This is a genomic window from Lactobacillus laiwuensis (assembly GCF_019972835.1).
Classification (GTDB): Bacteria; Bacillota; Bacilli; order Lactobacillales; family Lactobacillaceae; genus Lactobacillus; species Lactobacillus laiwuensis.
Genome location: NZ_BPPB01000005.1, coordinates 57672 through 115342, shown reverse-complemented (window position 1 = coordinate 115342; position 57671 = coordinate 57672). Strand labels below are relative to the sequence as shown.

48 protein-coding genes, 1 tRNA gene and 1 pseudogene (1 of these 50 only partly in view) are annotated in these 57671 nt (G+C 36.0%); 37 read left to right on the top strand and 13 right to left on the bottom strand.

Annotation, left to right across the window (positions count from 1 at the left end; genetic code table 11):
* Nucleotides 1-352, top strand: the final stretch of a protein-coding gene (locus LDM92_RS04920) for an amino acid ABC transporter substrate-binding protein (RefSeq protein WP_223902283.1). Its footprint begins 503 nt before the window's first position; only the last 352 of its 855 coding nucleotides appear in the window; its start codon lies off the left edge, out of view; it ends in the stop codon at nucleotides 350-352.
* On the opposite strand, the gene LDM92_RS04915 is transcribed toward LDM92_RS04920, so the two are convergent.
* Complete coding sequence (locus LDM92_RS04915; protein WP_223902282.1) at nucleotides 349-1140, bottom strand: Cof-type HAD-IIB family hydrolase; 792 nt, start codon at nucleotides 1138-1140, stop codon at nucleotides 349-351. The genes LDM92_RS04920 and LDM92_RS04915 overlap by 4 nt on opposite strands.
* 226 nt (nucleotides 1141-1366) lie before the next feature.
* On the opposite strand from LDM92_RS04915, the gene LDM92_RS04910 reads away from it, so the two are divergent.
* The 4 genes from LDM92_RS04910 to LDM92_RS04895 all read left to right on the top strand — a co-directional run bounded on the left by LDM92_RS04910 (nucleotide 1367) and on the right by LDM92_RS04895 (nucleotide 7566).
* Nucleotides 1367-2674 carry an NCS2 family permease gene (locus LDM92_RS04910; protein WP_046332855.1) on the top strand — a complete coding sequence of 436 codons (1308 nt, stop codon included), beginning with the start codon at nucleotides 1367-1369 and terminating at the stop codon, nucleotides 2672-2674.
* A gap of 101 nt (nucleotides 2675-2775) precedes the next feature.
* Nucleotides 2776-4221 (top strand): DASS family sodium-coupled anion symporter, encoded by a 1446-nt coding sequence (locus LDM92_RS04905; protein ID WP_223902281.1) that lies wholly within the window; start codon nucleotides 2776-2778, stop codon nucleotides 4219-4221.
* Between the two features lie 138 nt (nucleotides 4222-4359).
* Nucleotides 4360-5670: an NCS2 family permease gene (locus LDM92_RS04900; RefSeq protein ID WP_223902280.1), complete on the top strand. Its 1311-nt coding sequence runs from the start codon at nucleotides 4360-4362 to the stop codon at nucleotides 5668-5670.
* Between the two features lie 570 nt (nucleotides 5671-6240).
* A complete protein-coding gene (locus tag LDM92_RS04895; protein ID WP_223902279.1) occupies nucleotides 6241-7566 on the top strand; it encodes an MFS transporter in 1326 nt (441 codons plus the stop codon).
* Nucleotides 7567-7673: 107 nt separating this feature from the next.
* Here LDM92_RS04895 and LDM92_RS04890 read toward each other — a convergent pair whose 3' ends face one another.
* The 8 genes from LDM92_RS04890 to rpmH form a co-directional block, all read right to left on the bottom strand.
* The gene (locus tag LDM92_RS04890; protein WP_223902278.1) at nucleotides 7674-9230 is read right to left on the bottom strand and encodes a ClC family H(+)/Cl(-) exchange transporter; all 1557 of its coding nucleotides are present in this window, start codon (nucleotides 9228-9230) and stop codon (nucleotides 7674-7676) included.
* 85 nt (nucleotides 9231-9315) lie between these two features.
* The gene (gnd, locus tag LDM92_RS04885) at nucleotides 9316-10701 is read right to left on the bottom strand and encodes an NADP-dependent phosphogluconate dehydrogenase (RefSeq protein ID WP_223902277.1); all 1386 of its coding nucleotides are present in this window, start codon (nucleotides 10699-10701) and stop codon (nucleotides 9316-9318) included.
* A 110-nt stretch (nucleotides 10702-10811) separates the two neighbouring features.
* On the bottom strand, nucleotides 10812-12623 hold the full coding sequence (gene spxB / locus LDM92_RS04880; RefSeq protein WP_223902276.1) for a pyruvate oxidase: 1812 nt from the start codon (nucleotides 12621-12623) through the stop codon (nucleotides 10812-10814).
* A 276-nt stretch (nucleotides 12624-12899) separates the two neighbouring features.
* On the bottom strand, nucleotides 12900-14798 hold the full coding sequence (gene mnmG, locus LDM92_RS04875) for a tRNA uridine-5-carboxymethylaminomethyl(34) synthesis enzyme MnmG (RefSeq protein ID WP_223902275.1): 1899 nt from the start codon (nucleotides 14796-14798) through the stop codon (nucleotides 12900-12902).
* Nucleotides 14799-14808: 10 nt separating this feature from the next.
* Entirely contained in the window at nucleotides 14809-16194 is a 1386-nt protein-coding gene (gene mnmE, locus LDM92_RS04870; protein WP_223902274.1) for a tRNA uridine-5-carboxymethylaminomethyl(34) synthesis GTPase MnmE, read from the bottom strand.
* A gap of 104 nt (nucleotides 16195-16298) precedes the next feature.
* The gene (locus LDM92_RS04865) at nucleotides 16299-17162 is read right to left on the bottom strand and encodes a membrane protein insertase YidC (RefSeq protein ID WP_046332870.1); all 864 of its coding nucleotides are present in this window, start codon (nucleotides 17160-17162) and stop codon (nucleotides 16299-16301) included.
* Between the two features lies 1 nt (nucleotide 17163).
* A complete protein-coding gene (gene rnpA, locus LDM92_RS04860) occupies nucleotides 17164-17532 on the bottom strand; it encodes a ribonuclease P protein component (protein WP_223902273.1) in 369 nt (122 codons plus the stop codon).
* A 52-nt stretch (nucleotides 17533-17584) separates the two neighbouring features.
* A complete protein-coding gene (gene rpmH, locus LDM92_RS04855; protein ID WP_003549412.1) occupies nucleotides 17585-17725 on the bottom strand; it encodes a 50S ribosomal protein L34 in 141 nt (46 codons plus the stop codon).
* 893 nt (nucleotides 17726-18618) lie between these two features.
* On the opposite strand from rpmH, the gene LDM92_RS04850 reads away from it, so the two are divergent.
* From LDM92_RS04850 to LDM92_RS04755, 20 genes are all read left to right on the top strand, one after another.
* On the top strand, nucleotides 18619-20460 hold the full coding sequence (locus tag LDM92_RS04850) for an FAD-dependent oxidoreductase (protein WP_223902272.1): 1842 nt from the start codon (nucleotides 18619-18621) through the stop codon (nucleotides 20458-20460).
* A gap of 606 nt (nucleotides 20461-21066) precedes the next feature.
* Complete coding sequence (gene dnaA / locus LDM92_RS04845; RefSeq protein WP_223902271.1) at nucleotides 21067-22434, top strand: chromosomal replication initiator protein DnaA; 1368 nt, start codon at nucleotides 21067-21069, stop codon at nucleotides 22432-22434.
* A gap of 172 nt (nucleotides 22435-22606) precedes the next feature.
* Nucleotides 22607-23737 (top strand): DNA polymerase III subunit beta, encoded by a 1131-nt coding sequence (gene dnaN / locus LDM92_RS04840; protein WP_223902270.1) that lies wholly within the window; start codon nucleotides 22607-22609, stop codon nucleotides 23735-23737.
* 226 nt (nucleotides 23738-23963) lie between these two features.
* Nucleotides 23964-24173: a S4 domain-containing protein YaaA gene (gene yaaA / locus LDM92_RS04835; protein WP_223902269.1), complete on the top strand. Its 210-nt coding sequence runs from the start codon at nucleotides 23964-23966 to the stop codon at nucleotides 24171-24173.
* 3 nt (nucleotides 24174-24176) lie between these two features.
* Nucleotides 24177-25316 carry a DNA replication/repair protein RecF gene (gene recF, locus LDM92_RS04830; RefSeq protein WP_223902268.1) on the top strand — a complete coding sequence of 380 codons (1140 nt, stop codon included), beginning with the start codon at nucleotides 24177-24179 and terminating at the stop codon, nucleotides 25314-25316.
* Nucleotides 25306-27270: a DNA topoisomerase (ATP-hydrolyzing) subunit B gene (gene gyrB, locus LDM92_RS04825; protein ID WP_223902267.1), complete on the top strand. Its 1965-nt coding sequence runs from the start codon at nucleotides 25306-25308 to the stop codon at nucleotides 27268-27270. Before recF ends, gyrB begins: the two co-directional genes overlap by 11 nt.
* A 9-nt stretch (nucleotides 27271-27279) precedes the next feature.
* Nucleotides 27280-29766, top strand: a complete 2487-nt coding sequence (gyrA, locus tag LDM92_RS04820) for a DNA gyrase subunit A (protein ID WP_223902266.1) — start codon at nucleotides 27280-27282, stop codon at nucleotides 29764-29766.
* A gap of 202 nt (nucleotides 29767-29968) precedes the next feature.
* Complete coding sequence (gene rpsF / locus LDM92_RS04815; protein ID WP_034978626.1) at nucleotides 29969-30262, top strand: 30S ribosomal protein S6; 294 nt, start codon at nucleotides 29969-29971, stop codon at nucleotides 30260-30262.
* Between the two features lie 54 nt (nucleotides 30263-30316).
* A complete protein-coding gene (gene ssb, locus LDM92_RS04810) occupies nucleotides 30317-30838 on the top strand; it encodes a single-stranded DNA-binding protein (protein WP_223902265.1) in 522 nt (173 codons plus the stop codon).
* A gap of 22 nt (nucleotides 30839-30860) precedes the next feature.
* The gene (gene rpsR, locus LDM92_RS04805) at nucleotides 30861-31103 is read left to right on the top strand and encodes a 30S ribosomal protein S18 (protein WP_046331327.1); all 243 of its coding nucleotides are present in this window, start codon (nucleotides 30861-30863) and stop codon (nucleotides 31101-31103) included.
* Nucleotides 31104-31579: 476 nt separating this feature from the next.
* Nucleotides 31580-32296, top strand: a complete 717-nt coding sequence (locus LDM92_RS04800) for a GntR family transcriptional regulator (protein WP_223902264.1) — start codon at nucleotides 31580-31582, stop codon at nucleotides 32294-32296.
* Between the two features lie 229 nt (nucleotides 32297-32525).
* Nucleotides 32526-33494, top strand: a complete 969-nt coding sequence (locus LDM92_RS04795) for an SIS domain-containing protein (protein WP_223902263.1) — start codon at nucleotides 32526-32528, stop codon at nucleotides 33492-33494.
* A gap of 151 nt (nucleotides 33495-33645) precedes the next feature.
* Nucleotides 33646-34131, top strand: a complete 486-nt coding sequence (locus LDM92_RS04790; RefSeq protein WP_223902262.1) for a PTS sugar transporter subunit IIB — start codon at nucleotides 33646-33648, stop codon at nucleotides 34129-34131.
* A gap of 10 nt (nucleotides 34132-34141) precedes the next feature.
* The gene (locus LDM92_RS04785) at nucleotides 34142-34930 is read left to right on the top strand and encodes a PTS mannose/fructose/sorbose/N-acetylgalactosamine transporter subunit IIC (RefSeq protein WP_034978638.1); all 789 of its coding nucleotides are present in this window, start codon (nucleotides 34142-34144) and stop codon (nucleotides 34928-34930) included.
* Nucleotides 34914-35735, top strand: a complete 822-nt coding sequence (locus LDM92_RS04780) for a PTS system mannose/fructose/sorbose family transporter subunit IID (protein ID WP_223902261.1) — start codon at nucleotides 34914-34916, stop codon at nucleotides 35733-35735. The genes LDM92_RS04785 and LDM92_RS04780 overlap by 17 nt, the downstream gene beginning before the upstream one ends.
* Nucleotides 35736-35753: 18 nt before the next feature.
* Complete coding sequence (locus LDM92_RS04775; protein WP_223902260.1) at nucleotides 35754-36155, top strand: PTS sugar transporter subunit IIA; 402 nt, start codon at nucleotides 35754-35756, stop codon at nucleotides 36153-36155.
* Nucleotides 36156-36414: 259 nt separating this feature from the next.
* Nucleotides 36415-38436, top strand: coding sequence for a DHH family phosphoesterase (locus tag LDM92_RS04770; protein ID WP_223902259.1), 2022 nt, complete (start codon nucleotides 36415-36417; stop codon nucleotides 38434-38436).
* Between the two features lie 12 nt (nucleotides 38437-38448).
* A complete protein-coding gene (gene rplI / locus LDM92_RS04765) occupies nucleotides 38449-38904 on the top strand; it encodes a 50S ribosomal protein L9 (RefSeq protein ID WP_223902258.1) in 456 nt (151 codons plus the stop codon).
* Between the two features lie 36 nt (nucleotides 38905-38940).
* Entirely contained in the window at nucleotides 38941-40320 is a 1380-nt protein-coding gene (dnaB, locus tag LDM92_RS04760; RefSeq protein ID WP_223902257.1) for a replicative DNA helicase, read from the top strand.
* 167 nt (nucleotides 40321-40487) lie between these two features.
* Nucleotides 40488-40646 (top strand): CsbD family protein, encoded by a 159-nt coding sequence (locus LDM92_RS04755; protein ID WP_122051705.1) that lies wholly within the window; start codon nucleotides 40488-40490, stop codon nucleotides 40644-40646.
* 76 nt (nucleotides 40647-40722) lie between these two features.
* Here the strand turns inward: LDM92_RS04755 and LDM92_RS04750 are convergent, their stop codons facing one another.
* Together LDM92_RS04750 and LDM92_RS04745 are read right to left on the bottom strand one after the other, a co-directional pair.
* The gene (locus LDM92_RS04750; protein ID WP_223902256.1) at nucleotides 40723-41922 is read right to left on the bottom strand and encodes a DUF2974 domain-containing protein; all 1200 of its coding nucleotides are present in this window, start codon (nucleotides 41920-41922) and stop codon (nucleotides 40723-40725) included.
* A gap of 117 nt (nucleotides 41923-42039) precedes the next feature.
* Nucleotides 42040-42741 carry an MgtC/SapB family protein gene (locus tag LDM92_RS04745; protein WP_223902255.1) on the bottom strand — a complete coding sequence of 234 codons (702 nt, stop codon included), beginning with the start codon at nucleotides 42739-42741 and terminating at the stop codon, nucleotides 42040-42042.
* Between the two features lie 154 nt (nucleotides 42742-42895).
* Here LDM92_RS04745 and LDM92_RS04740 point away from each other — a divergent pair.
* The 4 genes from LDM92_RS04740 (at nucleotide 42896) to LDM92_RS04725 (ending at nucleotide 46268) form a co-directional block, all read left to right on the top strand.
* Nucleotides 42896-42968 (top strand) — tRNA-Thr (locus LDM92_RS04740).
* Between the two features lie 336 nt (nucleotides 42969-43304).
* Nucleotides 43305-44138: a hypothetical protein gene (locus LDM92_RS04735; protein ID WP_223902254.1), complete on the top strand. Its 834-nt coding sequence runs from the start codon at nucleotides 43305-43307 to the stop codon at nucleotides 44136-44138.
* Nucleotides 44139-44325: 187 nt separating this feature from the next.
* The gene (locus LDM92_RS04730; protein WP_223902253.1) at nucleotides 44326-44883 is read left to right on the top strand and encodes a hypothetical protein; all 558 of its coding nucleotides are present in this window, start codon (nucleotides 44326-44328) and stop codon (nucleotides 44881-44883) included.
* 59 nt (nucleotides 44884-44942) lie between these two features.
* Entirely contained in the window at nucleotides 44943-46268 is a 1326-nt protein-coding gene (locus LDM92_RS04725; protein WP_223902252.1) for a type II toxin-antitoxin system RnlA family toxin, read from the top strand.
* Between the two features lie 62 nt (nucleotides 46269-46330).
* On the opposite strand, the pseudogene LDM92_RS04720 reads toward LDM92_RS04725, so the two are convergent.
* A pseudogene (locus tag LDM92_RS04720) lies at nucleotides 46331-46495 on the bottom strand (IS30 family transposase); the annotation flags it as partial.
* Between the two features lie 195 nt (nucleotides 46496-46690).
* Here LDM92_RS04720 and LDM92_RS04715 point away from each other — a divergent pair.
* From LDM92_RS04715 to LDM92_RS04690, 6 genes are all read left to right on the top strand, one after another.
* The gene (locus tag LDM92_RS04715) at nucleotides 46691-48679 is read left to right on the top strand and encodes a DUF262 domain-containing protein (RefSeq protein ID WP_223902251.1); all 1989 of its coding nucleotides are present in this window, start codon (nucleotides 46691-46693) and stop codon (nucleotides 48677-48679) included.
* Nucleotides 48680-50092: 1413 nt separating this feature from the next.
* A complete protein-coding gene (locus LDM92_RS04710) occupies nucleotides 50093-51145 on the top strand; it encodes a Fic family protein (RefSeq protein ID WP_223902250.1) in 1053 nt (350 codons plus the stop codon).
* A 301-nt stretch (nucleotides 51146-51446) separates the two neighbouring features.
* Complete coding sequence (locus LDM92_RS04705) at nucleotides 51447-51737, top strand: type II toxin-antitoxin system MqsR family toxin (RefSeq protein WP_223902249.1); 291 nt, start codon at nucleotides 51447-51449, stop codon at nucleotides 51735-51737.
* A 13-nt stretch (nucleotides 51738-51750) separates the two neighbouring features.
* Complete coding sequence (locus LDM92_RS04700; protein WP_223902248.1) at nucleotides 51751-52674, top strand: type II toxin-antitoxin system antitoxin SocA domain-containing protein; 924 nt, start codon at nucleotides 51751-51753, stop codon at nucleotides 52672-52674.
* A gap of 546 nt (nucleotides 52675-53220) precedes the next feature.
* Nucleotides 53221-54525, top strand: a complete 1305-nt coding sequence (celB, locus tag LDM92_RS04695) for a PTS cellobiose transporter subunit IIC (protein ID WP_034978658.1) — start codon at nucleotides 53221-53223, stop codon at nucleotides 54523-54525.
* A gap of 27 nt (nucleotides 54526-54552) precedes the next feature.
* The gene (locus tag LDM92_RS04690) at nucleotides 54553-55272 is read left to right on the top strand and encodes a MurR/RpiR family transcriptional regulator (protein WP_223902247.1); all 720 of its coding nucleotides are present in this window, start codon (nucleotides 54553-54555) and stop codon (nucleotides 55270-55272) included.
* An 84-nt stretch (nucleotides 55273-55356) separates the two neighbouring features.
* Here LDM92_RS04690 and LDM92_RS04685 read toward each other — a convergent pair whose 3' ends face one another.
* Nucleotides 55357-55905: a hypothetical protein gene (locus LDM92_RS04685; protein WP_223902246.1), complete on the bottom strand. Its 549-nt coding sequence runs from the start codon at nucleotides 55903-55905 to the stop codon at nucleotides 55357-55359.
* Between the two features lie 283 nt (nucleotides 55906-56188).
* On the opposite strand from LDM92_RS04685, the gene LDM92_RS04680 reads away from it, so the two are divergent.
* Both LDM92_RS04680 and LDM92_RS04675 read left to right on the top strand, forming a co-directional pair.
* Complete coding sequence (locus tag LDM92_RS04680; RefSeq protein WP_223902245.1) at nucleotides 56189-56404, top strand: hypothetical protein; 216 nt, start codon at nucleotides 56189-56191, stop codon at nucleotides 56402-56404.
* A gap of 290 nt (nucleotides 56405-56694) precedes the next feature.
* On the top strand, nucleotides 56695-57651 hold the full coding sequence (locus LDM92_RS04675) for an NAD(P)-dependent oxidoreductase (protein WP_223902244.1): 957 nt from the start codon (nucleotides 56695-56697) through the stop codon (nucleotides 57649-57651).
* Nucleotides 57652-57671: the final 20 nt, after the last annotated feature.

Genomic DNA, 57671 nt, shown 5'->3' with positions numbered 1-57671 from the left:
TCCAAAAGTTTTTAAAAATCATATTAAAAATCAAGACCCGATTCTCTATGATTCCTTCACTAATGCATTTATAGACCTAAATGCAGGTCGTATCCAAGGTTTGCTGATAGACAGCACCTATGCGAATTATTATATTTCTCGGCAAAAACACCCGGAAAACTTTACCGAAATTGACAGTCCATTCCCTAAAGAAGAATTTGGCGTAGGCATGAGAAAAAGCGACTTAACAATGCATAAGAAGATAAATTACGCCTTAGAAAAGCTGGCAAAAAATGGCACTTTAACAAAGATTAATCACAAATGGTTTGGCAACAAAGCTGAATCTCCTTTGCTTCAAACAAAAAAGGATTAATTTAAATTGTCAAGTATTGCAGCTATTCCATCGTGATTGTTATCTAAAGTAGTTTTAAATTTCTTTTTTAAATCTTGCGGTGCATTCCCCATTATTACAGGATGGCCAACTGATTGAAGCATTTTTTCATCATTATAATTATCCCCAAAAGCCCAGCAGTCTTTCAGTTCCATGCCAAAAGCCTGGGCTATTACTTTTACCCCTTGACCTTTAGAAACTCGTTTAACAACGACCTCTAATAGATTTGCAGCAGATTTCACTATATAGAGTTCTGGATAAAGCCGCCTTAGTTCTTTTTGAGTATTATCTAATAAGCTTGGTGTTCCCATGAGTAAAATTTTATGTACATGTTCAAGATGTTTTATTTCAGTAATTGAACTGGGTTGTGCTCTAAATTTAACAATTTTTTCTTCATTTTCAACCAAATCATTATTATTACCTGGGAAATAATACCAATTATCACCGCTATAGACATTCCACACCACGCCATTATTCTGACGTTCGATATAAGAACATATTTTGGCAGCTTTTGAAGAAGACATAAAATGAGAATCAAGGATATGACCCATTTCATCTAAAACCAAAGCACCATTATAGGCTACCATTGGACATGATTTGGTAATTTCTCCCACAACAGACATAATTGCTTTAGGCATACGTGCAGAAACTGGTACAAACACATTGCCTTTAATAATTTGTTTACGAATGGCAAGTTTAGTCTTCGGTGTTACTTCTTGCTTTGAGTTAATTAATGTGCCATCTATATCCGAAAAAATTAGTATTCCCATTTTTTCTCCTAACAGTATGCATAATCTACTACTGACCTATGTTCATTTTACCGATTAAAGCATTAGTTGGTCAATTCTTAGCCGAATGTACTTAGTTAAAGATTATAGTTATTCTATGGCCTTTTCGCTAATATAATTCGGGTTTACATTGTTTTAAATGAATGATAAACTATTGTAGGCGTTGATTTTGATGTAAAACGCGAACAATAATTTTGGGAGAGGTTAGATGAACTTTATAAAGAGTTATTTTCAACTCGATAAATATAAAACCAGTGTTAAAATCGAATTTCTAGCTGGATTAACAACTTTTATCAGTATGTCATACATTTTATTCGTTAATCCTAGTGTTCTGGGAGCCAGTGGCATGAATAAAGGTGCAGTTTTTACAGCCACTGCTTTAGCTAGTGCTCTGGGTACCGCAATTATGGGAATTGTTGCCAATTACCCTATTGGAGAAGCTCCTGCCCTGGGCATCAATGCGTTTTTTGCTTATACAGTTTGCATAGGCATGCATGTTTCATGGGAAACAGCCTTAGCTGCTGTTTTCGTAGCATCTATCATCTTTATTTTAATTACTATGTTTAAGCTGCGAGAAATGATAATTAACGCCATTCCTTCCGATCTAAAATTTGCCATTTCTTCCGGAATTGGTTTGTTCATCGCTTTCTTGGGAATGCAAGATGGTGGCTTAATCGTAGCAAATAAATCAACTTTAGTTGGTTTAGGATCACTTCATGATCCAGCTGTTTGGATTACTATCTTTGGCTTAATTGTTACCGTTATTTTAATGATCTTAAATGTACCAGGTGCTATCTTTATTGGAATGGTTTTAGCAGCCATTTTTGGTGTAATCACAGGGCAAATTTCTTTACCAACTAAAATAATTTCTGTTGCACCAAGTATCGCTCCATCATTTGGTCAAGCAATTTTTCATGTTAAAGACATCAATACTTTACAAATGTGGGTTGTTGTTCTTACTTTTCTTTTAGTAACATTCTTTGATACTGCAGGTACTTTAATTGGCTTAGCCCAACAAGCCGGCTTTATGAAAGACAATAAGATGCCCCGGGTAGGTAAAGCACTTGCTTCAGATTCCACTGCCATGATGGTTGGTTCAGTATTAGGAACTTCACCTGTAGGTGCATTTGTCGAATCTAGTGCTGGTATTGCTGTTGGCGGCAGAACAGGTCTAACTGCAGTCTTTGTAGCAATTTTCTTTTTAATTTCAATGATATTCAGTCCACTCTTAGGACTATTTACTACTCACGTCACCGCTCCAGCATTAATTATAGTCGGGGTTTTGATGGCTCAAAATACAGCTCATATTCAGTGGGACAAAATGGAAATTGCAGTTCCCGCTTTCTTAATTTTAATTGGTATGCCTTTAACTTATTCAATTTCAGACGGTTTAGCCCTAGGACTAATAACATATCCTATATGTATGGTTGCTGCTAAGCGAATAAAAGAAGTTACACCAATGATGTGGATACTTTTCTTCGTATTCATCGTGTTCTTATGGGTATTGAATTTTTAAACTTACTAATTGTTTTAAAAGAATAATATGTTAAACTAAGCAAATATAAGGGTGTTTATTCGCCTAATATATTTGCTTTTTTATTTAGAAGGGAGTCTTTTATGAAGACGATAGATTATAAAAAATTTATATTGCCACTATTGTTTGGTCTTATTATCTGGTTTACAACCCCAATTCGTCCTGCAGGAGTATCAGTTCAAGCCTGGCATATGCTGGCAATATTTATTGGAACTATCATTGGTTGTATTACGTTACCAATAGCTATTAGCGGTGTTACTCTAATAGGCTTTACTCTTACTATTTGCCTCGGGCTTGCACCCCTTGCCGACAAAATTGTTAACGGGAAGGTCGTTGCAAAAGGAGCAATTGACGCATTCTCCAATTCATCTGCTTGGCTAATCGTTATGGCTTTTATGATTTCACGTGGTATTGTAAAAACCGGCTTAGGTCAAAGAATTGCTTTATATTTTGTTAAATGGTTTGGTCATAAATCCTTAGGCTTAGGCTATGCTATTGGTGCTATTGACTTAATAGTTTCTCCTGCAACTCCTTCAAATGGTGCGAGAGCAGGTGGCGTGGTATATCCATTAATTCAATCATTAGCAAATACATTTGACTCTAAGCCCAATGACCCATCACGTAAAAAGATGGGAGCATATCTAACTTTTACGGAATTTCAAGTTAACATTATTACTTCATCATTATTTATGACTGCTTGCGCACCCAACTTAATTGCTGTTGCACTTGCTGGTAAAGCAGGTGTAACTCTTAGCTGGATGCCATGGCTAATGGCCAGCATTGTTCCTGCAGCAATTTGTTTAATTGTTGTACCATATTTTGTTTATAAACTTTACCCACCAGAAATCAAGGAAACTCCTAACGCTAAAGAATGGGCTGACGGTGAACTGGCAAAAATGGGTAAACTTACTTTGCCTGAAAAATTAATGGCAGTTATTTTTGCAATTACTTTAGTACTCTGGATGCTTTCCAGTACTCTAGGAATAGATGCTACATTAATTGCATTTATTTCCGTTTCACTTTTACTACTCACAGGTGTATTAGCACCAAAAGACTTGCTAAGTGAAACCGGAGCTTGGAACATTCTGATCTGGTTATCTATTTTAGTATTCATGGCTGAAAAACTAACTCAATTCGGTTTAATAGGTTGGATATCAACTAGTATTTCCAGTGCAATGAAGGGTCTCAACTGGCTATTAGTTCTAGTAGTTTTAGCACTTGTTTTATTCTACACCCATTACTTGTTTGCAAGTGCCACAGCTCATAATTCAGCAATGTATCTGCCACTTTTAACCGTAGCCATCTCGGCTGGCGCACCTAAATTACTAGCAGCCCAGTTTTTAGCATTATTTTCAGCAATTATGGGTTCCACAACTCACTATTCCAGCCCTGCCGCTTCTGTTTTAGCTTCTTCAGGATATGTTAAGCAAAATGAATGGTGGAAACTTAGTTTTATATTCGGTATCTTCTATATCTTAGTTTATGGCATAATCGGATTAGCCTGGATGAAACTAATTGGTATGTGGTAAGCTGTTAAAGCAAATCTATCCAGATTTGCTTTTTTTATTACCTGGGAAATAATTTTGAATAAAATGGATTTTTATACTAAATAAGTTATATACTAGTTATATTAGTTCTTTATAATTTTAATATTTTTTGGAGGAAAAATGACGACATTAGATAAAGTCTTTCATTTAAACGATGCGCATACCACTGTTAAGCGCGAGTTAATAGCTGCATTAACCACGTTTGTCAGTCTCTCCTACATCCTTTTTGTTAACCCTAACATTTTACACGCAGCAGGTATTAATAAGGGAGCGGCTTTTACAGTAACCGCAGTTTCAATTGCAATCGGCTGTTTTATTATGGGTCTGGTTGCTAACTATCCTGTAGCCTTGGCTCCCACACTTGGCAGTGCTGCATTTTTCGCTTACAACGTTTGTGGCGGAATGCACATTAACTGGCAAACTGCCTTAGCTGCTGTTTTAGTTGCATCTGTTTTGTTTATTTTAATAACAGTCTTGAAACTTCGTGAAATAGTGGTCGATGCCATTCCACAGGATTTGAAATATGCTATTTCGGCTGGTATTGGCTTATTTATTGCCTTTATTGGCCTGCAAAACGGCAAATTAATTGTCAATAGTGATTCAAATTTAGTTACTTTGGGCAAATTTAATTCACCAGCCGTTTGGATTACCCTCTTCGGTTTAGTTTTAACTGTGATTTTAATGGCAATGAATGTGCCAGGTTCCATTTTTATTGGTATGGTAGTAACAGCTGTCTTTGGGGTTATTATTGGCCAAGTTGCGGTTCCTAAAGGAATTATCGCCAGCGCACCAAGCATTGCTCCTACCTTTGGTCAAGCCGTATTTCATTTAAAAGATATTAATACTCCCCAACTATTCATGGTAGTTTTAACCTTTTTACTGGTTACTTTCTTCGACACTGCAGGAACGCTGATTGGCATGACTGAACAAGCAGGAATGGTTGATCAAAATGGTAAAATACCACGAATTGGTAGAGCGTTCCTATCGGATTCGTTAGCCATGGTTGAAGGAGCAGTCTTAGGAACTGCACCACTTGGTACATCTGTTGAATCAAGTGCCGGTATCGCTATGGGTGGTCGCACAGGTTTAACTGCAATCTTTGTAGGAATCTTTTTCTTGATTTCAATGATTTTTAGTCCACTTTTAGCAGTTATCCCTACTACAGTTACTGCTCCAGCATTAATTATTGTTGGGGTGCTCATGGCAGGCAACCTGAAGAAAATTAACTGGGATAAGTTTGAAATTGCTTTTCCAGCGTTTTTGACGGTAGTTGGTATGCCATTAACTTATAGCATTTCAGACGGTTTAGCTTTAGGCATGATTGCTTACCCGATTACTATGATCGCTTCTAAACAGGCCAAGAAAGTTTCACCAATGATGTATGTTCTATTAGTCGTATTTGTCCTCTTTTTCCTGATCACAAATATGTAAGAATATCTGTCTAATTACAAAGGTCACTTTTTGAAGTGACCTTTTTGTTTATATTTAATTGATAAATTACACTTTATTTTTTATTTACTTGCTATTATAATTCATAAAAATATTTACATTTTATTCTTGAAAGAAGGTAATTTATTATGTCCAACACTAAGGAGAAATGGTTCAGCCGCTATATTGGCACTATTACGTTCTTTGTTGTTGCTTTACTAACCAGTTTTAATTCTGGCTTTTTCCCTTATTCAATTGCTGGAAGACTCTGCGCCATTTTGTGGTTGGTCACATTCAGCTTTTTGATATTTGCCTGCGAATATTTGATTAGTCACACTAACCTTGATAATAAAAATGCTGCAAAAGCAGTGGTAAATTTTAGTATTTGGCTCCTTGCAGCCTTAATTTTAGTTATATTCATTTTAATTTTTAAAAAATGAACTTTTGCTTTTAATTCATTTTAGGTTATTTTTGCACGAATCATCAAAATTTGTTATGTTAAGTAGCAGTTAATTCATTCAATGAAGGGGAAGTTGTAAAGTAGATTAAGTAGCTCGTATTTAGTCTATTATCATGAAAGAAAAAAAGACAAAAACAATTAAAAAAGATTATAAAAAGGCACCTCTTTCAAAAGTTCATTTACGTGTAATGACTGCAATTGCTTTAGGGCAATTTACTTGTGGCTTTTCACTAGGAATTACTGGCGTAGCTATGAACAGTGCTGCCAAATACATTCAAATTAGTAACATATGGACTGGATTAATTGGAGCCGGTGGGTTGTTAGGCTTATCCAGCAGTGCTCTGATTGGTCGCTTATCCGATAAAATTGGTCGCAGTCAATTATTGATGAGCAATATGTATGTTTTAGCAATTCTTTCTCTTTTTCATCCTCTGACGACCAGTCTTTCTTTAACATTTCTAATCAGGATTGGCATTGGACTGATGATGGCGATTGATTATACTGCTGGAAATGCTCTATTGACTGAATGGCTGCCTAAAGGCGAAGACAGCAAAAGGCAGAGTCATTTGTTAATCTATTGGGTTTTAGGCTTCATTGCCTCATACTTAACCGGTACATATTTGGTAGGCTATGGTAGTCATACCTGGCAGATCATTTTAGCAACAGGTGCTATTCCAGCATTGATTACTGCACTCTTTCGCAGCCTATTTCCATTGCCACCTTCACCCGGATGGCTTGCCAGCAAAGGTAAAATTAAAGCCGCGAACAGACTTATTGGTAGAATACTAGGTCATAAATGGGGCATCTCACGTCACTTTAAGCGTCCTAAAAAGGCTGGGCAAACTTCATGGACAGTTCTTTTTAGTAAAAAATACTTACGCAGTACATTAGTGGGAGGAAGTTTTTACGCTTGCCAAACCTTTGCATTTTTTGGAATCAGTATTTTTTTACCAATTCTTTTGCAAGGCATGGACATTAGTAATCCTAATGTTTCAGGAGATTTATACAATGTCAGCATGCTAGTTGGAATATTTTTAGGCATTTATCTTTTTAATCATCTCAGTCGCCGTTTGTTTTTAATCAGTAATTTTCTATTATCCGCACTATTAATAGGAATTCTAGCATTAATGCCTCATGTTTCTTCTTTAATTAAAATAGTTATCTTTTCAATTTTTGCAGTCATTTTATCTTCAGGTCTGGTACTTGACTATCCTTATCCTACCGAATTATTTGACACCAAAGTTCAAGCAAGCGGCGTGGGAACTTGCATTACAATCAGTCGCATTGGCGCTGCTGCCGGTACATTTTTATTGCCAATTCTAACAGAACTTGGTGGACCCAACTTAGCAATGCTCGTTTGTGCCTGCGTTCTCTTTCTTGCTTTTGTCATTTGTTTAATCTGGGCACCAGAAACTTCGCCTAAATATTTAAAAATATAATTTGATATGATAAAAAAGCTAATAGATCACGTTTAAAAACATAGATTTATTAGCTTTTAAAATTGTTATAAAAATGGAAGTTTATCTAATGATTTTCTTTACACCCTTTAGCCATCATATTTTACTCTTTGCATTTGTTTAATCTGGCCAAATACTTCTCCACGTTGGCCGGCATCTAGTGTTAAAACTAATGAATCACCAGCTTTAATTAATGTTCGTCCGTTGGGAATCAGATACTGGCCATCATGATACACTGCCTTAACCAATGTATGTTTAGGCCACTTAATCTGCATGATTTTTTTGCCTGCGAGCTGACTATCCTCATAAATTGGTACCGTTAGTTGATCAGTTTTACCTGATATCGCGGGGGTAGGTTCCTTATTGTTTGCGACCATTGCTCGCGCCAATGTGCCATAAATTGGGTCTCCATTAAGCAATTCATCAACTAGCAGGGCAACAAAAGCTACCACAGCCAAAGGCATTAAATGCAGCAGTGACCCCACCATTTCCGTAATTAATATAATAGCAGTAAATGGAGCTCGAATTACAGCAGCAAAGAACCCAGCCATTGCGAAAATAATCAAATTAATTACTAATTTTGTAGGCAATAAATGTAATTGAACCAAAATAAGGCCGTAGCTTGCCCCGATTACAGCACCCATTGTCAATATTGGCAAGAAAATACCACTAGGCAAGCCCGAATCATAAGAAATAATAGAAAAAATAATTCTCACAATAAAGAAAAGCAGTAACATACCAACTATTTTCCAGCTACTTTGTTTAATAATTTGTGGTAATGCTAAAATCAATCTATTTCCCGGACCAGTAATTAAGGGCCAAAAATAAGCAATTGGTATCAATAAAATAAGAGGTATTAATCCATATAGCCAACTAGGTAAGAAAGTAATTTTAGCATATAACTTTTTTCCTTTAAATAAACCAACTTTATAAAGGTGACCTAGTAAACCTAAAATTAAGCCTAAAAGTAACAAATAGCCATATAGTTTTACTGGAAAACTATGGCGATAAACAAGAGACAAAGACGGTTTTTGGCCAAAAATATTTGAAACAACAAAATCCGACACTAAAGCACCTGCAAGTGCATTTAGCCAAACGCGGGGAGAGAAATTATGAAAAACTTCTTCAAGTACAAATAACGCACCACTTAATGGTGCTCCAAAAGCTGCAGCTAATCCACTGGCCGCTCCGGTAGCTAATAGTACTCGAGAATTAGTTTTCGACTCCTTAGTGCCCTCGCCAACGCCTTGACCGATAGTTGAGCCTATTTGCAAAGAAGGCCCCTCAGGGCCTAAAAATAGGCCTGTACTGATCACTAAAATACCCCCAATAACTTTACGCCATAATGTGGGCCACCATTGTAAGGTTAAATTTCCTTCAAGTTGCAATTTAACTTCCGGGATACCAGACCCGCCAACATGGGGATATTGCTTAACAAAATAACCTGCGATTAATCCAACTAAAATAAGGCCAAATATAATTGGGATAAACCATAATGCATTCTGATGTGCCACGTGAAACAAGTTAAGCCACAGCTCCGTCATCTTTCCTATGCCAAAGCGAAAAATTCCCACGACAAAGCCACTAGCAAGCCCTACTAGTATAGCTTCTACTAAGAGTTTTATCTGTACTTTTTTATCTCTCATTTTACCTCCACTTTCTTTATTTAACACTAGCAAAAAACCAGTTAAGTCAAGACTTTAACTGGTTTTAGTTGTTACACGTGTAACATTATTTTTCTTCATACCATTCTGTGTGATAAACTCCATCACGGTCGTTTCTATAGTATGTATGAGCACCAAAGTAATCGCGTTGACCCTGAATTAAGTTTGCAGGTAGACTAGGATTGAAAATTGATTCCAAGTAGTTTAATGATGCACTTAATGTTGGTGTTGGAATACCAGCTTTAGTTGCCAGTACAATTACATTACGTAATGCTGGGATATTTTTATCCATTAAGTCTTTAAAGTAAGGATCTTGGAACATGTTGTCGAGTTTTTTACCCTCAGCAAATGCCTTTTCAATATCTTTTAGCATAGATGAGCGAATAATGCAGCCTGCTTCCCAAGATTGAGCAATTGCAGGATACCGTAAGTCCCAGTTATATGCATCAGCAGCCATTTTTAGTTGTTGGAAGCCTTGAGCATAAGCAACAGCTTGGCATAATTGTAGTGCTTTACCCAAATTATCAATCAAATCTTGAGGGACTTCACCATTCCACTTTATTTCTTTACCTTCACGAGTAGTGGCCTTAGACATGAAGCGACTAATAACTGCTTCTGCAATAACGCTGATTGGAGCTCCCAGATGAACACCGTCTTCCAACATCCAGTTCCCAGTACCCTTATAAGAAGCCACGTTTAATATATGATCAATTACATGGTCAGGGGTTAGGTTATCTTTTTGCTTTAAAACCTCAGCCGTAATCTCACTTAGGTAGGCTTTAACCAGCCCCTCGTTCCAGTGAGCAAAAATAGCTGACATTTCATCATTTGTTTTGCCTGCAACTTTACGTAGGATATCATAAACTTCAGAAAATTCCTGCATAATGCCATATTCGATCCCGTTATGTACCATCTTAACATAGTGACCGCTGCCTTCAGGCCCAATAAAGCTGACGCATGGATGACCTTCAGAGTTTTTAGCTGCAATTGCTTCTAAAATCGGAGCGACTTTCTTATAAGCATCTTCATCTCCACCCGGCATCAAAGCTGGACCATTTAAAGCACCCTCTTCACCGCCTGAAACACCCATGCCAATAAAGTGAATACCATGTTGTTCCATTTCATGATAGCGCCGGTTAGTATCATGAAAGTTTGAATTTCCACCGTCAAGTAAAATATCGCCTTTATCCAAAAGTGGTAATAATTTTTGTAAAGTTTCATCGACTGGTTTACCAGCCGCAATTTGGATTAAAATCTTACGTGGTTTTTCCAAAGAATCAACAAATTCTTCCCATGAATATGTTGGTTTCAACTTATCATCTTCATATTTAGCAAAAGCATCTACTTCTGGTTTATCAATAGAAAAACCAGAAACGGAAAAGCCATTATTTCTTACATTCAAAGCAAGGTTCTTACCCATTACTGATAAGCCTATAATTCCGAACTGTTGCATTTATAGTCCTCCATCTTTTAAGTTTCATACTCTATCATTATACTTGTAAGACCGCAAAAAAGCGAAACTTTCAAAAAGTTTCGCTTTTTTCAAACCAATATATAGGGCTATTAGTGAGCTGAAGCACCTGAAGTTGTGTCAGGCTCTGGTTCTGGCTCCGGCTCCTCTTCTTCAGCTTCTGAAGCACCTGAAGCAACATCTGCTACCACGCCGTACTTGTCAGCAAAGTAGCTAAATGGTTTCAATGCTTCTGCTTGATACTTCTTAACAAATTCTGGATCATCAAGAGCATTCAATTCACTTGAGTAAGGCATGTCATGAGTGAACTTAATGTCAACCAACATTGGTCCATCCATTTGCTTGAATTCCTTAACTGCGTCTTCGAATTCCTTCTTAGTGCGTACAGTTACACCCTTCACGTTCATACCTTCAGCAACCTTAGCCCAGTCGTTATTAGGCATAATAACACCTGATAATGGTTGGTGTGATTCATCAACTTGCTCAGCTTCAATGTAACCTAAAGTTTCATTTGTAAAGACAACGTTTAAAATATGCATGTTGTAGCGAGCTTCAGTCAACAATTCTTGGCTCATCATGGCAAAACCACCATCACCACTCAAGTTCCAAACTTCGCGTTCTGGGTGAGCAGTTGCAGCAGCAAGTGCAGCTGGTGAACCAAAGCCCATAGTTGCGTACAAGCCTGAAGTTGCCCAAGTTTGGTCATCATGCAAGTTTACTAAACGTTGGAAGTCAATGTTGATGTTACCAACATCAATAGCAAATTGTGCATCATCATCAGCATATTTGTTGATGATGTCAAAGATTGGTTCACGGCGAATTGGCATTTCGTCTGAATCATCAAAGCTGTGCTCCCATTCTTCCCAGTTTTGACGATCTGCAATAGCAGCCTTATAAAGTGGTGACTCTTCACGAGCTTGACCAGCATCAATAATAGCTTGTAAAGTCTTAGCACCGTCAGCCAAAATTGGAACATCAACTGCGTGACGCTTACCTAATTTTTCTGAGTCAACATCAATTTGTACAACTTTAGCCTTAGGGTCAAAGAAGAACAATGAAAATGGTGAGTCATTACCTACCCAGATAACAGCATCTGCATGAGTTTGAATATCGTCACTTGGCTTAGGAGCAACACGACCAATTGAACCCATGTAAGCTGGGCATTTATCTTCAACAACACCCTTAGCCATAACTGAAGACATCAATGGAGTCTTGAATTTTTCAGCGAATTTTTCTAAGACATCGCCATGACCCTTCATACCTAAACCGAAGTAAACAACTGGGTTCTTTGCTTCTTCAAGAACCTTTACAGCTGCTTCAACTTCGTCTTTTCTTGGAGCTGCATAATTAGGAATTGCTTGCAATGCATTGTAATTTACACGGAAATTGTCATCAATCTTGTCCCAGCCAAAGTCCTTAGGAAGAATTAAGACAGCTGGACCCTTCTTAGCATATGCTTGACGGATTGCTTCATCCATCATTGCAGGAATTTGATCTGCGCGCTTGATTTGGTGATCCCAAACAGCGACTGGATCAAACCAAGGCTTTTCATCAAAAGCTTGGAAGAAATCCATATCCTGACGACCAGTTGGAACGTTAGCTACGATAGCTACCATAGGTACCTTGTCGTATTTTGCGTCATACAAACCGTTCATCAAGTGAACAGCACCAGGACCGGCTGAACCAAAACATACGCCGACCTTGCCAGTAAATTTATACTCAGCTGAAGCAGCTAAAGCACCGGCTTCTTCATGCCGAACCTCAATATACTTCATCTTACCCTTAAAGTCATGGATAGCATTCATTGTTGAGTCAAATGAGCCACCCGGAAAACCATAAATATGATCAATATGCCAGTCCAATAGAACTTGGAGCATGGCATTTGCGCCATTAATTTTTGCCATTTTAAAGTGCATCTCCTTAAATACATGTTTACTTACATATTGTATTAAAACATATAATTTCACAATTTCAAGTGACCAAAATTAACGATTATCACAAGATGTAAGCGCTTTGTAAAAATATTATCTTCACAAAGTTAAGCAATTAATTTATAACTTTTAGGTAATAGCAATAATCATATTTGTGATTATCTGATCATTACCATAAAATTTGTGTATTCTTTTGTGTGCATTATTTAAAGAAAAATATTTTTTATAAGTTTTAAGTTTTTACTAAATTTATTTATGAATTTTAGCGTAGCGACCATTTTGCACGTAAACGCTTAGAATTGCCATGTCTGCCGGATTAACTCCCGAAATCCGTTCAGCCTGCGCAATTGTTTCTGGCCTAATTTTGGCAAATTTTTCGCGCGCTTCCGTTGCTAAACCATCAATTGCATTATAGTCGATGTCTGCAGGAATTTTCTTTGCTTCCTGACGGTGTAATTTATTAATTTGCTGCTGCTCCTTTTTGATATAGCCAGCATACTTAACGTTGATTTCAATCTGCTCCCTGACATAGCGTTCATTCGAAATAGGCATCCCCGTCAAGCGTTCAATATCCGCTACCCTAACTTTGGGCCTTCTTAAGAAAACATCTGCTTTAACACCAGCTTTAAGCTTGTCTTCTCCGATACTTGCAAGGTAGTCTTGTACCTCTTTAGTGGGGTGAACAGTAATCTTTTTAACAGCATTAGCAGCCTGCGCAATTTGTTCTTTCTTTGCTAAAAACTGGGAATAGCGCTCTTCAGAGATTAAGCCCAGTTGAAAACCGTAATCCGTCAAACGCAAATCAGCATTGTCATGACGCAAAATCAAACGGTACTCTGCACGTGAAGTTAGTAAACGATAAGGCTCTTCTGTCCCCTTAGTTACTAAATCATCGATTAAAACACCGATATAAGCTTCATCACGACCTAAGGTAAAGCCCGGCTGACCGGCAGCTCGCAAAGCGGCATTAATACCAGCAATCAGACCTTGTCCTGCCGCTTCTTCATAGCCTGATGTGCCATTCATTTGGCCCGCAGTGAATAAATTTTTGATATTTTTAGTTTCCAAGGTATGTTTTAACTGCCAGGGATCGATTACATCGTATTCAATGGCGTAGCCTGGGCGCATCAATTCCGCGTTTTCAAGGCCAGCAACCGAATGCAGCATTTTTAACTGAATTTCTTCCGGCATTGAGGTTGAAAAATCGCCGACATAAACTTCTTTAGTATTTTTACCTTCTGGCTCTAGAAAAATCTGATGACGCGGCTTGTCCGCAAAACGAACTACTTTGGTTTCAATTGAGGGACAATAACGTGGTCCCACTCCCTTAATTTCTCCTGAAAACATTGGAGACCGGGTCAGGTTTTGGTTGATTATTTTATGTGTAGTTTTATTAGTATATGTCATCCAGCAGGAAACCTGATTTTTGAGGTAGTCTTCATCTTTAGTTTCATAAGAAAAATGACGCGGAACTTTATCACCAGGTTCTTCCTCAGTTTTAGAGTAATCAATGGTGTTGCTATTAACACGAGGAGGCGTACCCGTTTTAAAACGGCGCAGTTTGAATCCTAATTTCTCCAGATTTTCTGATAATTTAATTGCTGGAACAGTATTGTTAGGACCAGATGAATAATTCAATTCACCAATAAAAATGCGCCCGCGAGCTGACGTACCAGTGGTTAAAACAACACTTTTAGCGTGATATTTAGCCCCAGTATTAGTAATTAAGCCTTTGCAGACCCCATCTTCGACAATCAGTTCATCAACTGTCGCCTGCCTTAAAGTCAAATTAGGCGTTTCTTCAATCACTTTTTTCATCTGCTCATGGTATTGCCATTTATCAGCTTGTGCCCGCAAGGCCCGTACAGCTGGTCCTTTACCCGTATTTAACATGCGCATCTGAATATAGGTTGCATCAATATTTTTACCCATTTGGCCGCCTAAAGCATCAATTTCTCGCACTACCGTACCCTTTGCTGGGCCACCTACTGACGGATTGCAGGGCATAAATGCCACCATATCAAGACTAATCGTTAACAGTAGTGTTTTTTGGCCCATTCTGGCACTAGCTAAAGCAGCCTCACTGCCAGCGTGACCAGCCCCAACTACAATGACATCATAATCATTTGAGTCATAACTCTTAATCATTAACTTCCACCTATTTTCCTAAACAAAATTGACTAAATAACTCATTAACTAATTCATCCGGACTACTTTCTCCTGTAATCTGGCCTAATGTATCCCAAGCACCGTTGAAATCAATTTGGGCAATATCTAAAGGTACTTCGTCTTTTAACGCCTGAACGACATCTTGCAGCTGCTTTTTGGCCTTTTCCAGCAGGCCTACTTGTCTCTGGTTGGTTACCATTACTTGATCGTTAGAATTCTCAATACCCTGGAAAAACAGCTCCTTAATTGCATCTTCTAACTGAGCAAGATTTTGCTCCTTTAAAATTGAAATGGCGATTACTGGACTTTCAGTCAGCTTTTTAACCTGAGCAGCAGAAACTTTTTGCCCCAAATCCGTTTTGTTCAAAATGGCAATTCGCTTTTTCCCACTAGTAGCATCAATTAAGGCATAGTCTTCTTGAGTTAATTCCTTACTTGAATCAAACAAGAGTAGAACCAAATCAGCTTTTGCCAGTGCTTTTTTGGAACGTTCAACCCCAATTTTTTCTACCTTATTATCAGTATGTCTGATGCCGGCAGTATCAATTAATTTTAAGGGGACGCCTTTAACCGAGACATATTCTTCTAATGTGTCACGCGTCGTGCCGGCAACATCTGTCACGATTGCCGTATCACTTTGAGTCAGATAATTAAGTAAAGATGATTTCCCGACATTAGGTTGACCAATGATTGCAGTAGCTAAGCCGTTACGTAACGCCGTTCCTTCACTTGCCGTTTTGAGCAATTTATCTATTTTAGCAATAACTGTCTGGGAAACACTGGTCATCTGCTTGGCTGTGACAGTATCCGCATCATACTCAGGATAATCAATATTAACTTCGACATTGGCTAGTGTATCTAAGATTTCCTGCCGCATTGCCCTAATTTTCTCAAGTAAGCCGCCTTGCAGCTGATTTTCAGCCACTTGCCGGGCCTTATCAGTTTTAGCGCGCACAATATCCATTACGCTTTCAGCCTGAGTTAAGTCAATGCGACCATTAACAAACGCCCTTTTAGTAAATTCACCAGGATCGGCCATGCGCGCACCAGTTTTTAATAATAATTGCAAAATACGATTAGTGACAACAATGCCGCCATGACAATTAATTTCAACAATATCTTCCCTGGTAAAAGTCTTAGGTGCCAGCATTACAGATACCATAACTTCGTCAATCACCTGCTCACTTGCAGGATCAACTATATGTCCATAATGAATAGTATGCGTCGGCACTTTAGTTAAATTCGCACCCTTGAAAACCTGATTGGCAATTTTAACTGCTTCTTCACCAGACATGCGGACAATAGAAATCCCACCTTCACCAATTGGCGTTGAAATCGCTGCAATTGTATCAAACTCCGTTAAAGTTTGTGCCATGATTTTCTCCTTTTCAATAAAAAAAGCGCATTATTCCACCATGAATAATCATGATGGATAAAGCACTTTGACTACTTTATCTAAATCATTAATTTAGATTAATATTATTTTCTGCGTTTTAACCGTTTATACGTTCTTCTCAGTTGCCGTTTACGTTCACGCTCCTGGCGCTCTTTTTCTTCCTGCTCACGCCGATATTTAATTGGGTTCTGCAGAATAAAAGTCTGAACTACCTGGAATAAATTAGAAATTACCCAGTAAACAACAATAGCTGACTGGAAGTAAATCCCCATTACACCAACCATAATTGACATCCCGTAAGTCATAATTTTTGATGACAAAGTCTGTGATTCCTTTGGCATTGAAAGTTGACTAATGTATGTTGACGCAAATGTCAAAATCATTGATAAAATCGGCATAATAAAGTATGGGTCAGGCTTACCTAAATCCATCCACATAAAGTGGCCAGTCATGAGCTGGGGAGTTTGCGCAATCGCTCCGTATAATGCAAGCATAACTGGCATCTGAATAATTAAAGGCAAACAGCCGGCATAGGGATTAACCCCAGCTTCTTTATAGAGCTTATTTGTTTCTTGCGAAAGTAAAGTACGCGACTCTGTATCGCTGCCAGGATATTTCTTACGCAAAGCGTCCATTTCCGGCTGAATTTTTTGCATCTTAGTAGTGCTCTTAATCTGAATTGCACTAAGCGGATACAAAATTAGCCGTACAATGATTGTAAAGATAATAATTGCCCAGCCGTAATTGTTGCCAATCAGTTTCGACAGCCACAACAAAAACGTGGACATATAATAAATGACCCAGCGATCCCACCAGCTGCCACTTGTATGTGAAACTGGTTTTAGCGTGCCAGTGGATGCACATCCTGTTAAAACAACTGCTAATGCAACCACTGTCAGCAGTACAAGTAGACGCTTGACATTCTTTTTAGTTAAAATGTCTTTCACTCTAATTTTCCTCAACTTTATTCGGTATCTCTTCAATTATATTGGCTAAAAAGAGTGCATGCAAGAGGTTCTTACGAACATCATCCCATCTAAAATTACGCGCATACGGTCTAGCAATGACTAGAAAATCAACATGTGGCTTAATTAAAGGTTTATTTTCCGTAAGAACTGCACGAATATAACGTTTGAGGCGATTACGAACTACAGCAGTATGCCCGACTTTTTTACCAACAGAAATACCAACGCGAAAATGCTTGTTTTCCGGTTTATCCAGTTGATAAACAACAAAAGCCCGATTTGCTACTGAATTACCTGATTTAAAAACTGTTTGAAAATCATTTTCTGTTTTAACGCGATAAGACTTTCTCAAAACGTTTCATTCCACTCTTATAAATTAAAAAAACCACTGGGATTTCAGTGGTTTAAGCAGATAAGACTTTTCTACCCTTTGCACGGCGTCTAGCCAAAACCTTACGGCCATTAGATGTACTCATCCGTTTCATAAAGCCATGAACTCTTGAACGGTGACGCTTTTTAGGTTGGTAAGTTCTTTTAGTTGTCATTAAACTACACCTCCAATTTTTTGTATGCAGACTGCACAATTTAATATCTAGAATACCATGATTAAAGTAAAAAACCAAGTAAAAAGTCAAAAAATGCGAATTTATTACCTAAATATACGGCCTCATTCTAATAGGACTTGACCTTTTTCATTAAAGCGCTTGGCTAACTTTATAATCTCCATTTTCCTTATCCAAAGATGTGACCTGATTTTAATTTTATCCCGTTCATATCTAAAGATATACCCTAGGACAAGTCACCTTGCGTAATTTCAATTGACGGATAGTGCCCCAGATCTGGTAAATATTTATCTAAAGGGCAGCTATAAATCATGTAATAGTCTTCTTCTTTCTTACTGGCATTTAATTCACTTAATTTTTGTTTAGCTTTTTCAACATCCTTTGTAATGTAAACAACGCTGACGACCCCAATCTTATTATGGCCGTTATTTTCTACATTTCCTTTAAGAATCAGCTTTAAATTGCTGTCATCTTTTAAACCTAGCTCAACATAATCTCAACATAATCTTGATAATTCATATTGGTGCCTCATAAAAAGAAATATTTTCAGTTGCTTATAATTAGATTATTCTGCACTGTTAATTGTATCAAAAAAAGCTTGCTCATAACTTTACTATCAAATTTAATTATGAGTTTTGTTTTACCTTTCACAAATTTCTCTAAATAATATCATGGTATTGATTTTGAAACCTTTTTCAAAGAGTGCACTTACTTGCCACAATAACATTATTTTAAGATCAATTTAGTTTACTCAGTATTTCACATTCTTTACACTTTTTTAATCATTCTATTACTTATTAATGATAAAATTGACTTTGTAGACAAGCGCTTTCCATAGTGCTTTAAATAATTTTGATATAAAAAAGGAGATTTTTATGGTAAGTGGTGTTTTTAAAGGTGCTGCTCAAGGCTTTCACAGCTTATTAACCAGTAACGTTACATTAAAGGATGGTAAAATAATCAAAGTTGCAGTTGACGGTATCCAGCCATATACAGTTGGATCCTATGCAATTCCAACGATGATTAACAGAATTGAAAAAGCAGGCAATACTGATATTGATGTTGTTACATCCGCTTCAGTAAGTACTTCAGCAGTTGTTAATGGCGTAAATAAAGCCTTGGAAGTTGCCCAGGGAAAATTAACTGCAGACGATGCTGTTAATCCTAAAGTAAAACCAAGTAAGAAGCCAAACTATCCGGTTTATGCCAAAGTAAACAGTAACAAGTATATCGCTTCTCAAGTGCAATTTAATGATACCTATGACGTGATTGTCGTTGGTTCAGGTATCTCCGGATTATCAGCTGCTATTGAAGCCAAAAAGCATGGCAACAACGTAGTTATTTTTGAAAAAACTGGTATGGTCGGCGGAACTAGTAATTATTCCGCTGGCGTTATTCAGGGTTCTGGCGATAAATATCAAAAAGAATTTACAAGCTATCAAAATGACAATCCTGAACTACATGCTCAAGAATTAATTCAAGCCGGTGAAGGCAGAGTAAATCCTCAAATGATAAAAGAATTAGCCGAGGATTCTGCTAATAACATCGAATGGCTGGCAAGTTTAGGAATAAAATGGACCTCTGTCTATGGCCACAGAGTCATTCCTTATGAAAACAAAGATTACTTTGCGCAAAGAATTCACGTTTATGAACACGGCGGCGGTTTAGGCAGTGGCTGCGTAATGATTGACGCTGTTAGAAAAGAAGCTGACCGTCTGGGAATAAAAATTTTCTTTGATACTCCTGTAATTAATTTAGTAACTAACAGCTATACTGACAAATCAGTTGTTGGCGTAGTAACAAATTGCAAAGGCAAAACTAGTTACTATCGCGCTAATAAAGGAGTAGTCCTTGCTACTGCAAGTATTGACTATAACGAAAAATTAGCTAAAGAATTTGCGCCTCAGCAATATCGTGATATTAAAAATCATGCCTTGACTAATTCTAAATACGATACCGGCGACGGTATTTTGATGGGATTAGCACTTAACGCTGCAACTGAAGGTTTGGGCGGCTCTATGGATGTTGATTTTAAGAGCAATGTAGGTGCAGCAGATAATTTGCCGACGCCACCAATGTTTTACGTAAATGGCAATGGTAAACGTTATGTTAACGAAGATACTACTTACGGCTATCTAACCCGTGCTACCTATCAGCAAGAATTAATTTGGAATAAGCCGACTTGGCAGATCTTCGATTCATCGACTTTCTCTGCTCCATTTACACCTTGGAAATCTGCTGCAGACACGGAGAAGGATATTAATTCCAGACAAATGTTTAAAGCAGACTCAATTGCAGAATTAGCTGCTAAAATCAACGTACCAGCTGAAAACTTAACGCAGCAACTAGAGACCTGGAATAAAAACGCCGCAAATGGTGCGGACAAAGAGTTTGGTCGTAAAGAAGGCCTGCAAGAATTACATGCTCCATTCTATGCTTATGCTCACAAGGACAGCAATTTTGGTGCAATTGGCGGCTTAAAAGTAACTACTAATTATGAAGTAGTTGATCAAGATGACCGAAAGATTGCTCACCTGTATGCTGTCGGCTGCAACTCTGGTGGCTGGAATGCAAATTATTACCCATCATCAGGTACTGCCTTAGCCGAGGGAATGCATTCAGGCCGCAGAGTCGGCAGAGTCCTCTCCGGTTTAGTAGAAGAAGTCAATGTTACGCCTGCAGAAACTGATGTAACAACCGGTTCATCAGAATATTAAAAGATTGATTTTTAGAAAATTGTAAAAAGCGTTTTTACTAATTTTATTTTAGTAGAGACGCTTTTTATTCATTTACAAGTTTTAATAGACTTACAAACACTCTTCAAAATTATTCATAAAATTATCTGCCAGCGCATAACCAAGCAAGTATAAGCATTATGTTATTAGCAGTAAGAATTTTAAAAGTAACAATTGTTAGTTATATTAGCTTTTATTACTTTTATTTTATGTTAAGACAAAAGGCAATTTTCCATTTAAACTTCGTTTTGCTTGTTTAAAATAGCAGTCCTTAAATTATCCACAAAATCAAACTCACAGCATTTTACACAGCTTTATCCACAATCTACAGCTTGTTTAAAAAGTTTTGCACACTATGTGGATAATATGTTTCACATTCCGTCAAATTTACTGCTATTAAAGCAAAAGATTTCCACAGCTAACCATGTAAATAAGCAAAAACATAGAAATTCTACTTACATTTTTGTGTATTTATCTGTAAATTATATCCACAGCTTGTTAATTCTGAATTCTTTTTGTGCACTTGTGGAAAACATTTTTATTAGATGGTAAAATAAGTTTTGCTTAACGTACGCGGAGGGAATTATTTTGTTTGACATTAATAAATTTTGGCATCATTTCAATAGCGAGATGCGTGAACATTTTAATGAAGTTGCTTATAATGCATGGTTTAAAAATACCAGACCAGTTTCCTATAATAAGGAAACTCATGAACTAAAAATTGCTGTGCAAAATCCCGTAACCAAAGGGTATTGGGAGAAAAATTTGGCTTCACAATTAATTCAATCTGCCTACGGTTACGCTAATATTGAAGTCATGCCTGTTTTTCAAATTGAAGGTGACAAAAGTACTGAGCGCCTTGTAACACCTAAGCCAAAAACAGAGTCAATGTCAGAAAATGCACGACCGCAAATGGAAAATGCATTTGTCCGTAATCTTAAGCTTAACGAAAAGTACACCTTCGATAATTTCGTTCAGGGTGAAGGCAATAAGTTGGCTGCAGGTGCAGCTTTGGCAGTCGCTGACAGTCCTGGTAGTTTTTACAACCCCCTTTTTATTTTTGGTGGCGTGGGGCTAGGAAAAACGCACTTGATGCAAGCTATTGGGCATCAAATGCTGGCAGAGCGTCCCAATGCGAAAGTCGTTTATATTCAAAGCGAAACTTTTGTTAATGATTTTATAAACTCAATCAAAAATAAAACTCAGGATCAATTTCGCGCAAAATATCGCACTTGCGACTTGCTACTTGTAGATGATATTCAATTTTTCGCTAAAAAAGAGGGTATTCAGGAAGAATTTTTCCATACTTTTGAGACCCTTTATAATGATCAAAAGCAAATAGTCATGACGAGTGATCGCCTGCCAACAGAAATTCCTGATCTATCAGAAAGATTGGTATCTCGTTTCACTTGGGGTTTGCAAGTCGAAATTACCCCTCCAGATTTGGAAACGCGCATTGCAATTCTACGCAAAAAAGCTGAAGCTGAAAATTTAACAATCGACGACAGTACTTTAGACTATATTGCTTCACAAGTTGACACTAACATTCGTGAACTTGAGGGGGCTTTGGTAAAAGTACAAGCCCACGCCACAATTGAGCATGAAGATATTAATGTTAATTTGGCTCGAGAAGCTTTGGCAGACCTTAAACTAGTTCAAAAGAATCAGGGACTGCAGATTTCTAAAATTCAAGAAGTTGTTGCTAATTATTTCCAAACTTCAACAACTGAATTGAAAGGAAAAAAGCGGGTCAGGCAAATTGTGGTTCCCAGGCAAATTGCAATGTACTTGTCCCGCGAATTGACTGATTCCAGCTTGCCTAAAATCGGACAGGAATTTGGCGGCAAGGATCACACAACTGTGATGCATGCTTACGAAAAAATCAGTCGGGAAATTAAAACAAATTCTGATATCAAGACTGCAGTATTTGATTTAAAGCAAATGCTTGACCGTTAAAAGTTATTAATTGTGGATAAAAAAGAAACTTTTACACATTTTCTTAACCGTAATAATTACGTTATTTTAAGAACTATGTAACTTTTCAACAGAAATCACAGGACCTACTAATACTACTAATTAAATATATAATTAATATAAAGGAAACAGACAAAATAACAGGAGGCACCAAATGAAATTTACAGTAAACAGAAATCTTTTCTTAGACAATTTAAACAATGTAATGCATGCTATTTCTTCAAGAGCAACAATTCCAATTCTTAGTGGAATAAAAATTAATTTGACTGAAGATGAGTTACTTCTAACTGGTAGTGATACTGATATTTCAATTGAAATTAAAATACCAGTAAGTGAAGATTTAACTGTTGACTCAACAGGTTCAATTGTTTTACCGGCTCGGTTTTTTAGTGAAATAATTAGAAGATTGCCAGGAAAAGAATTTTCATTAGAAGTTAAAGAAAGTTTTCAGACCCAAATTATCTCTGAAAACAGTGAATTTACTATCAATGGCTTAGATGCCAATAACTATCCCAGATTACCGGAAATTCCAGACGAGTCCTCTTTTGTTATTTCGGGGAAAACTTTTCGTGAAATTATCAACGAAACTCAATTTGCAGTGGCAACGCAGGAAAGTCGCCTAGTTTTGACAGGTGTCCACTTTACTTTTAGTCCTGACAAGATACATGCTGTGGCCACAGACTCTCACAGATTATCCAGTCGCGCATTAACTTTAGAAAATGGGCCACAAACAAAAACAGATCTGATTATACCTGGAAAAAGCTTACTTGAGCTTGCTCGGATTATCGGTGAAACAGATCCAGAAATTAAAGTTTGTCCTGGTGAAAATCAAGTACTTTTTGAAATTGGTAACATTCTGTTTTATTCACGTTTACTTGAAGGTAGTTACCCTGATACTGAGCGCCTGATTCCAACTGATAGCACAACAACTGTAGAATTTGACTTAATGGAACTTTCCAGTGCGCTTGATCGGGCAAGCCTATTAACACATGCAGGACGCAATAATGTGGTCGATTTAACATTAGATACTGAAAAACAAAGTGCAAAATTGTCTGGTGAATCAGCAGAAATTGGTAATGTAGAAGAAGACGTTAGTTTCAAGAAACTTGAAGGTAACAATTTAAAGATTTCCTTCAACCCGGATTATTTGCGTGATGCGCTAAAAGCTTCAGTAACAGATTCTGTCATTATGGATTTCACCCAGCCGCTACGTCCATTTACTGTGAATCCAGATAAAACTGATATTAATTTTGTTCAATTAATTACACCGGTTAGAACATTTTAATCATTGTCAAACTTAACAAAAAGAAAAAGTCATCAATTGATGGCTTTTTTTCTGGCAAAATTTTTATAAACGACCACAAAAGCTTGCTGATTTATTTTTAAGGGCAATCACTATGAATTGTTTATTTGAAAAAAATCCGTTTATATGGCTTTATATGGGCTTTTAGTTGTTTTTTGCTTGTGAAACGAATATACTTATTATAGGTATTTAAAGGGTGAAGGTGGTTATGATCAAAGAATTTAAAGTAACGAGTGAATACATTACTCTAGGGCAGTTTTTAAAAGAAGAAAGTATTATTTCTTCAGGTGGTCAAGCTAAGTGGTATCTGCAAGAAAATCCGGTCTTAGTGAATGGAGTCAAAGAAAATAGGCGGGGTAAGAAATTACGCTCCGGTGATAAACTTGAAGTTAACCAAGAATCTTACGAATTGCGGTAGGTTATGTATCTCAAGCATTTTATCGCTCAAAATTACCGCAATTTGCAGCAATTTGAAGTTGATTTTGATCCTAACGTCAATATTTTTATAGGACAAAATGCGCAAGGCAAAACTAATCTGCTTGAAGCAATTTATTTTTTAGCTTTAACACGGTCCCACCGAACCAGTAATGACAAAGAACTAATTGCTTTTGGTAAAGATTATGCCAATGTTTCGGGGCACATTTATAAAAGTCAAGTTGATTTATCCTTGCGGGTTTTAATTACCACTAAGGGTAAAAAAGTTTGGGTAAATCGAGTCGAACAAGCGAAATTATCCAAGTATGTGGGACAATTGAACGCTATTTTATTTTCTCCTGAAGATTTAGACCTGATTAAAGGTGCACCTAATTTAAGACGACGCTTTATGGATCAAGAATTTGGTCAAATTAGTGCGGAATACCTCTATTTTGCGGGCAAGTATAAGCAGGTATTGCAGCAAAAAAACAATTATTTAAAGCAGTTAGCCAAAGGCGAAGCTCATGACACTATGTTTTTAGAAGTCTTATCAGATCAGCTGGCAGGTGTGGCTGCAGAAGTAATTGTTCGTCGCTTTCAATTCTTAAATTACTTAGATCAATACGCTCGTGATGCCTACGCTCACATTAGTACCAGTGCTGAAAAACTTGAGGTTATTTATCGGCCATCGGTAAAAGAAATTTCGGTAAAAGACAGCGTAGAAGAAGTTTATCATAAAGTATTAAATAATTTTCAAAACAATCAGAAGCTTGAGATTCTTAAGGGTACTACTTTGAGTGGTCCCCATAGGGATGATATTGACTTTGAACTTGACGGTAAAAACGCTCATTTATATGGCTCTCAGGGCCAACAAAGAACCATTGCGCTTAGTATTAAATTAGCTGAGATCCAGCTTGTGCACCAATTAACCGATGAATATCCGTTATTACTACTTGATGATGTTATGAGTGAGCTTGATCATAACCGTCAAAGTGCCTTACTTAACTACATTCACGGCAAAACGCAAACATTTATCACGACAACAGATCTTGAGGGTATTTCCTGGGAAATAATTAAGAAGCCGAAAATATACCGCATAAAATCTGGACAAATTTATTTAGAAGAGGGGAAATTGCATGGCAGATAATAACAAAGAAAATCTTAAGCAAATTAAGCAATATGAAAAAGAAGCCGATAAATATAATGCCAGTCAGATTCAAGTCTTAGGCGGACTTGAAGCAGTCCGTAAACGTCCAGGAATGTATATCGGTTCAACTAGCTCTCAGGGTTTGCACCACTTAGTGTGGGAAATAATTGATAATGGTATCGACGAAAGCTTAGCCGGTTTCGCCAGCAAGATTGAAGTCACAATTAATGAAGATGGCAGTGTCACTGTTCAAGACGATGGTCGTGGTATTCCGGTCGATATTGAAAAAAAGACGGGTCGACCTGCTCTTGAAACTGTTTTTACTGTCTTACACGCCGGTGGTAAATTTGGTGGTGGCGGCTATAAGGTTTCAGGCGGTTTGCACGGAGTGGGTGCTTCTGTCGTGAATGCTTTATCAACTAAGCTAGATGTTACAACAATGCGTGACGGTAAAAAGTACTTTATTGACTTTAGTCGTGGTCGCGTAGTTGATGAAATGAAAGTAACAGGGACTGTGCCTTTATCTGAACATGGTACCATAGTGCACTTTTTCCCAGATCCCGATATTTTTACTGAAACCACTTCATTTGATGACAAGATCCTCAAAAATCGTATCCGTGAACTGGCCTTTTTAAATAAGGGCTTGAAATTAACATTTACCGATAAGCGCAAAGACAGCGCGGAAACAGACGTTTATCACTATGAAGGTGGTATTCAGGAGTATGTTTCTTTCTTAAACCGTGATACAGAAGTATTATTCGATGAACCAATCTATGTCGAAGGTAATGACAACGATATCAACGTTGAGGTATCTTTGCAATATACAAAAGGTTATAAAACAACGTTGATGACCTTTGCCAACAACATCCATACCTATGAAGGCGGAATGCATGAGGCTGGCTTTAAGACGGCTTTAACGCGGGTAGTTAATGATTACGCTCATAAAACTAAACTGCTAAAAGACAGTGATGATAATCTTTCTGGCGAAGATATTCGTGAAGGAATGACAGCTGTAGTTTCTGTCAAGCACCCTAACCCCCAATTTGAAGGCCAGACTAAAACTAAATTAGGCAACTCTGATGCTCGAACAGCCGTTGATCACGCGTTTTCGGAAACCTTCAACCGTTTCTTAATGGAAAATCCGCAAGTTGGTCGCAAAATTGTTGAAAAGGCCCAATTAGCTGAACGGGCTCGGACAGCTGCTAAACGAGCTCGTGAGGTTACGCGTAAAAAGTCAGGACTGGAAATTGCCAACCTGCCTGGTAAATTGGCTGACAACACCAGTAACGACCCCAGCATTTCTGAATTATTCATAGTTGAGGGTAATTCTGCTGGTGGTTCTGCTAAACAAGGACGTTCAAGATTAACTCAAGCTATTTTACCGATCCGTGGTAAAATTTTGAACGTTGAAAAAGCTTCAATGGACCGTATTTTAGCTAACCAAGAAATCCGTTCACTGTTTACAGCTTTAGGGACCGGTTTTGGTGCGGATTTTGATGTTTCTAAAGCGCGCTATCATAAATTAATCATTATGACAGATGCCGATGTCGATGGGGCCCATATTCGGACGCTGCTTTTAACCCTCTTTTATAACTACATGCGGCCGATGATTGAAAAAGGCTACGTTTATATTGCACGTCCGCCTCTATACCAAGTCCGTCAAGGCAAAGTCGTCAGATACTTAGATACCGACGAAGAATTGCATGACTATTTAGGGAGTTTACAACCAAGTCCTAAGCCATTGGTACAGCGCTATAAGGGACTAGGTGAAATGGATCCGGAACAATTATGGGATACTACCATGAATCCGGAAAATAGAAGACTTGATCGTGTCAGCCCAGAATATGCTAAAAATGCTGATGAGGTGTTTGAATTGCTGATGGGTAACGAAGTTGGACCACGGCGCAATTTTATTGAAACTAACGCTAAATACGTTGAAAACTTGGATGCATAGGAGGTTTAAATGGATAACGACAATCAAGGTCAGGATCACAGAATAAGAAACGTTGATTTGACCAGCGTAATGAATAGTTCATTCTTGGATTATGCCATGTCCGTTATCGTCGCGCGGGCTTTACCCGATGTGCGCGATGGCTTGAAGCCGGTTCAGCGCCGGATTCTTTATGGCATGAGTGAACTAGGTGTTACACCAGATAAACCATATAAGAAATCAGCCAGAATCGTGGGGGAAGTTATGGGTAAGTTCCACCCTCACGGTGATTCTTCAATTTATTTAGCGATGGCCCATATGGCACAGGATTTCAGTTATCGCTATATGCTCGTCGACGGTCACGGCAACTTTGGTTCAGTTGATGGCGATGAGCCGGCCGCAATGCGTTATACTGAGGCACGCATGAGCAAAATTGCGGTTGAAATGTTGCGCGATATCAATAAAAATACTGTTGATTGGCAGCGTAATTACGATGATTCTGAAAATGAGCCAGTAGTATTACCTGCTAGAATACCAAACTTATTAGTTAATGGTACCAGCGGTATTGCTGTTGGTATGACGACCAACATACCACCGCATAACTTATCAGAAGTGATTAAGGGGCTGCACATGTTAATGAACAACCCTGATGTCACTACTAAAGAATTGATGAAGGCAATTCCGGGCCCAGATTTTCCTACCGGTGGCACTATCATGGGTCGCGGCGGTATTTATCGGGCCTATGAAACTGGTCGCGGGAATATTGTCGTTCGTGCCAACACTAGTATTGAAACTGAAAAAAGCGGTCGCGAAAGAATAGTTGTTTCTGAAATACCTTATTTGGTTAATAAAGCTGAGCTGGTTAAGAAAATTGCAGACTTGGCGCGTGCTAAGACTATTGATGGTATTACCGGTGTGCGTGATGAATCAGACCAGACGGGGATGAGAATTACTATTGATATCCGCCGTGATGCCAGTGCCAGTGTGGTTTTAAATAATTTGTTTAAGCTGACCCAAATGCAGGCTAATTTTGGCATGAATATGGTGGCAATCGTCGATGGCGCACCGCACTTTCTCAGCCTCAAGCAAATGCTCCAGTATTACTTGGAACACCAAGAAGATGTTGTTACTCGCAGAACTAAATTTGAGTTGGAAAAGGCTGAAGCCAGGGCTCACATTCTTGAAGGCCTGCAAATTGCTCTTGATCACATCGATGAAATTGTCCATATCATTCGTCAGAGTCAATCAAGCGATATTGCAAAAGCTGCTTTAATCAGTCGCTTTGGTCTTGATGACAAGCAGTCACAAGCGATCTTAGACATGCGGCTGGTACGGTTAACCGGACTGGAACGTGATAAGGTTGAGGCTGAATACAAAGATCTGCAAGCTAAGATTGCCGATTATAAAGATATTTTGGCAAAACCAGAGCGCATTAATGAGATCATTTACAATGAATTGCTGGATACTCAAAAGCGTTTTGGCGATGAGCGGCGGACTAAAATTGGTGCCAGTGAAGTAGTTTCAATTGAAGATGAAGATTTAATTGAAAAACAAGATGTTTTACTGACCTTAACTCATAGTGGCTACATTAAGCGGATGCCAATTACTGAATTCAAGACCCAAAATCGTGGTGGCAAAGGCATCAAAGGCATGGGCGTTAAAGACGGAGACTTTATTGAGAACCTAATTTACTCCAGTACCCACGATATGTTGCTGTTTTTCACCAACAAGGGCAAGGTTTATTCAAAGAAAGCCTATGAAATTCCAGAATTTGGTCGTACTGCCAAAGGATTGCCAATAGTCAACTTGTTGCAACTGGAAAAAGGCGAAAAGATCCAAACAATTGTCAATATTCCTGAAGATGCTGATGACCAGTACCTGTTCTTTATTACGAAGATGGGAACGGTCAAACGTACTCATGTCAGTGAATTTGGTAACATCCGCAATAGTGGCCTAATTGCATTAACTTTGCGTGATGGCGACGAGTTGAATAATGTTCTGGCTACAGATGGCAAGCAGGATATTTTAATCGGTACTCACTTAGGTTATGCAGTACGTTTTAATGAAAAAAATGTTAGATCAATGGGTCGAACAGCTGCAGGTGTTCGCGGAATTAATTTACGCGAAAATGACTATGTTGTTGGTTCCGGTGTCATTAAGAATAACGATGAAGTGTTAGTCATTTCTGAAAAAGGCTATGGTAAGAGAACAGCCGCTTCTGAATATCCGACAAAGGGTCGTGGCGGTAAAGGTATTAAAACCGCAAATATTACTGAGAAAAATGGTCCACTTTCAGGAGTGACTGTGATCGATGGCAGTCAGGATATTATGGTTATCACCGATGATGGCATCATGATTCGCTTCAAGACAAATGACGTTTCTCAAACCGGACGCAGCACTCTCGGTGTACGCTTGATTAAAGTTAATGACAACAATAAAGTTGCCAGTCTTGCAATTGTTCCTGCTGAAGAAGACCAGGAAGTAGCAGCTTCAGAAGAAACTGACAAAGAGCAAGATTAATTACTAAATCAAAACTTTTAAAAATTATCAGATTATTTTACGTATTTACTAGTAAGAAATAAAAAATTTCTTATTGGATCACGTGAAGATAGTTTGGTAATTTTTTGTTTATGTGCTAGAATTAGAGATTGCGAGTAATAAAATTACTCCTTGTTCTTGATTTTTAGCAAGAACCATTTAGTCCAGAAGGAGGTGCACTAGTATGACAACTACTAAGTACGAAATAACTTATATTATCAAGCCTGATATTGATGAAGAATCAAAAAAGGCATTAGTTGAAAACTATGATAAGGTTATTACCGATAACGGTGGTACGATGGTTGAGTCAAAAGACTGGGAAAAGCGTCATTTCGCATATGAAATTAATAAATATCGTGAGGGATTATATCACGTTATGACTTTCACTGCTGATAACGCTGATGCAGTTAACGAATTTGACCGTTTATCCAAAATTGATACTGCCGTTTTACGTTCAATGACCGTTAAAGTTGGCTAATTAATAACAAAAACTTTATCGTTTTCGTGATTTAGGAAAGGAAGGACCTGAAGTATGATTAATCGAGTTGTACTTGTTGGCCGTTTAACACGTGATCCTGAATTACGTACTACTGGGAGTGGAATCTCGGTTGCTACGTTTACTCTTGCTGTAGATCGTCAATATACAAACGCACAAGGCGAGAGAGGTGCAGATTTTATCAGTTGTGTCATTTGGCGCAAATCTGCAGAAAATTTCTGTAATTTTACGTCTAAAGGTTCACTTGTTGGTATAGATGGCCGAATTCAAACCAGAAGTTACGATAATAAAGACGGGCAAAGAGTATATGTAACTGAAGTTGTCGTTGACAACTTTGCATTGCTCGAATCACGTAAAGATCGTGAAGCCCGCGGACAAAATGGTGGTTACACACCAAATAATAATGGCAATTTTGGCAATCAGAATACTAATAATACCCCTAACATGGGAGCATCTAACCAGAATAACTCCGTTAATAATGGACCAGACAATACTCAGGATCCATTTGCAGGTTCAGGTGATACCATTGATATTTCTGATGATGATTTACCATTCTAAATTAACAGAAAGGACCTAGGATATGGCTCAACAAAGAAGAGGCGGCGGCGCTCATCGTCGTCGTAAGGTTGACTACATTGCAGCCAACCATATTGATTACGTTGACTACAAGGACGTTGATTTGTTGAAACGTTTTATCTCTGAAAGAGGTAAAATCTTACCACGTCGTGTCACTGGCACTAGCGCTAAGAATCAACGTAAGGTAGCTAAGGCAATTGAAAGAGCTCGCATTATGGGCTTGTTGCCATTTGTTACTGAAGACTAAGATAAAATTTAAAGTACCCTTTAGATTGGACTATTTCCTATCTGAAGGGTTTTTATTATGCTTAAAACTGGTTATTTGCATGTAATGACTTTTTTGACCATGAATATCTTATCAATTTATGCTTGTTGTCTTTAATTAGTAATAGTATAAAATAATTATGTCCTTAAAGAGCGTAGGACTTAAAATAATAATAGATGAGTAGATATTTTAGATAAAGTCATTTTTGATACATTTACTCGTTTTCACGTTAGTTAAATTTAATCAATGTCAAGATAAAATATTACAAATATTGTGTGGTCTTAAACGAGAAAATTATAAATTATATAATAGAAAAACGGAATAGTACAGTTTTCATATCCAAAAATTTTGTTATTTCCTAGTTTATAACAATAGACTCGTGAGTTTTATTAATCTTAGATAAATTTTGGCTTTATGAATTAATAGATTTGCCGTTTTTTAGATTGAGAGTTTGAATTATGATGGAAAATAAAGCAAGAACTAAGTACCAAAAGGTAATGCTAGATTTACGCGAAAAAATTCTTACGGGTACATATCCGATTGATACAAAATTGCCAAGTGAAGAAGAATTAAAAAAAATTTATGGCGTAAGTCGAATTACTGTACGTGAAGCCGTTAATGGTTTGGTTTCAGATGGAATCGTAGAAAAGGTTCAAGGAAAAGGGAGCTTCGTTCGAGAATTACATCATGTCAAACGCTTATTAAAAAGCAATTCTATTGAAAGTTTCTCAAAAACTGCAATCAAAAATGGTTTTAAGCCAAAGATGGAAGTTTTAAAACTGGAAAAAATTAAAACTGATGCAGAATTAAGGAAAGGCTTAAAATGTAGTAATGACTATGCAATTCATTCTCTTAGAGTTTGTTATCTAGATAATGATCCAACGGTTATAGAGAGTAATTACTACCCACTTCCAAGATTTGAGGGATTAACAAATTATGATTTAAGTAATTCATTATATCAAATATTAAAAGAACATTATGGCATAGACAACCTGAAAGACTCGGAAAGTATTTTACGTGTTGTTCTGGCTGATAAAGAGCAAGCAAGATTATTGAACCGCTCTGTGGGATTTCCATTGTTTTATTTACGAAATCAAGTTTTTGACAACAATAAAAAGGTAATTCAATTTGGAACAGAGTTTATAGCAACAGATCGCTATGAATTCATGATTTAAGTTATTTGAAGTATAAAAAATAGTAAACTAAAGGCTTTTTGGTCTTTAGTATTTTTTAGATAGAAAGCAGTATAGATGCAAAAAAGCCTCTGTACTGCTTTTTAATTTAATAATTAAACTGTAGATCTCAAAATTATGTCCAAAAGTCGTTGACAACTTCTTATGAAAGCGTGTACAATTTAATTGTAAAATATATAACGACATATGATGTTATAAATATGGAGGAAAAATGGACAATAAAACAATTGTAAAAAATGTTGTAAAACACAATGATGGCAAAATAAGTAATATTTATTTCACTGCTTGTGGTGGCTCTTTAGTAGATATGTATCCAGCATATTATTTCTTAAAATCTGAAGCAGAAAATCTATCAACTGGGTGGTACACAGCAAATGAATTTGTACATGTTACTCCTAAAAAGATAGGAGCACATTCCATTGTTTTTGTTTGCTCACATAGTGGCAGTACTCCTGAATCTGTGAAAGCAGCTAAAGTAGCCCAAGAAAAGGGCGCAATTACAATTGGATTAACTTTTAACCCAAAAGCTGAATTATTAAAATACTCAGATGAAAAAATAATTTACGAATGGGGCAATGAAAATGAAGTTGTCAAAAACCCCATGGCAATAGTACTTGATATTACTTCTCAAATTTTGGGCCAATTGGAGGGGTACGACAAGTTGGCTGAGTTTGCGGATGGCTTTAACAAGATCGATACAATTGTTACTAATGCCTTAGCTCAGGTGCAGGATCGTACCAAGAGATTCGCTGATAAGTATCAACATGAACCAATGTTTTATATTCTGGGCAGTGGTGCTTCTTTTGGTCATACATATGGCTTTGCTATTTGCAGTTTAATGGAAATGCAGTGGCTTGATGCAGCTCCTATTCATTCCGGTGAATACTTCCATGGTCCTTTTGAAGTGACTGATAAAGATAAACCATACATTGTAATGGAAAGTATTGGCAGAACACGCCCATTGGATGAAAGAGCGATCAAGTTCTTAAAGAAGTATGCTGAGAAAATAGAAATAGTTGATGCTAAGGAATTAGGATTAGACTTAATTGATAGTAATGTTGCCGAATACTTTAACCCAATTTTATTTTACTCAGTATTATGTGAATATCGCGCAAAACTTGCAGATGTACGTAATCACTCTTTAGAAGTAAGAAGATATATGGGAAAAGTTGAATATTAAAATAAAACAGAAACGATCGCTTTAAAACTAATATTAATTAACTGCTTAATGATGGGTCAAAATAGTGATACTTTTTCCAAATTAATTCAAAAATCAGCTTAGCGACCGCTATATATGAAAGTTACTAGTAAGAAAGGAGTAACTGAAAATTATGATAAAACTTTTTCGAGTAGATCACCGACTGCTTCATGGTCAGGTAGCAGTCTCATGGTATGGGGCAGTAGGTGCTGACTGTATCCTGATTGCTAATGATGATGTACCAAAAGACCCTATCAGAAAAGCATCAATTAAAATGGCAAAGCCTTCTGGAAGTAAGTTGGTGATGCAAAGTATTGACCGCGGCATTGAATCTTTGAATAGCGGAATAACAGATAAGTACCATTTGATGATTATAGTTGAAAGCATTAATGATGCATACAGAATTATAAGCAAAATGAATAATAAACCAAAGGTTCTTAATTTGGGCGGTACTAAGGAAACAAGCGAAACTAGAATTCTAGCACCTTCTGTTAATACAAACTCAAAGGATGAAAAGCAGCTAAAAGAAATAATTGAACAAGGCGTTAAAGTTGAAGTGCAGCAAGTCTCAACATCGTCGATAAAAGTAGTTAAAGAAACTGATCTTTCTGCAGAATAGAGGATAAAAAATGCTTGTAAAAACATTATTAATTGGCTTAGTGGCTTTAGTTGGGTATAGTGAATACTTTCTAACCGGAGCATCAATGATTTTTAGACCAATTGCTTTGGCACCACTAGTCGGCATTGTTTTAGGCAATATACCTGAAGCAATTAAAGTTGGAGCAGCGATGGAATTAGCATACATTGGAGTTGTTGAAGTTGGAATCTCTACTCCTCAAGATATGGTATCTGCATCAGTTTTAGGAACTACTTTTGCATTATCAACTGGAAAAGGGATTTCCGCAGCTTTAACGTTTGGACTGCCTTTGTCTATGCTGGTTCTGATTGTTCAGAACGTTATGTATATTTTTGTAGCACCGTTATATGTTAACAAAATGGATGAATATGCCAAAAAAGCTGAAGACCGCAAATTAAGTTTAATGGCTTTTTGGGGTGGTACTGCTGTTAATTTCTTACCATCAGTATTGTTCATCATGCTAGCCTATTACTTCGGAACAGGCTTTTCTAAGCAAATAATAAGCGTCATTCCTCAATTTGTTCAAGATGGACTAGTTGTTGCCAGTGGCTTGTTACCTGCCTTTGGGTTTGCCTTGTTAATCCAGCAGATGCTGCGCAAGGACATCGTTCCATACATGATTCTCGGTTTTGCTTTGACTGCCTACCTGAAAATTCCAATTATAGGAATAGCAATCTTTGGCCTGGTTATTGTAATGATTTTGTACTATAACGAGAAAAAATTAAAACAACAAATGGATTTGATTGGAAAAGGAGCTACAGACGATGATGAAAGTTTCTAATAATGAGATGCGCAAAGCTCTGTGGTCAACGTTTTGGCGATCATTTGCAGCTAATGCTCCTTGGGAATTGACGCGCCAAGAAGCTACTGGATATGCTTTTAGTATGGTTCCATCACTGCGGGTAATTTATAAAGACGATAAAAATGGTAAAGCACAAGCTCTACAAAGGCATATGCAATTTTTTAATATTACTAATGTGTTGCTACCCTTAGTTCTTGGAACGTCCATTGCTATGGAGGAAGAAAATAAAGCCAATCCTGACTTTGATCCGGCTATTATTAACAACGTCAAAGTAAGTCTTATGGGACCTTTGTCTGCAATTGGAGACTCAATGTTTTTGACAACCTGGAGAGTCATTTGTATGGGTATTTCTCTAGCTCTTTGTCAAGCCGGTAATATTTTAGGTCCGATTCTATTTATGGCTTCCTACAATGCTGTGACTATCGCAGTAAGATGGTTTGGTCTGAAAATCGGGTATGAACAAGGTACCAAATTTATTCAAAGAGTAAGCGATTCTAACATAATTCAAAATATTTCCAATAAAGCATCAATTTTGGGAATGATGGTTGTAGGTGCCATGATTCCAAGCTATGTGGTTGTTAATTCACCAATCAAAATCGGTACCGGTAAATCGGCAGTTTCTTTAGTTAGTACCTTAAATCAAATCGTGCCTTCAATGTTGCCTTTAGCAGCTACCCTGATTGTTTTATGGATGATTAGAAAGAAATGGAAAGTTTCCTGGATTCTGGTTACTGTCGTTGCTTTCAGTATCATTGGTACATGGTTGCATATTTTATCAGCATAATTGAAATTGGAGGCTAATGTGACTGATTTGGTTTTACTTAGTCATGGTACTTTTTGTATAGGTATTAAGGAAAGTGCCGAGATGATTCTTGGCCCTCAAAAAAATATTCATGCAATTGATCTAAAAGAAGGCGAGAGTCCGGAACATTTTCAAACGCGCTTTTTAAATTTGACAGGTAGTTTAGAAAAATTTGTTGTGTTTACTGATATTCTTGGTGGTACCCCATATAATGTGGCTTATAAGTCATTGCTTTCTTCAGAAAACAAATTTGAGCTTTACACCGGAATGAATCTTCCGATGATTATTAGTTATGTTAATGCACAACTTGTTTCAAGTAGCCCCGACCTAGTTGGCGATGCTAAAAATGGGATCAAATTTATTGCAGCAAAATATGAAGACTCGCCAGATGACGAATTTTAGTATCATAGTCAAATAAAGAAAAAATTAAAAATATAACCTTGGACTATTTATTCAGGGTTTATGATAATTTTTCATTGCAAACAGATAGCAGTATGAAATACAACTATCTGTTTTTCTTTTTCACTTAGATTGATTGCTATAAGAAGTTGCTGACATAGCCTTTTGACATATTTAAGTATAAGTTGCCTAGTTTCTTATCCAGAGAATACAATGTATAATAATAATGATGTATTATACATTATTTTAGGAAGGACCTTACATGAAAGATTTTTTACGTAAGCTTGAATTTCCTGCTTTTATTAAAGATTCCAGGCTGACGGCCTCAGTCATTATTATTTTAGCGTTATCGCTTTTGGGTAGCATTGTGGCAATGATCATGAACCCATTATTTGGCTTGGCCATGGTTTTGATCTTTATTTTGACTGTAGCATGCGTCGTTTACGGTGCATATATCTTGGCTGGCAATGCAAATAATTTCGCAGTTAGTTTGTCTTACCGGATTAAGCGCAGCGAACAAGAAGCAATGATCAAAATGCCACTCGGCATTCTGCTTTACGATAAGGATCGGCAAATTCAGTGGGCAAATCCTTACCTGCAGCTTTATTTAAAAAATGAAGATTTGATTGGACATACAATTGCCTCTGTTGATCCTGAACTAGATAAATTGATTGATGAATCATTGAAGGCTAAAACAGCTGAAAATCATGTGGTAAATTGGGATGGTCACCAATTTGAGATGGTTATCCAGGACAATCTCGGTGTTGTTTATTTACTTGATATTACGCGTTATGCCAAAATCGAAGAAAGATACAATAATGAATTATTGGCCATTGGCCAGATTTTTATTGATAACTACGATGAATTAAGCGAAACAATGCATGATCAGGAGCTAACGACTACTAGTGCATATGTGCAAAATACTTTGAGTGATTATGCTAAAAATTTTAATGCCTATCTTAAGCGTATTGATGAAGATCACTTTTTGTTGTTACTGCACATGCAAGATTTGGTTAAAATGGAAAAAGACAAGTTTTCTGTTTTGGATAAAATGCGTTTGGAAACCAGTCGTAATAATACGCCTTTAACTTTATCAATTGGTATTGCTTTTGGCAGCAGCTTGATTACCGAGTTAGCTGATCAAGCGCAGTCAAACCTTGACCTCGCGCTTGGCAGGGGCGGCGATCAAGTTGTTCTCAGTCAACCAGGCAAGGCTGCTCGTTTCTTTGGTGGTAAATCGAATCCGATGGAGAAAAGAACCAGAGTTAGAGCCAGAATGGTTTCACAGGCGATTAGTGAGCTGTTTAAAGAAGCAGACCGCGTTTTTGTAGTTGGCCATGCCAGCCCTGACATGGACTCAATCGGCAGTGGCATTGGCGTTGTTAAAATCGCTCGTCTGCACCATGTGAAGGCAAATTTTGTCTTGGATGTTAATAAAACTAATTATGATGTCAGTCGTTTAGTTGCTAAAATGGCAAAGGTAAAGGGAGATAATGATATTTTTATTGCTCCTGGGGATGCCTTGGAAGCAGTGACTGACAAGTCCATGTTGGTCATGGTTGATCACTCGAAATACTCTATTACTTATGCGAAAGAATTATATGATCGGTTAAGAGATAGAATTATTGTCATTGATCATCACCGTCGTGGTGAAGAATTTCCTGAAAATCCAATGCTGACGTATGTTGAACCTTATGCCTCATCTGCCTGTGAATTGGTAACTGAAATGGTAGAGTACCAACAACCAAGTTCCGGCAAGCGCGTGTTAACTGACCTTGATGCTACGGCAATGCTGGCGGGAATTACGGTTGATTCGAAAGAATTTTCTTTGCGTACTGGTACTCGAACCTTTGATGCTGCCAGTTACTTGCGGTCGATCGGTGCAAGCACAATGGGTGTCAGTGAACTGCTGAAGGAAGATATTGACAGTTTTCTGGAACGTGCTCGTTTGGTCAGCAGCTTAAAGATGATCAAGCCCAAAATGGCTGTTTTATGTGGTCCAGATGACAAGGAAATTGATCCTATTATCACGGCTCAAGCAGCAGATACGGCTCTTGATTTAGAAAATGTTGAAGCCAGCTTTGCAATCACCAGGCGGAATAAGGATACAATTGGTATATCTGCCCGTTCAATGGGTGATATTAATGTCCAGGTAATTATGGAGAAACTTGGCGGCGGTGGCCATTTGTCTAATGCAGCTACCCAAATTAAAGGGATATCTGTTAAAGAGGCACTTGCCAAATTGATGGATGCGGTGGATACTTATGAACAAGAAAATGAATAAAAGGAGAGCACAATGAAAGTTATTTTTACTAAAGATGTTAACGGCCGGGGCAAACGCGGTGAAGTTAAAAATGTTCCTGATGGTTATGCCCAAAACTTTTTATTTAAGAGGGGCTTAGCCAAAGCTGCTACTAAAGCAAATATGCATACTTTGGAAAGAGTTGCTGCTAACGAAAAGGCAACTTATGAAGCTGAAAAAGCTGAAGCTGAAAAAATCAAGGCCGAACTAGATAAGGATGAAACAGTAGTTAGTTTTAAGTCTAAAGCCGGTTCAGACTCTAGGCTATTCGGCTCGATTTCTAGTAAAAAAATTGTCGAAGGTTTAGAAAAGCAATTTGGTATTAAGATTGATAAACGCAAATTAAACCTGCCTGAACCAATTAAATCGTTGGGCTACACCAATGTACCGGTTAAGTTGTTTAAGGGCGTAGAAGGCAAAATTCGCGTTCATGTTACCGAACAGGATTAGCCTTTAGTTGAATTCTGAAAAAAGTGGGCGTAATTAATGGATAATATTGTCTCACAGCAGATACCGCATGATGATGAAGCTGAAAAAGCGGTTCTAGGCGCAATTTTTATAGATCCTGCTGCCATAGCTGATGCCAGTGCCGAGGTTCAGCCGGATGATTTTTATAAGAGAGCAAATCAGTTGGTTTTTCAGGCTATGCTTGATTTATCTGATCGTGAGGATGCAATTGATCCGTTAACGCTGCAGGATGAACTGACTAAGAAAAATCAGCTTGATGATATTGGCGGCATTGCTTATGTTTCTGAGCTGGCTATGGCTACACCGACGGCTGCTCACGTCACTTATTATGCTAAAATTGTTCACCGTAAGGCTTTATTGCGACGACTGATTTCTGCCAGTCAAAAAATTATTACGACTGCAATGCAGGACTCCGATGATGTCACTGACATTTTAGATAACGCCGAAAGCGAGATTATGAATGTCTCATCGGAAAATAACGCCAATGGCTTTCGCAGTATCAAGGATATTGTTAATTCTGCGATTGATGAAATTAACAATATTCCTGAAGATGGCAATATGGTTACCGGTTTGCCTACAGGTTTTGTGGAACTTGATAAGATGACCACGGGTTTTCATGATGATGAATTGGTTATTGTGGCTGCTCGTCCTGGGGTGGGAAAGACTTCCTTTGCGCTTAATGTTGCCCAGTATGTCGGTTTGCATACTGATAAAACGGTGGCAATGTTTTCTTTGGAAATGAGTGGAGAGCAGTTAGTGCAAAGAATGCTGGCTTCAGAAGGTTTAATTAATTCGCAGCACTTGCGGACTGGACAACTGGACGAAGATGAGTGGCCTAAACTGGTTGCAGCATCGGGTTCTTTAGCAACAGCTAATATTTATATTGATGACACTCCGGGTATTAAGATGAGTGAAATCAGAGCGCAGTCTCGCCGCTTAGCTAAAGAAAAAGGCAATTTAGGTTTAATTGTCATTGACTACTTGCAGTTGATTGAAGGTCCGCACAGTGAATCACGACAGCAGGAAGTTTCTGCTATTTCACGGCAATTGAAGAAACTGGCCAAAGAACTTCATGTGCCGGTTATTGCCTTATCGCAATTATCACGTTCAGTTGAGCAGAGACAGGATAAGAGACCAGTTTTGTCCGATATTCGTGAGTCAGGTTCAATTGAGCAGGATGCCGATATTGTTTCCTTTCTTTATCGTGATGATTATTATCGCGATGAAGAAGAGGGCGAAGAAAATAAAGAGGTTTCAGCTGAAGATGACAATGGTGAAGTGGAAGTTATCATTGAAAAGAACCGTTCGGGTAGCAGAGGAACTGTGAAATTAATGTTTTCTAAACCCTATAATCGCTTTTCTAACCTCGATTATAGTCATGATCAGCCTAACGAATAGAAATTAATAAAAGCCACGGTGTTTTGAAGAGAAACACTATGGCTTTTTGTTTTATACTATATTTAAACAAAAAATAAGGCGTTTTTAATGACAATATTTCTACTAAATTGTACTATTAAGGTGTGAATAGCAAAATTTTGCTAATTTTTGAGAAAGGACCGATTAAAATGGCTGATAAAGGTTTTAAAGACAAGGTAGCTGGTAAAGCTAAAGAAGTCAAAGGCAAAGTTCAACAAGCTGCTGGTGATGTCAAAGACAAAGCTCAAGAAGCTACTGAAAACGTCAAAGACAAAGTTGACGATGTTAAGGACAAAATGAACAAATAATTATTTAATTAGCAAAAAAGAGGTTGGAAAACTAAATGTTTTCTCAGCCTCTTTTTTGGGTTACACATGAAACAATTTACCGTAATTTACGCTGGATGCTTTTTGGCAACTTGATATTGGGACGTTCCGGATCGTAAAATTCATAAAAGACTGGGGCCTTATTAGAATCATTACTTTTAGGATAAAGTTCATAGTTGCTGTTCATCAGTGGCAGGGTCATATTCTTTTTATAGGAATTCCAGATGTTGCTTAGTACCTGTGTCAGTAATTTTCTCTCTTCGGATTCCAAGGATAAAAAGGCGCGGCCAAAGCGATAAGTTCCTACTATTTTATTACTGGTTAGCTGGTGTAATTCATCAATATCGTAATTTTCAAATGCTTCGAAAAGATCAGAGAAGGCATCGCTTCTTTCTTGATCAGGGATTGAATTATTAAAATTAATAAGAGCATGTCTGATAACACGACTGCCTGACGATAACCCGTCAGCCAAGGTAAAACTGTCGCGCCCTACTGACCAGCGGCGCGGATCGTGCTGGTTGCGCATAGGCACAGTACTTTTGACAACCAATACTTGTTCAGGATGATCCAGCATTGCACCAAAGATTGAGCCTTGAGGGATGTAGGTTTTCATTTTAGGCATAGAAGCAGTGAAGCCACGGCTCGTATACACTTTATGGAAAAAGCCCGGCCCATCAAAACTAATCGCTTTGATTACCCGTTTTTGTATTTCAGGACTAACTGCACTTAAAGCAAATTGAGCAAAATTGCCTCCTTTTGAATGACCTAAGAGGTAAATCTGTTGGTCACTAAACTTATGTGCAATTTCAGTAAGATATTTAGCAGCTACTTCTTGACCATAAATTTCCGGCAAATAATTCATACCCATATCTTCATTTAAACCGATCATAGTACCGTCGGTTCCCCGAAAGGCAATGGCTATGGTGTTTGAATCAATAAAAAAGGTGACAGCAGTAAATTGCAAGGGATGCGGTTCTTTTTCCAGCCTATCAGTCCAATCCAAAATTTTAATGTTGCCAATTCTAGGACTTTCTGGTAATAACATAACCTCGGTTGCAGTTTCGGCATACATTTGATGTTGAAAAGAGGGCAGCTTATACAGTTTTTCAGCTACTTCTCCTAAAGTATGACCAGTGGCAGAACTATCAGCTGGCAAATAGGCAATGGATGACAATAGCGAAGCATCAACACTGTTGAATGGTTTTTCTGAAAAGCTTAAGTCACCGCGCCAACGTAAATAATCAAGTGGTCCAGCCATATAAATTCTCCTTTCACAAAAAAGTTTATATCAATATTGTAGTGAGTTTGCTCAGTTAAGATAAAAATTATGCAAAAAAAACAATAGAATTAACTATTGTTTAAAAAGTAACTTGCTTTATTTACCTACACTGGCATAACTAATGCGCTTGATGTCAGGATACTTGCGTAAGGCCATAATAATATCGTTTTCATCAATATTATTGTTAATAATGCCGTCTACGAAAAAGATAATTCTTTCATCGCTGACAAAAAGTATCTTAACGGAAACATTTTCAACATGATTTGTTTCCAGTTCCTGCTCAATTGTGTTCAGGATATCAGGCTTATTGATGGCCTCTATCTGGATATTGAACCTGATATGCATGATGATTTTATCAATGATAGTATCATCATGAAACATCATCTGGATAACAAAGAGCAGGGCAGTTGCTAGAATGCCAATAAAGTATAAACCAGAACCAATTGCCATCCCGATAGCAGCTGTTGCCCAGATACCAGCAGCAGTTGTCAAACCGGAAATCTGTTGCTTTTTAATTAAAATCGTGCCGGCACCAATAAATGAAATACCTGAAACTATTTGCGCAGCAATTCTGGAAGGGTCCAAAGCAACGTCTGACATTTTTAATAAATCGCCAAAACCATACTTTGAAACTATCATAAATAGCGCGGAAGAAAAGGCAACTACAATATGTGTCCGCACTCCGGCACTTTTTCTTTGAATCGCACGTTCATAACCGATCAGCGCTCCGCACAAAGAAGCTACCACAATTCTTAATAGCCATGGGAGTTGTGCACTAATCGATGCTAAATTTGCCATTACATCCACTCCATTTCTAAATCTATTCTTATATTATACTCTTAAAAAAGCGCGCTAAATATCAGTTATCACAAAAACTGGGAAAAAGTCAAAAAATGCTTGCGTAAACTAATAGAATATGTTTTAATTAATATCGTTGTCGATATATGACAATGCTGACTTAGCTCAGTTGGCAGAGCACGTCATTAGTAATGATGAGGTCGGAGGTTCGAATCCTCTAGTCAGCATTTAGAAGAGTAAAATTAGTAAAATAACCTTGATATATCAATGTTTTCTGTTGGTAAGTTAAGGTTATTTTTTATTTATTAAAGATAATTATGCACACAATACGGAACACGATTTTAGCTGTGTTCCGCGCAAAAACTTTTAGGTAGGCACTATGGCTGATATAACGGTATTTATAACCACTTTTTTGTGTGCATTGACAAAACTTTCTGCTTTTTGGGTTTACACTAAAGCATTTATGTTTTATTTTATATGTAGATATATATAGTAAATAAAAGCAAAATTACTGGTATTTTATTTAAACTCTAAAACCTTATTCAGAGGGAAGTACGTTTATTATGAAAAACGCTAATTTATTTAAGAAAGTAGCAATTACTGGAACATTGCTAACTGTTGGAGCTGCGGCTTTAGTTTATTCAAAACCACAAACTGTTGATGCTAAATCAATGCCAACAGCTACCACCAAAGACTATAACAAGTTGCAAGCACTATCTAAAAAGTCTGGTGCGCATTACATTAAATCAAGAAAATGGTATTTTGGTTTTACGCCCGGTGAACATGTTGAAGCCTTTAGAAACTTTAATTCTTATAAATTAACAGGCAGTTGGTCAGATCCAGGTGTTGATGATTGGGTTTGTTATATTGGCGCAGGTACACTTAATGATCATAGATATTTTATTATGCAGAATTCGGGGCATAAAAAGTATTTATACCCTGCTGAATATGCACATGTACCTTATGGATATAAGTTTAAAAAAGGACATACAGTAGTACATGATTATTTAGGCTCATTAGCTAATGCATGGAATGGCTATGATGAATATCATCATGATTATAGCGGTGATTTTACCAAAGAAAATATTATTTACAGTGGTAATAATAAACGAAATTCAGCTATGAAAATAACTTTAAAACGTGTTGGTAAATCTTCTGGTAAAAATCAAGGCTTTTGGATTGGTAAAAAGCCAATTAAGTTTAAAGTTGATGGCACTGATACCTATGAAAATTATTATCCGCTTTATAACTATAATCCGAATGGTGAGTTAGCTGTCAGTTATATTAAAACTGACGACTTAAGTCAATTCAAACGAGCGACAGTTACTTATACGAACATTGGTACAATTACCAGAGGACATAGCTTTAAACCAAAGCATAAAAAGTTAGATATGTAATTAATAATTAAACAATTAAATAAAACACATTTTAAATAAATTATTCGCGTAATTTTGAAAGGATGTTAATCACATGAAAGTTAGTAATGTTAACCTTCAAGTAACAATTTTAATCATCTAATGTCCACATTTGAACTCAGGTTTGAATGTGGAGTACCGGGAATTTTAAATTTAATTTGAGGTGAAAATGACTGAATCGAAAGAGAATAAAGAATTAAAAGAAAAATATTCTAAGGACAAATATTTTGCAGTAGTATATCTTAAAGGTGGCTGCAGTAATGGAAATACTGAAATAGATTTGGAAGATAGATCAGCTTGGATGTATTATATTGAGTTTACTTCTTCTGGGGAAAGTATTTTTGGTAATAATGTAGAACTTGCAAAATCAAAATATGTAGTAAATTCACAAGATACGATGTCTGTGGAAGCTTTTACAAATGCATTAGATAGAATTATTAAAATGGAAAAAAATGAAAAACATTTGCTTTTTATTACAGATTATACAGCATTATATCTGGGTATCACTAAAAGTATAGTTAACCCAAGTTCATATGATGATGAAACATTTTGGGTGAATCAAGTTAAAAAAGATTATAGCAGTCTCTTTCCTCACAGTGAGGTATTGCTTATAACTAAGAAGGAGAAAAATGATTATCCGCAATTTATTGAGGGTATGCAGAAAGTGACAGAATTTGTAAATGGTGAAACTAAATTTAAAAAAAATAAAAATTTACTAAGACCTTAAATACTTGCTAAAACTATAAAATAATTAATGGAACTAGAAACTTAATTGTGGAGGATAGAATGAATCAAAAATCTATAGAAGATGAATTAAATAATTTAAAGTCAAACGAGGTAGTAGCTTTTGTGCGAGGAACTTATAACGATAACCTTAAAAGTAAGCAAAGTGAAAAGTATGGGTACGGTGATGTTATTCTAGTTAAACCAGACAATCAAGTTTTAGAAAAATACTTATATAGTTCTGCACATGATCCTAGAGGGTTGAAAAATAGGAATGTCGCTGGAGAATTATTTGGCGCCGAGGAGGCTGTAAAATGGGCCGTCAAAATGAAAAAATTTAAAAAGATACACATTTATTGTGTGTATAGTGGAATTAAAGAATTTGCAAATGATTATAATGGGTGGAAAGGAAAAAATGAATTTACAAAAGAATATCATGATTTTATGAAAGAGAAGGAGAAAGAAATAGAAATAATTTTTACAGAAATTGATGCATCTGAACCGATAGTTTATAATAAAAAAGCTGGTAAACTTGCTAAAGATTCATTGACAAATGAGGAATATAGAACATATAAAGATGGCTCCGTTTATTTAAATGGATTACCACTTAGTAAATGGGACACAATATGTGAAAATGTTCAGTGTGAAGTCAGTGACGATATCACCATAGAAAAAGATATTAAAAAAATAAAGTTTGAGGCAGGAAATGAAAAAGTTTTTGTATCTTTTTATGATGTAAATAAAGCTTATATTCAAGGATCATTAAGTCATTTATTTAACATAGTGTTTGAAAATGCTCTTGGAGAATTAGAAACAAAAAAAGAAGTTATAAGTGCCCTTAATCATTACCATAACCTTGATATTACAGAAGAAGAGCTTAATAAAGAGTATGCAAAACAATTGCCATTAGCAAGCAAGAAAGAAAAAGACAATAACGTTATTAATACTTTGACTGATGCAGTTTATAATACTATGTTAATTGGTTATAAACCTGACTATTCAGACTTAATTTCTCCAATTACCAGAATAATGGAATATTATCTACATGCTATGTTTGGTAGTGCAAAAATAGATACTGAAATGGGTTCTAACAAACGAACATATTTAAATTATTTTATGATTAATGATAAGGGATATTATGTTCTAAATCCTAATCAAAAGGAATTAAAAAATAAAAATAAAATCGGAAAAAAATTAAGTAGTCTTTCTAATGATAAAAAAAGTTTGATAGAACAAATATATAATTGGTATCATTTTAATAGAAATAGTTTGGATCATTGGCAAAAAAAATCAGAGAATAATATGTTTATTAAAAGTATGGCAAAAGCTAAAGAAAAAATTTTCGAAGGTGAACATTTGATTGAAAAATATTATGAAATTTTTAGGTAAAATTTAAATATTTTAACAAATATTATTAAATTTTCGAAAATTGCAATTTTAAGTTGAACACCCTATTTGATCTGATAGATGCAATCTAATCTTCTTTCATATAATTCATCGGGTGTGTGGTAGGCTAAGATCTTGCGGGGCAGGTTATTGCACCATTCCTCAATGCCATAGATTTGCCTTAAGTCATATTCCTTGATGGACTGACCTTTAGGAATAAAGCGCCAGATTGAGCTAGTGCAGACATTAATTGTTTGGTAGAATTATCCATGAGGGAATCTCTCTTTCGTTGATTTTATGTTTTACAAGACAATCATACGAGGAAGAGATTCCTTTTTTCAATAGTCATTTACACAAGATTATTTAAACACCCGTTAACTAGTTTACTTTTTGTAAAAAATATTGTCATTGAAAGGAATAATTATATGGAAAAGCAATTAAATTCTTTGTATGAATTATTTAATAACACTATATATAGGATACCGGACTATCAACGAGGATTCGCTTGGACCGAAAGCGAAATCTCTGCTTTTTGGAATGATATCATAAATTTTGATATTTCAAGCTCTTATTATATGGGTGTTATTACTACAGATAAAATTAATCGCAAAGATTACAAAGATGTATTGCCAAACGATTATTGGATTGTAGATCTTGGAGGATATACGCCACTATATGTTGTTGATGGACAGCAAAGACTTACTAGCATAATTATATTAATATCTGCAATAGTTAAAAATATGAATAAAAATAAAAGAAAAGTAATTAATATTTATAGTATTGATGATATTAGAAAAACTTTTTTAGTAAAATATAAAGGTGACTCTAAAAAAGATTATACTGTTTTGTTTGGATATGACGATAAAAACTCTAGTGATGCATTTTTTAAAAGTAAGATTTTAGGGTTAAATACATATAATGTAAGTATAAAGAATAATAAATATAATCAAAATTTAAAAGATGCATTTTCTTTTTTTATTGATAAACTTGATAAGTTATCATTTAATCAAATTCAACAACTTTATTTGAAGTTGACAACAAAAATATTATTTAATATTTATCAGATAGACCATGAAATTAATGTCTTTGTGACATTTGAAACTATGAATAATAGAGGAAAACAATTATCAACTTTAGAATTGTTGAAAAATAGATTGATTTATTTAAGTACCCGCTTTGATAGAGAGTCCAAGATAAATGGTGAGGCTGTACGAAATCAAATAAATAAATGTTGGAAGAATTTATATGATTATCTTGGTAAAAAACCTGAAAAGATGTTATCAGATGATGAGTTTCTTACAGCTCATACGATTATATATTTTTTCAAACACCATAGTAAACAGCAACTGCTACAAAATTATTATAGAGATGGATTTAGGCATTTTTTATTAGATGAATATTTTACAGTTAATAACATTAAAAATGATAAAATAAAGCCAGATGATATATTAGATTATGTTAGCAGTCTTAATGAAAGTATGAAATATTGGTATTCTTTTAATTATCCTATGGATACTAATGTTAATAATGATTTTGATATTCAAATTCGTATTTATTTTATGAAATTAAAGTTACAAAATGATACTACTTATAGAGTATTTAGACGTCCACTAGAGGATTGGAAAGTATTATCTCTTTATTACTTCTTGACAACAAATGATAATGCAAAACGTAAAGGCTTTTTGAGAAGGTTAGAGCGAATGTATTTTATATATTCATTATGTGATGCTAGTCCTACTAGTATACCATTTAGAGTTTTAAGTTCTAAGTTGAATTTTGACAATTTGCTTGTTAATTATAATAATCTTGATAAAGATATTGAAAAATTTCTTAGATCTGACGAATTTAAAACGTGTATTTCGAAATTATGTGATGAATTATCTAGGAATGGATGGTATAAAGAACATAATATAATTACTGTTCCAACTAAATATATCATTTCGGAGTATATACTTGATCTATATAAAAAGGCTAAGGAACCATTGACTCTTGAATTTGTTAATAACCTATATTTTGGAAATGATAGTGATGGCATACCATCTATTGAACATATATATCCCGAGAAGAATAATAAAAGTAATAACTGGAATACTTTTTTCAGTAAGTATACCCGAACTGAAAAAGTTAGAATTAAAAATTCTTTGGGTAATTTACTTGTAATAAATAATAAAAAGAATGAAAAAATTGGCAACAAGTCTTTTAAAGATAAAAAGGAACATGGACATGTGGGTTACAAATTTGGAACTATTGATGAGCAAAGAGTAGCTAGTAATGAACAATGGACTATAAAAGAAATAAAAACTAGAGGATTAGAAATAGTCAATTTCATTAACGAACATTGGGGAATTCAAATTCCTAGAGATAAGAGAATCGAATTTATTGGATTAGGGAAAGTGGATATAAATAAACAATAATTTTGTTTTATTAATGTTGAATTTCTTATTCGTTCTATAAACGCAATCACAAGCTTTTTTGATACATAGTTAGAAATATTGGTTTAATAAAATTAAGAATCATAAGCCTCTAAAGTTCTAGTCCATTTAGAAGAATAGAATTGGTAAAATAATCTTGAAATATCAGTGTTTTTGCTGGTAAGTTAAGGTTATTTTTGTTTATTAAAGATATACGGTGCGTGGTAAAAACGCTGTATACCAAGAAATTCTTTGAGTTCAGAATAGAGATTGCTAGAGCCTTATTCTATAGGCGCTCAGTTGTGTTAGCAAATGAAGTAACAACTTCGCTTGATCCGGTACTTTCAAGGAAAATTCATAATACTCTTTTGTACGAATATCTTTGCAAAGTTGTTGAAGTAGCGCATCATCTTATTCCTAAGGAAAAGACGATATTTAACAAAATAATACACTTTAAAAATTAGGCTTATTTAGAGTAGCAATATCATAATCAAGTAGATAGTTACTTACTTATATTTTTCAATCCACTAGCCAATAGATAAAATTATATTAATAAAAAAATGTTGTCACTAGCTGAATTAATAGTATTATTATTTTTGTATTTTGTTGATTTATTATTTGCTTAATGCTATTATTAATTAAATACAAATTTATAAATAATAATTAGTACAAATTTTATCAGAGGAATTTTATAACTAGTAACGTGTTTTATGGGTTAATACTACCAATGGGCCTTCAATTTGTTTATCTTCAATAATTTTAGGATATTTGTTACCGAAAGCTTATAGCAAATGTTGTAGTTCTTCTGACACCGTTTCGTTTATAGTAAAAATCAGGTTACTATACATAAACTTTCTTTTTGTTAATTATTTTAATCTTTGTTTTAAAAAGGGGTGTGAAAAATCATGAATTATTATAAAGCCTTTAATGCTGGAAGTAGTATATATCTGGTTGCATTTATGATTGATTATATTATAAAGCTGTTTAGTATTAACAGTTCTGGTATCAAGACTACCGCATTAGGACTGAAAATAATTACAAATATGAATGAGCATTCCTTAAACACTACTTTTTCATTAACATGGGGAATATTAATTTCGTATTTAGTATTTATCTTATTTTTTATGTCCGCCTTTCATTTCTTTAAAAAGATAAAAACCAGATGACTATATGGCAATGTGAGCTTGAATAATAGTCTTATTCAGAAGAATCATTTGACTCGATTAGCTTTGACCTATCAGCATTTCACGCAGATAAGTTAAGGCTAATTTTGTGTGCAATGACAAATATTTTCGGTGCAATAAACAAATTTACGGTGCAAAATAATTAAATTTTGCACTGATAAACTTTTAAATACACTGATACTTGGTATAAAATATGTAGGAAGAAACTAGCTTATAAAGGAGACATAATATTTTGAAAGTTTTTGATTATCAAACTTTAAATGGTTTGAAAGTAACCACGAAGATGATTGAAAAACTCAATCTGATCTATGAGCTCAAAGGTAAAACGGATCATATCTCCTTAAAATCAAAAGACATAATGGATAAGCTGTTGGTAGTCGCAAAGATTGAGAGTACAGACTCATCAAATCGAATTGAAGGTATTGCAACAAGTAACGTACGGCTTAAGAAATTAATGGATCAAAAAACGACTCCGAAAAATCGTAGTGAAGAAGAGATCTCTGGCTATCGAGATGTTTTAGCAATAATTCATGATAATTACAAATATATCAAGATTACGCCCAATAATATATTGGCATTGCATAAGCAATTATTTGATTTCACTGAAAGCAGTTGGGGAGGTCAATTTAAGGATATTGATAATGCAATTATTACTACCTTTGCAGATGGTCATAAAGAAACTCGCTTTACTCCACCACCAGCTTGGATGACACCCAAATTAGTCCAAAGTTTATGTGAAACTTATAATGATGCAATTTGTGATAATTCTCTTCCGCCATTAATACTGGCGGCAGCATTTATGTTGGACTTTGTATCAATTCACCCATTTAGAGATGGCAATGGCAGAATGTCACGCTTGTTAATGTTACTTGAATTACAACAATTAGGTTTCGGAGTTGGTAAGTATATTAGTTTGGAACGTTTAATAGAAAAAACCAAGACTCAATATTACCAGACTTTGTTAGAAAGTTCAGGAAAAGCATGGATTAATAATGAAAGCGATTATGGACCATATGTTGACTACTTTTTGAGTATCGTTTTACAGGCTTATCGTGAATTAGATTCAAGAATTGACATCACTAGTGATACGGAAAAGGATCCGGAATCATTACTATTGAGTAAAATTATTAATAGTTTAAAACCGCTATCTAGACAGGAACTAATGAATTTAGTACCTCAATATGGTGAAAGTACCATTAAGCATGCTTTAGCTAGGTTGCGTAAAGAAGGAAAAATAGGTTTAGTAGGCAAAGGAAAGGCAAGTCGCTATATTGCCAATGACTAAAGCAGTGCAGTAAATAAATTATCGGTGCAGAATTTAATTAAATTTTGGCTCTTTGCCAAACATCCTAAATAGGAAGCAGATAGAAGTATGACAATATTTTTATCTGCTTTTTTATACTTAAAGTTGAAGTTGAGGTCGCCAACAGGATAAATTATAGAGTCGTAGAAGAGATAGGGCAACGTTGTCTCTATCTCCTCTTTTTTTCGAACCTGTATAGAACTACAAAGTATAATATTTGCTAGTTGCTACTGATTAGTAGTAGATGCTATAATAATGTAGAAATGATATTTGGAGGTTTGTAATGGAAGTTGCTGAGGCATTAGCGAGGCTAAAATTCTTGGTGAAGCATGATCATTTTCAAATGGTCCGAAGAAGAGACAAAATGGCAATGCCAGTTTCAGTAACTTTGGCGAAAGAAATAGTTAAGCAGTTGTCAATCAGTGATTTTGTCAAACATGAACCGAATAGAAGTAATCCATTACAATTTGTCTGGGTATTTAAAACAAGCGATGGCCAAACTTACTACATTAAATTCGTATTTACTGAAGACAATCAAAAAGTAGTATTTATTAGTTTCCATCTTGATTATTAAAGGAGGGGTTTATATGGCTTACCAAAAGGATTTCACTACTATTTATACTATTGATGGACATAAGTATACAGTAACAGCACCAGCTCTTTTTGACAGTAAAACCAATGAACTGATTCCAGATAAGGCATTAGATGATCAAGCTGCTGAAATTGCCCGTCAAAAATATCGTGACGAAATGGGTTTATTGTCACCAAAAGAAATAAAACAATATCGAGCTAAAGTTGGTTTAACACAACGTAATTTAGCAGAATTAACCGGATTGAGTCCAAATACGATTGCTCTTTACGAAGCGGGTGCATTTCCAACAAAGGCTAATAATAGGTTGTTAAAAGCTCTCATAAAAAGCGATAATGTACTTAAACAATATATTTCTGATGAGAAGAATAAATATTCTGATGAATTGATAGCAAAGGTTAATTCTTATTTGAACCATAGTGATAGTGTTGTGGAATCACAAACTGAGCATCCTAGATTCACTGCTGTACAGTTAGCCAATTGGTTTCGAGTTGAAAATTATTTTGAGCGGGATAATGATTTGAATATTGATCCATTAACGCAAATGAAAGTCAATAAGCTTCTCTATTTTTCATATGGTAGATTTTTAGCTAAAACTAGAAGTAGACTGTTTTCTTCTCCTATTATTCATTTACAATATGGTCCAGTAATAACTGAAGTACATAAAAAGTTTAATGGTAAGCGTGTTTTAGATATTGGTAAACCAGACAAAGAGGCCATGGATGACTACAATCTGGTTTCTAAAGATGGTGAGATTGCAGATTTACTAGATAAGGTTAATGAGGATTACATTAATTACAATGCTGCTCGATTAAGTAAGCAAACTCATCAGCCCGGATCACCATGGGATTTAACTCCTGATCGAGAGATAATTAAAGATCAGTTGATTTTTGATTCATTTAAACGAGGAGTAGAAGAATAGTTTAAGAAAAAACAAATAATAAGTGTCCTAATTTGGGGCTCAATACATTTATTGAGTTGTAGTATCAGTCTTTTGCTTAACATATAACTGAGCTAACCGCCTTAAAAGAGGCTGCTTGAAATTCAGAGAAGAGGTCTTGTTTACAAGGCCTCTTTTTTCATATCCAATACTATAATATGAATAAATTAGTCTTGTGCAAGAATTGCTGTAGAAGGCAGAAGAGCCTTAAGCAATGTAAAAAACAGATTTTTTTGTCTTGAAAAGTTGTTAAACAGCCGGTGGCTACAGCTGCAGTTCATAGGAAATAATGCCGCCAAAAACGAATTAGAAAAAATTAAAATCTCAAGCATGCTTAATAGTGAAAATATGAAAATATAAATATCATTCATTTAAACTCTATAATTTTTTGCGAGCCATAATTATTAAGTTTTTAGAGCCTTTTTGAAACATGTTTCATAAAAAAGTTGACTTTTTGAAACAAAATGATTATATTTATATGTAAGCGATTGCATAATTGCTTTTAAACTAGTAGTAGGAGTGAGGAAAATGTCTGAGAAAAAAGAAAATAATTTTCTTAACGAAAAATTGATTCCTTTTTTTAACAAAATATCTAGTGCCAGACACATGGTAGCATTGCGTGATGGTATGACAGCAGCTGTACCAATGATCATTATTGGTTCAATTTTTATGATTATTGGTCAATTTCCCGTTAAAGGCTATTTGGACTTCATGGCCAGTATTTTCGGCCCAAATTGGTCTAATGTAGTACAGTATATTACCAATGCATCATTTCATATTATGGGGTTAGTGGCTGTAGCCGGTATTTCATACAGTTTGGCTAGAAGCTATAAAAATATTGATCCATTTTCAGCAATGATTGTAGCGATAGGAGCTTTTATCTTAACAATTCCAATGCAAGTTGGAAAAGATGGCGGATTGCTAATCCCTCTGAATCAATTTGATTCATCAGGGTTATTTACCGCATTGCTAGTTGGGTTATTTGTTACTGACTTGTATGTTTGGTTGATGCATAAAAATTTGGTCTTTAAAATGCCAGATTCTGTCCCGCCAGCCGTAAGCAATTCATTTGCTGCACTATTTCCGGGAGCAATCTCATTATTTGTAGTTTGGTTAATCAGACTTGGAGTTGAAGCTACTCCAATGAAGAGCATCCCAAATGTGATTACTTTCTTCTTACAAGCACCAATGAGCAAAGTTACCAATACTTTAGGCGGTGCGATCGTAATTGAATTAGTAGTATGTATACTATGGTTCTTTGGTATTCATGGTGCTAACGCAATTTCTGGTGTTATTGACCCAGTATTATATGCTGCATTAAGCGTAAACTACACGGCTTTTAAGGCCAACAAGCCTCTTCCTAATATTATTACCAAAACTTTTTTTGATAATTTTGTCCGAATAGGTGGTTGTGGTGCTACACTCGGTTTTGTTATTTTGATGGTTTTTGTTGCTAAAGACCAGGAAATGAAGGCACTGGGGAAAATTTCAATCGGTCCAGCTATTTTTAACATTAACGAGCCGGTGGTCTTTGGTACACCTATTGTATTAAATTACCGTATCATTATTCCGTTTATCTTAGCGCCAATGGCCAATATCATTGCAACTTACACTGCAATGAAAATGGGCTGGGTAGCTAAAACGATTGGAATATATCCACCTTGGACAACACCGCCAATTTTATCCGGAATTCTTTCTACGGGACATATTTCCGGCGGAGTGATGCAATTGTTTAACATCGTAATGGATACATTGATATATTATGGCTTCTTTAAGAGTATGGATAATGCTAAACTAAAAGCTGAAAAAGAAATGGAGCAGGCAAAGGCTTAAATTAAAAATCTAAATTGAGGTATAAAAATGCATACAAAGCAGAAACTGACAGCAACACAATTGCAAATATACAATTATATTGTAGCTAATAAAAGGAAAGTAAAAGATATTACTTTACGTGAGCTTGCTGGCATTCTGTCTGTTTCACCTGCTTCTGTAGTACGAACCTTAAAAGCTTTGGGCTATAAACATTATTACGATTTACAAAATAAAATTAAAGAAGAGTTGAACAGAAATAAAGTAGTTGATGATATTACTTATCAGGCACAATATTATTTTTCGCAAGATTTTTTAACCGATTATGACCAAAAGATTGCTGATTTCAAAAAAATTGCCAGCAAGACAAAAGATTTTATCTTTTTTGGAATAGGATCCTCTGGTGACTTGTGTGAATATGGTGCCCGCCAGTTTGTTAATAATGGGCGAAATGCTTTTGCAATTGGTGATCCCTATTATCCAGTAGAGCTAAGCCGGGATTTATTTCATGGTAAAACTGTTATTGTGCTCTCAGTAAGTGGTGAGGGTCAGCCGACTATTGATCAGGTAAAAAATTTTCGGCAATTAGGTGCAACAATTGTCAGTATTACTAATAATGAAGATAATACGATTGCGCATTTGTCGGATTTAAACTTTGCTTATCATCTAGAATTTAAAATTATCGGCCAAACTATTAATTTAACTACTCAGGTTCCAGTTGTGTATTTGCTTGAACGATTATCGCGGGCGCTAAACACTACAGGACAATAAATTTTATATCAAGCATAATAAAACAGTTAGAAATAATAACACAGGAATTACTTCTAACTGCTTTTTGTTAGTAGTTTTAAATCATTAATCTAAATTATAGACGATTTTAAAGTCAAAGTCTTTATAGTGAGTTTTTTTGAACTTTTTAGCTAATTTGGGGCTGCGATACCAATGAACGTCTTCACTTTCAAAAGTGTCTCCATGTGCGATAGCATATCCCAAAACCGAATTTCCTTTTAACTTGGCTACACTGTAGTATTCGCCTGTTGAGTCTGGTTGCATGGTTATCCTGTTTATGCCGTACCACGTATGACCTTTAACTTTTGTGGTTTCAGAACGATAAATCCAATTTCTATTCTTTTTACTAGATTCAGGAAAAACTTTAGGTTGTTTGTGTAAGTAGCGTATGTGTTTGCCCTTTGTATCGTAAGTGATTTCCTTATTTTTAGTAAAAGTCTTTTTCAAGATTTTCTTCTTATTGAAATAAGCGTACCAGGTTCCACGCATCTTTTTGGGAAAAGTGGTTGTATTGGTTTTTGCTTGCACAGTACTTACAGAATTATGCGCTATACCAAAACCGGCAACCACACTAATTAGTGCTAATAATGTAATGATTTTTTTCTTAAATTTCATTTTTACCTCCCAATTATTACTACTACTGTCCATTATATACTGCCCATTAATAATAAAAAATAGTACTGATATTTTTAGCTTTGACCAGCTCATTTATGTGCGCAATGGATCATTCTGTTAGTAAGTTGAATATAGATTTAGGCAAACAAGCAAAAATTTATATACTATAAATTAAGTATTTTTTAAGAAAATTAACTCCTGCTTTGTGCTAAAACAGATATAAGTCCAGTACGTGATGCTAGAAAAATAGTCAAAATAATTTTTTATGCAGGAGAAAATAATAATGAAAAATATTCAAAGACTAACTATGGTGTTAGCAATTGTTTTGTGGCTTGTCGTGATTGGCATTTTTGTAGTAGCCATCACTAAGAATCAATTATGGAGTATGGGACCGATTATTACATATAACAGACCGCGAAATGCCCTTGGCTGGTTGATTGTAGCAGCTATTGCAGCATCAGCCGTCAGTGCAATTCTTAAGTTAACGCAAGATAAATAAAATTAAAAAAGATTATGGCATCATTAAATAAGGTCAAATTATATATGTAGTTACTAATAGTCTTTTTAAAAATCTTGCACACATTTCTAAAAAAGTGCCACTGCAAGTAATAAATATAACAGAAAATATACAAGAGAAAATACCTGACAAGATTTAAATATTGTCAGGCTTTTTTGATGAAAGACAAATACTAAAGTATAATTAACATTAACGTGAAAATTCAATTTAAAGCTTTTTAGATAATGATCAATCTAGAGAAAAAAGCTTACAAACTAAGGGAGGGTTAGAATATGAGTAACATAAAAGTTTTGGTAACAGGGAGAATGCCAGAAGCTGGTTTAACGGAGTTAAGAAAAAACTTTGCTGTGACCCGTAAACCAGAAAAAGAAGGTAGAGCTTGGGTTTTAGCACATCTATCTGAATATGAAGGTCTGATACTCATGGGGACACAGGCTGACCGTGAATTAATTGATGCCGGCACTAACTTGAAAATTATTTCTGCTAGTGGCGTTGGCTATGACAAAATAGACATTGACTATGCAAAGCAAAAAGGAATTGTTGTTGCCAATTGTCCTAAAAGCGTTCTTATTCCCACCGCTGAAATGACTTTTGCCCTAATTCTAGCAACTATGAGACGTTTGCATTTTTATGATAAAACCATTCGCGCTGAAAAATGGGTTGATGTTTCTAAACCGGAAAATATGGGGACGGGACTCCAGGGAAAAACGCTTGGTATTTACGGTATGGGGCGTATCGGCTCTGAAGTAGCCAAGTACGCTCAAGTCTTTGGCATGAAAGTTATCTACCATAACAGACATCAGCTAAGTTCTCAAGAAGAAGCAAAAAAGAATGTTCATTATGTCGATTTTGCTACTCTTGTTAAAACAGCAGATGTGATTACCCTGCACGCCCCGGCAACCCCTTCTACGACTGGCGTTTTCGATGCTCAAGTATTTAAGCAAATGAAAAAGACAGCTTATATTATCAATGTTGCTCGAGGTAAGCTGATTAAACAAAATGATTTAATTGCCGCATTGCAAAATGGGGACATTGCTGGAGCAGGTTTAGATGTTTATGAAACTGAACCTCAAGTACCACAAGCTTTATGCGAACTAGATAATGTAATTTTGTCACCTCATGCAGGTTCAGGAACACTGTCTGCCCGCACGAATATTGCTGCTGAGGCTTCACAAAATCTCATTTCATATTTACGGGATCATAAGCCATTAAACCAAGTTAATAAGTAATTTTTTAATTAGTAAAAATA

Excerpts from the sequence above, each read along its gene's own strand:
- LDM92_RS04705 (WP_223902249.1), top strand. The coding sequence starts at position 51,447 with ATGGAAGTTGCTGAGGCATTAGCGAGGCTAAAATTCTTGGTGAAGCAT.
- LDM92_RS04745 (WP_223902255.1), bottom strand. The coding sequence starts at position 42,741 with ATGGCAAATTTAGCATCGATTAGTGCACAACTCCCATGGCTATTAAGA.
- rpsR (WP_046331327.1), top strand. The coding sequence starts at position 30,861 with ATGGCTCAACAAAGAAGAGGCGGCGGCGCTCATCGTCGTCGTAAGGTT.
- LDM92_RS04755 (WP_122051705.1), top strand. The coding sequence starts at position 40,488 with ATGGCTGATAAAGGTTTTAAAGACAAGGTAGCTGGTAAAGCTAAAGAA.
- LDM92_RS04690 (WP_223902247.1), top strand. The coding sequence starts at position 54,553 with ATGCATACAAAGCAGAAACTGACAGCAACACAATTGCAAATATACAAT.
- LDM92_RS04895 (WP_223902279.1), top strand. The coding sequence starts at position 6,241 with ATGAAAGAAAAAAAGACAAAAACAATTAAAAAAGATTATAAAAAGGCA.
- gyrB (WP_223902267.1), top strand. The coding sequence starts at position 25,306 with ATGGCAGATAATAACAAAGAAAATCTTAAGCAAATTAAGCAATATGAA.
- LDM92_RS04730 (WP_223902253.1), top strand. The coding sequence starts at position 44,326 with ATGACTGAATCGAAAGAGAATAAAGAATTAAAAGAAAAATATTCTAAG.
- LDM92_RS04685 (WP_223902246.1), bottom strand. The coding sequence starts at position 55,905 with ATGAAATTTAAGAAAAAAATCATTACATTATTAGCACTAATTAGTGTG.
- recF (WP_223902268.1), top strand. The coding sequence starts at position 24,177 with ATGTATCTCAAGCATTTTATCGCTCAAAATTACCGCAATTTGCAGCAA.
- LDM92_RS04800 (WP_223902264.1), top strand. The coding sequence starts at position 31,580 with ATGATGGAAAATAAAGCAAGAACTAAGTACCAAAAGGTAATGCTAGAT.
- LDM92_RS04910 (WP_046332855.1), top strand. The coding sequence starts at position 1,367 with ATGAACTTTATAAAGAGTTATTTTCAACTCGATAAATATAAAACCAGT.
- celB (WP_034978658.1), top strand. The coding sequence starts at position 53,221 with ATGTCTGAGAAAAAAGAAAATAATTTTCTTAACGAAAAATTGATTCCT.
- mnmE (WP_223902274.1), bottom strand. The coding sequence starts at position 16,194 with ATGGCACAAACTTTAACGGAGTTTGATACAATTGCAGCGATTTCAACG.
- LDM92_RS04785 (WP_034978638.1), top strand. The coding sequence starts at position 34,142 with ATGCTTGTAAAAACATTATTAATTGGCTTAGTGGCTTTAGTTGGGTAT.
- dnaN (WP_223902270.1), top strand. The coding sequence starts at position 22,607 with ATGAAATTTACAGTAAACAGAAATCTTTTCTTAGACAATTTAAACAAT.
- LDM92_RS04905 (WP_223902281.1), top strand. The coding sequence starts at position 2,776 with ATGAAGACGATAGATTATAAAAAATTTATATTGCCACTATTGTTTGGT.
- LDM92_RS04795 (WP_223902263.1), top strand. The coding sequence starts at position 32,526 with ATGGACAATAAAACAATTGTAAAAAATGTTGTAAAACACAATGATGGC.
- LDM92_RS04715 (WP_223902251.1), top strand. The coding sequence starts at position 46,691 with ATGGAAAAGCAATTAAATTCTTTGTATGAATTATTTAATAACACTATA.
- LDM92_RS04675 (WP_223902244.1), top strand. The coding sequence starts at position 56,695 with ATGAGTAACATAAAAGTTTTGGTAACAGGGAGAATGCCAGAAGCTGGT.
- ssb (WP_223902265.1), top strand. The coding sequence starts at position 30,317 with ATGATTAATCGAGTTGTACTTGTTGGCCGTTTAACACGTGATCCTGAA.
- LDM92_RS04770 (WP_223902259.1), top strand. The coding sequence starts at position 36,415 with ATGAAAGATTTTTTACGTAAGCTTGAATTTCCTGCTTTTATTAAAGAT.
- LDM92_RS04725 (WP_223902252.1), top strand. The coding sequence starts at position 44,943 with ATGAATCAAAAATCTATAGAAGATGAATTAAATAATTTAAAGTCAAAC.
- LDM92_RS04790 (WP_223902262.1), top strand. The coding sequence starts at position 33,646 with ATGATAAAACTTTTTCGAGTAGATCACCGACTGCTTCATGGTCAGGTA.
- gyrA (WP_223902266.1), top strand. The coding sequence starts at position 27,280 with ATGGATAACGACAATCAAGGTCAGGATCACAGAATAAGAAACGTTGAT.
- LDM92_RS04915 (WP_223902282.1), bottom strand. The coding sequence starts at position 1,140 with ATGGGAATACTAATTTTTTCGGATATAGATGGCACATTAATTAACTCA.
- rpsF (WP_034978626.1), top strand. The coding sequence starts at position 29,969 with ATGACAACTACTAAGTACGAAATAACTTATATTATCAAGCCTGATATT.
- mnmG (WP_223902275.1), bottom strand. The coding sequence starts at position 14,798 with ATGATTAAGAGTTATGACTCAAATGATTATGATGTCATTGTAGTTGGG.
- LDM92_RS04750 (WP_223902256.1), bottom strand. The coding sequence starts at position 41,922 with ATGGCTGGACCACTTGATTATTTACGTTGGCGCGGTGACTTAAGCTTT.
- LDM92_RS04850 (WP_223902272.1), top strand. The coding sequence starts at position 18,619 with ATGGTAAGTGGTGTTTTTAAAGGTGCTGCTCAAGGCTTTCACAGCTTA.
- LDM92_RS04680 (WP_223902245.1), top strand. The coding sequence starts at position 56,189 with ATGAAAAATATTCAAAGACTAACTATGGTGTTAGCAATTGTTTTGTGG.
- gnd (WP_223902277.1), bottom strand. The coding sequence starts at position 10,701 with ATGCAACAGTTCGGAATTATAGGCTTATCAGTAATGGGTAAGAACCTT.
- LDM92_RS04735 (WP_223902254.1), top strand. The coding sequence starts at position 43,305 with ATGAAAAACGCTAATTTATTTAAGAAAGTAGCAATTACTGGAACATTG.
- rpmH (WP_003549412.1), bottom strand. The coding sequence starts at position 17,725 with ATGACAACTAAAAGAACTTACCAACCTAAAAAGCGTCACCGTTCAAGA.
- yaaA (WP_223902269.1), top strand. The coding sequence starts at position 23,964 with ATGATCAAAGAATTTAAAGTAACGAGTGAATACATTACTCTAGGGCAG.
- spxB (WP_223902276.1), bottom strand. The coding sequence starts at position 12,623 with ATGGCAAAAATTAATGGCGCAAATGCCATGCTCCAAGTTCTATTGGAC.
- LDM92_RS04890 (WP_223902278.1), bottom strand. The coding sequence starts at position 9,230 with ATGAGAGATAAAAAAGTACAGATAAAACTCTTAGTAGAAGCTATACTA.
- LDM92_RS04900 (WP_223902280.1), top strand. The coding sequence starts at position 4,360 with ATGACGACATTAGATAAAGTCTTTCATTTAAACGATGCGCATACCACT.
- rplI (WP_223902258.1), top strand. The coding sequence starts at position 38,449 with ATGAAAGTTATTTTTACTAAAGATGTTAACGGCCGGGGCAAACGCGGT.
- LDM92_RS04780 (WP_223902261.1), top strand. The coding sequence starts at position 34,914 with ATGATGAAAGTTTCTAATAATGAGATGCGCAAAGCTCTGTGGTCAACG.
- LDM92_RS04700 (WP_223902248.1), top strand. The coding sequence starts at position 51,751 with ATGGCTTACCAAAAGGATTTCACTACTATTTATACTATTGATGGACAT.
- dnaB (WP_223902257.1), top strand. The coding sequence starts at position 38,941 with ATGGATAATATTGTCTCACAGCAGATACCGCATGATGATGAAGCTGAA.